At 67.9% G+C, this 56,349-nt stretch carries 51 protein-coding genes; 23 read left to right on the top strand and 28 right to left on the bottom strand.

Annotation, left to right across the window (positions count from 1 at the left end; translation table 11 throughout):
- The first annotated feature begins 979 nt into the window (after positions 1-979).
- Entirely contained in the window at positions 980-1,459 is a 480-nt protein-coding gene (locus CKO31_RS01405; RefSeq protein ID WP_200233319.1) for an Hsp20 family protein, read from the top strand.
- Positions 1,460-1,645: 186 nt separating this feature from the next.
- Here CKO31_RS01405 and CKO31_RS01400 read toward each other — a convergent pair whose 3' ends face one another.
- Positions 1,646-3,016, bottom strand: a complete 1,371-nt coding sequence (locus tag CKO31_RS01400) for a cytochrome c (RefSeq protein WP_200233316.1) — start codon at positions 3,014-3,016, stop codon at positions 1,646-1,648.
- Positions 3,017-3,494: 478 nt separating this feature from the next.
- Here CKO31_RS01400 and CKO31_RS01395 point away from each other — a divergent pair, with 478 nt between their 5' ends.
- The gene (locus CKO31_RS01395; RefSeq protein WP_200233315.1) at positions 3,495-5,306 is read left to right on the top strand and encodes a BCCT family transporter; all 1,812 of its coding nucleotides are present in this window, start codon (positions 3,495-3,497) and stop codon (positions 5,304-5,306) included.
- 600 nt (positions 5,307-5,906) lie between these two features.
- Positions 5,907-6,464 carry an EF-hand domain-containing protein gene (locus tag CKO31_RS01390; RefSeq protein ID WP_200233314.1) on the top strand — a complete coding sequence of 186 codons (558 nt, stop codon included), beginning with the start codon at positions 5,907-5,909 and terminating at the stop codon, positions 6,462-6,464.
- Positions 6,465-6,563: 99 nt separating this feature from the next.
- On the opposite strand, the gene CKO31_RS01385 is transcribed toward CKO31_RS01390, so the two are convergent.
- A complete protein-coding gene (locus tag CKO31_RS01385; protein WP_200233312.1) occupies positions 6,564-6,986 on the bottom strand; it encodes an RNA-binding S4 domain-containing protein in 423 nt (140 codons plus the stop codon).
- Between the two features lie 8 nt (positions 6,987-6,994).
- Positions 6,995-7,333 carry a glutaredoxin 3 gene (gene grxC / locus CKO31_RS01380; RefSeq protein ID WP_200233310.1) on the bottom strand — a complete coding sequence of 113 codons (339 nt, stop codon included), beginning with the start codon at positions 7,331-7,333 and terminating at the stop codon, positions 6,995-6,997.
- 235 nt (positions 7,334-7,568) lie between these two features.
- Here grxC and pepN point away from each other — a divergent pair, with 235 nt between their 5' ends.
- Positions 7,569-10,235 (top strand): aminopeptidase N, encoded by a 2,667-nt coding sequence (gene pepN / locus CKO31_RS01375; protein WP_200233306.1) that lies wholly within the window; start codon positions 7,569-7,571, stop codon positions 10,233-10,235.
- A 127-nt stretch (positions 10,236-10,362) separates the two neighbouring features.
- Here pepN and CKO31_RS01370 read toward each other — a convergent pair whose 3' ends face one another.
- The 13 genes from CKO31_RS01370 to CKO31_RS01310 all read right to left on the bottom strand — a co-directional run bounded on the left by CKO31_RS01370 (position 10,363) and on the right by CKO31_RS01310 (position 25,477).
- Entirely contained in the window at positions 10,363-10,854 is a 492-nt protein-coding gene (locus CKO31_RS01370) for a Uma2 family endonuclease (RefSeq protein ID WP_200233305.1), read from the bottom strand.
- 193 nt (positions 10,855-11,047) lie between these two features.
- Positions 11,048-11,833, bottom strand: coding sequence for an IclR family transcriptional regulator (locus CKO31_RS01365; RefSeq protein ID WP_200233302.1), 786 nt, complete (start codon positions 11,831-11,833; stop codon positions 11,048-11,050).
- 34 nt (positions 11,834-11,867) lie between these two features.
- Positions 11,868-13,226: a UDP-N-acetylmuramoyl-tripeptide--D-alanyl-D-alanine ligase gene (locus tag CKO31_RS01360; RefSeq protein WP_200233300.1), complete on the bottom strand. Its 1,359-nt coding sequence runs from the start codon at positions 13,224-13,226 to the stop codon at positions 11,868-11,870.
- Positions 13,227-13,335: 109 nt separating this feature from the next.
- Complete coding sequence (locus CKO31_RS01355) at positions 13,336-14,808, bottom strand: sigma-54-dependent transcriptional regulator (protein WP_200233297.1); 1,473 nt, start codon at positions 14,806-14,808, stop codon at positions 13,336-13,338.
- Positions 14,809-15,055: 247 nt separating this feature from the next.
- Entirely contained in the window at positions 15,056-15,622 is a 567-nt protein-coding gene (locus CKO31_RS01350; protein ID WP_200233295.1) for a PIN domain-containing protein, read from the bottom strand.
- A 14-nt stretch (positions 15,623-15,636) separates the two neighbouring features.
- Complete coding sequence (locus tag CKO31_RS01345) at positions 15,637-16,890, bottom strand: XRE family transcriptional regulator (RefSeq protein WP_200233294.1); 1,254 nt, start codon at positions 16,888-16,890, stop codon at positions 15,637-15,639.
- A gap of 236 nt (positions 16,891-17,126) precedes the next feature.
- Positions 17,127-17,384, bottom strand: a complete 258-nt coding sequence (locus CKO31_RS26505; protein WP_322789069.1) for a Uma2 family endonuclease — start codon at positions 17,382-17,384, stop codon at positions 17,127-17,129.
- Positions 17,385-17,604: 220 nt separating this feature from the next.
- A complete protein-coding gene (locus CKO31_RS01335; RefSeq protein ID WP_200233291.1) occupies positions 17,605-18,018 on the bottom strand; it encodes an SCP2 sterol-binding domain-containing protein in 414 nt (137 codons plus the stop codon).
- 191 nt (positions 18,019-18,209) lie between these two features.
- The gene (ppx, locus tag CKO31_RS01330; RefSeq protein ID WP_200233289.1) at positions 18,210-19,796 is read right to left on the bottom strand and encodes an exopolyphosphatase; all 1,587 of its coding nucleotides are present in this window, start codon (positions 19,794-19,796) and stop codon (positions 18,210-18,212) included.
- A 250-nt stretch (positions 19,797-20,046) separates the two neighbouring features.
- The gene (locus CKO31_RS01325; protein ID WP_200233288.1) at positions 20,047-20,412 is read right to left on the bottom strand and encodes a hypothetical protein; all 366 of its coding nucleotides are present in this window, start codon (positions 20,410-20,412) and stop codon (positions 20,047-20,049) included.
- 23 nt (positions 20,413-20,435) lie between these two features.
- Positions 20,436-21,428 (bottom strand): CorA family divalent cation transporter, encoded by a 993-nt coding sequence (locus CKO31_RS01320; protein WP_200233287.1) that lies wholly within the window; start codon positions 21,426-21,428, stop codon positions 20,436-20,438.
- 21 nt (positions 21,429-21,449) lie between these two features.
- Positions 21,450-24,926, bottom strand: coding sequence for a mechanosensitive ion channel domain-containing protein (locus CKO31_RS01315; RefSeq protein WP_200233286.1), 3,477 nt, complete (start codon positions 24,924-24,926; stop codon positions 21,450-21,452).
- Positions 24,923-25,477, bottom strand: coding sequence for a Smr/MutS family protein (locus CKO31_RS01310; RefSeq protein WP_200233281.1), 555 nt, complete (start codon positions 25,475-25,477; stop codon positions 24,923-24,925). The genes CKO31_RS01315 and CKO31_RS01310 overlap by 4 nt, the downstream gene beginning before the upstream one ends.
- Positions 25,478-25,788: 311 nt before the next feature.
- Between CKO31_RS01310 and surE the strand changes: the two genes are divergently transcribed.
- From surE to ccoS, 14 genes are all read left to right on the top strand, one after another.
- Entirely contained in the window at positions 25,789-26,538 is a 750-nt protein-coding gene (gene surE / locus CKO31_RS01305; protein WP_200233274.1) for a 5'/3'-nucleotidase SurE, read from the top strand.
- A complete protein-coding gene (locus CKO31_RS01300; protein ID WP_207147914.1) occupies positions 26,535-27,212 on the top strand; it encodes a protein-L-isoaspartate(D-aspartate) O-methyltransferase in 678 nt (225 codons plus the stop codon). The genes surE and CKO31_RS01300 overlap by 4 nt, the downstream gene beginning before the upstream one ends.
- 11 nt (positions 27,213-27,223) lie before the next feature.
- A complete protein-coding gene (locus tag CKO31_RS01295; RefSeq protein WP_242475057.1) occupies positions 27,224-27,994 on the top strand; it encodes a peptidoglycan DD-metalloendopeptidase family protein in 771 nt (256 codons plus the stop codon).
- 70 nt (positions 27,995-28,064) lie between these two features.
- Complete coding sequence (gene rpoS / locus CKO31_RS01290) at positions 28,065-29,075, top strand: RNA polymerase sigma factor RpoS (RefSeq protein ID WP_200233272.1); 1,011 nt, start codon at positions 28,065-28,067, stop codon at positions 29,073-29,075.
- 587 nt (positions 29,076-29,662) lie between these two features.
- On the top strand, positions 29,663-31,114 hold the full coding sequence (gene ccoN / locus CKO31_RS01285) for a cytochrome-c oxidase, cbb3-type subunit I (protein ID WP_200233271.1): 1,452 nt from the start codon (positions 29,663-29,665) through the stop codon (positions 31,112-31,114).
- A gap of 39 nt (positions 31,115-31,153) precedes the next feature.
- Positions 31,154-31,906 (top strand): cytochrome-c oxidase, cbb3-type subunit II, encoded by a 753-nt coding sequence (ccoO, locus tag CKO31_RS01280; RefSeq protein WP_200233270.1) that lies wholly within the window; start codon positions 31,154-31,156, stop codon positions 31,904-31,906.
- 1 nt (position 31,907) lies between these two features.
- On the top strand, positions 31,908-32,114 hold the full coding sequence (locus CKO31_RS01275) for a cbb3-type cytochrome c oxidase subunit 3 (RefSeq protein WP_242475056.1): 207 nt from the start codon (positions 31,908-31,910) through the stop codon (positions 32,112-32,114).
- A complete protein-coding gene (ccoP, locus tag CKO31_RS01270) occupies positions 32,101-33,024 on the top strand; it encodes a cytochrome-c oxidase, cbb3-type subunit III (RefSeq protein ID WP_200233263.1) in 924 nt (307 codons plus the stop codon). The genes CKO31_RS01275 and ccoP overlap by 14 nt, the downstream gene beginning before the upstream one ends.
- Before the next feature lie 78 nt (positions 33,025-33,102).
- On the top strand, positions 33,103-33,243 hold the full coding sequence (locus tag CKO31_RS01265) for a hypothetical protein (protein WP_200233258.1): 141 nt from the start codon (positions 33,103-33,105) through the stop codon (positions 33,241-33,243).
- A gap of 180 nt (positions 33,244-33,423) precedes the next feature.
- Positions 33,424-33,552, top strand: a complete 129-nt coding sequence (locus CKO31_RS27125) for a hypothetical protein (protein WP_274607662.1) — start codon at positions 33,424-33,426, stop codon at positions 33,550-33,552.
- Positions 33,553-33,567: 15 nt separating this feature from the next.
- Complete coding sequence (ccoG, locus tag CKO31_RS01260) at positions 33,568-35,004, top strand: cytochrome c oxidase accessory protein CcoG (protein WP_200233257.1); 1,437 nt, start codon at positions 33,568-33,570, stop codon at positions 35,002-35,004.
- A gap of 24 nt (positions 35,005-35,028) precedes the next feature.
- Entirely contained in the window at positions 35,029-35,586 is a 558-nt protein-coding gene (locus CKO31_RS01255) for a FixH family protein (RefSeq protein WP_242475055.1), read from the top strand.
- Positions 35,587-35,748: 162 nt separating this feature from the next.
- Positions 35,749-38,280: a heavy metal translocating P-type ATPase gene (locus CKO31_RS01250; RefSeq protein ID WP_322789066.1), complete on the top strand. Its 2,532-nt coding sequence runs from the start codon at positions 35,749-35,751 to the stop codon at positions 38,278-38,280.
- A 139-nt stretch (positions 38,281-38,419) separates the two neighbouring features.
- The gene (ccoS, locus tag CKO31_RS01245) at positions 38,420-38,602 is read left to right on the top strand and encodes a cbb3-type cytochrome oxidase assembly protein CcoS (protein ID WP_200233249.1); all 183 of its coding nucleotides are present in this window, start codon (positions 38,420-38,422) and stop codon (positions 38,600-38,602) included.
- 106 nt (positions 38,603-38,708) lie between these two features.
- Here the strand turns inward: ccoS and CKO31_RS01240 are convergent, their stop codons facing one another.
- The 5 genes from CKO31_RS01240 to CKO31_RS01220 all read right to left on the bottom strand — a co-directional run bounded on the left by CKO31_RS01240 (position 38,709) and on the right by CKO31_RS01220 (position 43,565).
- On the bottom strand, positions 38,709-39,197 hold the full coding sequence (locus CKO31_RS01240; RefSeq protein WP_200233247.1) for a hypothetical protein: 489 nt from the start codon (positions 39,195-39,197) through the stop codon (positions 38,709-38,711).
- A 28-nt stretch (positions 39,198-39,225) separates the two neighbouring features.
- Positions 39,226-40,257, bottom strand: a complete 1,032-nt coding sequence (locus tag CKO31_RS01235; protein ID WP_200233245.1) for a sodium:calcium antiporter — start codon at positions 40,255-40,257, stop codon at positions 39,226-39,228.
- A gap of 190 nt (positions 40,258-40,447) precedes the next feature.
- Entirely contained in the window at positions 40,448-42,355 is a 1,908-nt protein-coding gene (locus CKO31_RS01230; RefSeq protein ID WP_200233243.1) for a hypothetical protein, read from the bottom strand.
- Between the two features lie 69 nt (positions 42,356-42,424).
- Positions 42,425-42,784 carry a TusE/DsrC/DsvC family sulfur relay protein gene (locus CKO31_RS01225; RefSeq protein WP_200233241.1) on the bottom strand — a complete coding sequence of 120 codons (360 nt, stop codon included), beginning with the start codon at positions 42,782-42,784 and terminating at the stop codon, positions 42,425-42,427.
- Positions 42,785-42,974: 190 nt separating this feature from the next.
- A complete protein-coding gene (locus CKO31_RS01220) occupies positions 42,975-43,565 on the bottom strand; it encodes a response regulator (protein WP_200233236.1) in 591 nt (196 codons plus the stop codon).
- A 334-nt stretch (positions 43,566-43,899) separates the two neighbouring features.
- On the opposite strand from CKO31_RS01220, the gene pgl reads away from it, so the two are divergent.
- Both pgl and CKO31_RS01210 read left to right on the top strand, forming a co-directional pair.
- On the top strand, positions 43,900-44,613 hold the full coding sequence (pgl, locus tag CKO31_RS01215) for a 6-phosphogluconolactonase (protein ID WP_306341696.1): 714 nt from the start codon (positions 43,900-43,902) through the stop codon (positions 44,611-44,613).
- 191 nt (positions 44,614-44,804) lie between these two features.
- Complete coding sequence (locus tag CKO31_RS01210; protein ID WP_200233235.1) at positions 44,805-45,269, top strand: CopD family protein; 465 nt, start codon at positions 44,805-44,807, stop codon at positions 45,267-45,269.
- Between the two features lie 153 nt (positions 45,270-45,422).
- Here CKO31_RS01210 and CKO31_RS01205 read toward each other — a convergent pair whose 3' ends face one another.
- The gene (locus CKO31_RS01205; protein ID WP_200233233.1) at positions 45,423-45,623 is read right to left on the bottom strand and encodes a YgaP family membrane protein; all 201 of its coding nucleotides are present in this window, start codon (positions 45,621-45,623) and stop codon (positions 45,423-45,425) included.
- A gap of 92 nt (positions 45,624-45,715) precedes the next feature.
- On the opposite strand from CKO31_RS01205, the gene CKO31_RS01200 reads away from it, so the two are divergent.
- Together CKO31_RS01200 and CKO31_RS01195 are read left to right on the top strand one after the other, a co-directional pair.
- Complete coding sequence (locus CKO31_RS01200; RefSeq protein WP_200233231.1) at positions 45,716-47,275, top strand: bifunctional aminoglycoside phosphotransferase/ATP-binding protein; 1,560 nt, start codon at positions 45,716-45,718, stop codon at positions 47,273-47,275.
- 102 nt (positions 47,276-47,377) lie between these two features.
- Positions 47,378-48,382 carry an adenylate/guanylate cyclase domain-containing protein gene (locus CKO31_RS01195; RefSeq protein WP_200233229.1) on the top strand — a complete coding sequence of 335 codons (1,005 nt, stop codon included), beginning with the start codon at positions 47,378-47,380 and terminating at the stop codon, positions 48,380-48,382.
- A gap of 67 nt (positions 48,383-48,449) precedes the next feature.
- On the opposite strand, the gene CKO31_RS01190 is transcribed toward CKO31_RS01195, so the two are convergent.
- The 5 genes from CKO31_RS01190 to CKO31_RS01170 form a co-directional block, all read right to left on the bottom strand.
- Complete coding sequence (locus CKO31_RS01190) at positions 48,450-50,438, bottom strand: OmpA family protein (RefSeq protein ID WP_200233227.1); 1,989 nt, start codon at positions 50,436-50,438, stop codon at positions 48,450-48,452.
- A 357-nt stretch (positions 50,439-50,795) separates the two neighbouring features.
- On the bottom strand, positions 50,796-52,085 hold the full coding sequence (locus tag CKO31_RS01185) for an NAD(P)/FAD-dependent oxidoreductase (RefSeq protein WP_200233226.1): 1,290 nt from the start codon (positions 52,083-52,085) through the stop codon (positions 50,796-50,798).
- Between the two features lie 21 nt (positions 52,086-52,106).
- Positions 52,107-52,760: a c-type cytochrome gene (locus CKO31_RS01180; protein WP_200233224.1), complete on the bottom strand. Its 654-nt coding sequence runs from the start codon at positions 52,758-52,760 to the stop codon at positions 52,107-52,109.
- A 154-nt stretch (positions 52,761-52,914) separates the two neighbouring features.
- Entirely contained in the window at positions 52,915-54,024 is a 1,110-nt protein-coding gene (locus CKO31_RS01175; protein WP_242475054.1) for an ankyrin repeat domain-containing protein, read from the bottom strand.
- Positions 54,021-54,593 (bottom strand): NapC/NirT family cytochrome c, encoded by a 573-nt coding sequence (locus tag CKO31_RS01170; protein WP_200233222.1) that lies wholly within the window; start codon positions 54,591-54,593, stop codon positions 54,021-54,023. The genes CKO31_RS01175 and CKO31_RS01170 overlap by 4 nt, the downstream gene beginning before the upstream one ends.
- Before the next feature lie 404 nt (positions 54,594-54,997).
- Here CKO31_RS01170 and CKO31_RS01165 point away from each other — a divergent pair, with 404 nt between their 5' ends.
- Positions 54,998-55,876: an ion transporter gene (locus tag CKO31_RS01165; protein ID WP_200233215.1), complete on the top strand. Its 879-nt coding sequence runs from the start codon at positions 54,998-55,000 to the stop codon at positions 55,874-55,876.
- Positions 55,877-56,007: 131 nt separating this feature from the next.
- Here the strand turns inward: CKO31_RS01165 and CKO31_RS01160 are convergent.
- A partial coding sequence (locus CKO31_RS01160; protein WP_242475053.1) for a DUF2934 domain-containing protein occupies positions 56,008-56,349 on the bottom strand: 342 nt, incomplete at its 5' end.

Here is a 56,349-nt window from a genome sequence, read left to right as displayed (position 1 = left end):
GGTTGGGCCTGAAGTCGAGTGCGGGAAAAGGTTTTGGGGCCGCGCGACCCGGAGCTGGCGTCGGCGACGTCTTGGTGAGCATGATGGACGCCTGCCAGTGGCGACGACAAGCCGAGCGCTTGACTTCGGGCAAGGCGCGTGGATACGAAAACCGCTAAGGAAACGAGGAAGCTGTGTAATGTGCGCCGTGATGATCTAGGACAAGGCCGATCGCGCCAGCGACATCCGGCGCGCGCGGCTACTCAGTGGGCGCCGGGGTATTCTGCGGCGACAGTCGCGACATGAGGGATCATGCTAAGCAAAATCAAGTAACCACCGAGAGCTTGACGGGCCGGCGGTAAATCCACTGCGCGGCAGCGGGGCTGGGCTCGAATTCCTTGACCCGCCGTCGCCGCTATGGATTGCGGCTCTTGTCCTTCAAGCTTGGTACAGGTGCGGCTGCTTTTCCAGGGCGGGGATCGCTGATGTGTCCCGTTCGTCACTCCAGCCCGGGTGACAGGCGTCATCGCTCGACCGCCCGCCAGGGGTGGCGTCGGCGTGGTACCCGAGACCGCGGCCATGATGCTTGCGGTTGCGTGCCGCGGGGCCTAGTCTCGCGCTGGCCAATCGCACAAGAACGAACCCACGAGGAACGAGGGCCATGTTGCTGAACCTTCCGGGCAGCGTTTGGGGCATGCTGATTGCTCTGGTGGCGGTCCTGATGCTGCCGCTGCTCATTATCTGGGTCGCCTACCGCTACTTGCGCTGACTGCCGCGGGCCTGCCGGCCGCGCGGTTGACGCCTGCCTACGCCGGCGCGGGCGCGGTCCCGTGTCGGGAGAGGGCGCCACGGGAGAGGGCGACATAAGCGGCTGCTGAACACTTGACATAATCCTACGCCAATAATACTTTACATAACGCAGGCGCTCACCGAGGCCTGCCTGACGTGCGGTTCCTAGAACGCACACCTGTCACATGTTGCTCAACTGGAGGATATGTCCATGACGACTATCGACTTTTCGCCCCTGTTCCGGTCCATGATCGGCTTCGATCGGCTGTCCAACGCCCTCGAGTCGGCGTACCGCACGGAGCCCGGCGGCTATCCGCCCTACAACGTCGAAGTGCACGGCGAGAACGATTACCGCGTGACCATGGCGGTCGCCGGTTTTTCGCCGGAGGATCTGGAGATCGAGGTCACCGAGAACGTGCTCCGTGTCTCCGGGGCCCGTGCCGAGCAGGATAAGGAGCAGGACACCAAGTACCTGTACCGCGGTATCGCCAACCGTAGCTTCGAGCGCAAGTTCCAGCTCGCCGACTATGTTCGGGTGGTGGATGCGCGCCTGGAGAACGGCCTGCTGCACATCGAGCTGCGCCGGGAGATTCCGGATGCCATGAAGCCCCGGAAGGTGGAGATCCGCAGCGATGACGCGAGGCTGATCGGCGGCTCGTCCCAGAAGGCCGAGGAGAAGGTCGCCGCGTAACCCCTCGGGTCAGCGGCACACCGCAGGGATGCGGTTCTTGCGAATGCCGCCGATGACGATCAAGGCCGGGCTGATGCCCGGCTTTTTTGTGCTCGGCGCGCGGACGGAGCCGGCCGCCGTTGCGGCCGTCGTCAAGCGCGGGGGGCCGGCGGGACGCAGCTTCCGCCGGGCGCGCGGCGCAGGCCCTCAGGGGTCGCTGCGCAGGGCCGAAACCTGGTCCGGGGTCACCGGTGCCGCATCATTCCCCCAGTTGGCGCGGATGTAGCTAGCCAGGGTGGCGATCTGCTTGTCCGTGAAGATGCTGCCGAAGGACGGCATCACCACATGTGGGGAATAGGCCTCCGAGGGGTCCGAGGGCGCTCCGAGCAGTAGCGTCTTGATGACATCATTGGGCTGTCGCAGCGTGACCACTTCGTTGCCGGCGAGCGCCGGAAAGTAGGGCGGCAGACCCTGGCCGTGACTCTGGTGGCAGCTGGCGCAATAGCCGCTGTAGAGCTTGCGACCCTTGACGTAGGTCTCTTTGCTCAGCTGGTGCGGCACCGGCGGTGCCGTCGGCGGGGCTTCTTTCGGCGGGCGATCCTTCAAGTAGACCGCCATGGCCCGCAGGTCGGACGCCGCCAGCTGCGACAGGCTCTGGTGGACGACTTCCGCCATCGGCCCCAGCGCCGCCGTTGCCGGCCCGCCGCCGGCCGTGGCCGGCGGCGCCTCCCCGGTGGCCAGATAGGTGGCGAGCTCGTCGACGCTCCAGTCTCCCAGCCCCGCGGTGAGGTCGTCGGTCAGGTTGGGGGCGTACCAGCCGTCGACGATGGCGCCGGTGAGGGCCTCCTTGTGCTCCTTGGCACCGGCGATATTGCGCGGCGTGTGGCAACTGCCGCAGTGGCCCAGCCCCTCCACCAGGTAGGCGCCGCGGTTCCATGTCTCGCTCTTGTCGGGGTTTGGCTGGAAGCGCTCGTTGTCGAGATACAATAGCTGCCAGCCGAACAGTAGGTCGCGCATGTCGAAGGGCCAGCGCAGCTGCGTCTCCGGCGGCTGATAGCGCGAGGGCTCCAACGAGAACAGATAGTCCTTGATGGCCAGCAGATCGTCGTCCTTGACCTTGGTGTAGGACGGATAGGGCAGCGCCGGATAATAGGGCTTGCCGTCCGGACGGATGCCGTGCTGCAGGGCGCGCAGGAAATCCTCGTCGCTGAAGCCGCCGATGCCGTAGCCCTTGGCCGGCGTGATGTTGGGCGTATAGATCTTGCCGAACGGGGTGTCGAGACTGCGACCGCCCTCGAAGGGTTTGCCGTCGTCGCGGGTGTGGCAGGCAGCACAGTCACCTGCCAAGGTCAGATAACGGCCGTAGGTCACCCGTGCCTGGGAGAGGCTCCCGTAGGCCTTGGCTGGCGGCAGCAGAGACTTCTCGGCGGGGGCGGACTGTGACTCAGCGTCCGGCTTGGCCGCACCGGACGGCAGGGTATCCGCATCCGGTGCTTGCTCTGCGCCGACGACTGGGGCGGCCGCGCCGATAACGCCGCAGGCGAGCAGAGTGGCGAGGACGACGACTCGGTGGTCCATGGTGCGCTTCTCCAGAGGTAGGGGGTCTAGCTGTGAGGCGGGAATTGTGCCCCAGGCACCCGCCGACTTCACGGTTGGGATTTTGCGGTCACCCGGCTGGCGTGTGCGCAGCGTGCAGTGACCGCTAGCCGCGGCCTCGCGCAGCGAATCCTTCCCCGCCGAGTGCAGCGACCGCGATCTAGTGCGGCAGGCGTGGCGGGCACCGACGAGCCGCTGCGGGGCGTGTTGCCTATCTCGGGGATCGCAGCAGTTGTTATGTATACTGTCACCAGATTGGGTGAGCATCGGGTCGCGCCGCCTTTTTTGGCGGGGTTAGTAACAGACTGAATGGGCGAGCATTTTCCTCGTATCTGCTGGGGTCTTGCCAATTCGGGGTCGTTTTAGCCCCCATGTCATGGCATGGTAAAGGCTTGTGCGGCACGGTTGCATGCGCCAAGCCGTGTCGACAATTGGACCTGAACAATCCGCGAGGATAGCCATGACTCACTACACCGACGAGCGCACGGCTAAGGAGAAGCGCGCACTGGCGAAAAAGCTCAAGCAGGTGGAGCGGGAAGCCCGCCGCAAGGCCATTCGGGAGCGTGACCGCTTCACGGGCCTGCAGATTTCCCCCTCCGCCTCTTACGAGGACGACGCCCCACGCCGTGAGCCCGGGGACGACAATTGGTCCGGCTTCGGCTTTGACCTGCATCCGCATGTGACCTTCGTCTCGAGCTTCGTGCTCATCGTTTTCATCCTGCTGACGCTGATGTGGCAGGAGGAGGCGGCCGCCTTCTTCGACGGCGCCATGTCGCTCATCACCGGCACCATGGGCTGGTTCCTGATCCTAGTATCCAACCTCTTCATCTTGGCTGCGCTCTACTTCGCGCTCAGCAAATTCGGGCACATCCGCATCGGCGGTGTCGACGCAAAGCCCGAGTTCACGCGGCTTGGCTGGTACGCCATGCTGCTCAGCGCCGGCATGGGCATCGGTCTCATGTTCTGGAGCGTTGGCGAGCCCATGTACCACTACCAAACGCCATCGCCGATGTTCAACGGCATCGACGCGGAGACGCCGGAAGCCGCACAGGCCGCCATGGGCGTGACCTACTTCCATTGGGGCATCCACCCCTGGGCCATCTATGCCATCGTCGCGCTCGGTCTCGCCTTCTTTGCCTACAACCGCGGTCTGCCGCTGACGATCCGCTCGGTGTTCTACCCGCTGCTCGGCGACAAGATCTACGGCTTCTGGGGCAATGTCATCGACATCCTGTCGGTGTTGGCGACCCTGGTGGGCCTGGCGACATCGCTGGGGCTCGGGGTGCAGCAGGTGAACGCGGGCCTCAATCACCTGTTCGGCGTCGGCCTCAACACTCAGAACCAGGTCATCTTGATCGCCGTGATCACCGGCTTTGCGACCATGTCGGTGTTCGCCGGGCTGGACGCAGGCGTCAAACGCCTGAGCCAGCTCAACATGATCATGGCCGCAGTCCTGATGATCTTCCTGCTGGTCGTCGGCCCGACGGTCTATATGCTGAGCGGCTTCAGCCAGAACCTGGGCTTCTATCTCACCATCCTGCCGGAGATGTCCCTCTGGACGGAGACCTTCAAAGAAACCAACTGGCAGGGCAGCTGGACGGTCTTCTACTGGGCCTGGTGGATCTCCTGGTCGCCCTTCGTCGGCATGTTCATCGCCCGCATCTCCAAGGGGCGCACGGTCCGGGAGTTCATTTTCGGCGTCATCGTCATCCCGACGCTGCTGTCATTCCTGTGGATGTCCGTCTTCGGCGGCGCGGCGTTGCACCTTCAGGCCAGCGGCGTCGCCGACATCGCGGCGGCGGTCAACGACGACGTCGCCAAGGCGATGTTCGCCATGCTGGACAACTTCCCCATCGCCGAGGTCCTCTCGGGCGTCGCCGTCATTCTGGTGACTGTGTTCTTCGTCACCTCGTCGGACTCCGGCTCGCTGGTGGTGGACCACCTGACCTCCGGCGGTAAGCTGGATTCGCCGACCACCCAGCGTGTGTTCTGGGCGATCATGGAGGGCGTGGTCGCCGCGGTGCTGCTCATCGGCGGCGGGCTGGCAACGCTCCAAACCGCGGCGGTCAGCACGGGCTTGCCCTTCGCTTTGGTGCTGCTGGTGGGTGTCTATGCACTCTATGTCGGCTTGAACGAAGAGCTGTACGTCGAGACAGCCGTCACCAAAGCCGTTACCCAGGCAGAGGACGACCACAAGCTCCAAGAGGTTGTGGAATCGGTGGTGCAGAGTACCACCGAGGCCGCCGGCACCGAGCCCGCGCGCTCCGGCTGATCGCGCGACAACCGGCGCCTGCGTCTGCACGCCCATGACGGGCGTGCAGACGCTTCCTCCTCCAGCCCTCCTCCAGCCGTGCCCCTGATGAGCGCAGGTATGAGCGCAGGCCTGAGCGCAGGCATCAGCGCAAGCGCCTGCTCGGCGCCGCACGGGTGACGGCCCACTCTGGGCTTTGGCTCAAATCCCCCTCGGGCGGGGCATCGCAGCCGTTGCGGTCCGCCGCCTGCCGCCGTCGCGAGCGGCGCAAACCATCCAACCCAACGCTGGTCCATGCCGCCTGGCGACGCGGCCATGGGCCAGATTGCGCCGGCTGCTGCGCGCCTCGCCGCGGATGCTGCCCGCAAGGGTCGAGGTCTGCGCATCGAGCGCGATACAGATCTGGCCCGGCTCCTGCTTGCCGCTCTGGTGACGAGGATGGCTGACGACGAGCGAAGCGCCGCCTATGCGCCACCCTGCACATGGCCATCGAGTGCGGCGGACGGGCGGCTGCCAAGTCTCTGCGCTGCAAGGCCAGCCATCGAGCCAATCGCCGGACCGGGCAGCGGCACAGGCAGGGCGATGCGCCGCGCAGCCGGTCCGCCAACCGGAGGACCGATCATGCGAGATCAGCGCAAGCAATTCAGACTCATCGTTACCGCCATCGCCGCCGCCATTGCGCTGGCCCTGCCGCTCAGCGCAGTCGCAGAACGGGGCGACGCGGTCTACTACGAGCCGCCTGACTTCGAGGACATGGACATCAACGATAACGACCTGCTGGCCCCGGCAGAGGTTCAGGGACGCTCACCGCTAGCCGGCCAATGGCAACGCTTCGATACCGATGGCGACGGCCGCATCGACCGCGAGGAGCTCGCGGACTTCCAGGTCTATGAGGGCGAGACCCCGGACAACCTGCCGCCCATGCCGCCCGCGGCGGCGGAGACTCGCCCGGATACACCGGCCTTGGGACCGGAAATCAACGCACCGGACTTTGCCGAGCTCGACATCAATAATGACGGCGTCCTCTCCCAGGGCGAGGCCGGCGGCCGCAAGGGCCTGCTGGATGAATTCTGGCAGGTGGACGGCAACCGCAACAATGTCATCGAGCGGGACGAGTTTTCGGCATTCGAGGCCTATCCGGGCTCGACGCTGCCGCCGGACGCGGGCCCCCTCCCCTGAGACTCGGGTCCTGAGGCTCGCACAGGCTGACTGACGCCCCTGCCGCAGACAGCCTGCGGCGCGGGGGATGTGCATCGCGCTGCCGCAGGCTCCCGGCGCTCAGCCCCGCCGGCGCCCGGTGAAGTCGCCGATGCGCCGGCGATCGCGCTTGCTGGGTCGGCCGCGCTCCGGTGCCGGGGTCCGCCCTGCCTCGCGGCGCTCGCGCACTTGCTCCTGGCGCTTGCGGTGGCTGTGTTCGTCTTCGCGGTAGAGCAGGGCGGCCTCGGTGGCGGGCCGGCGCTGCTTGGAGAGAGCCTGCACCTCGATACGCCACTCGTACTCTCCTTTGTGGATGGTGAGGCGGTTGCCGGGGCGGATGCTGCGGCCCGGCTTCACGCGCTGACCGTCCACCTGGACCTTGCCGCCGTTGATGGCCTCGACGGCCAGCGGCCGTGTTTTGAAGAAGCGCGCCGCCCACAGCCACTTGTCCAGCCGCTGCGCGCCGGCGGCCTCAGCGGCGGCTTGCTTCGGGGCACCGGTCATCGCGGCGCTCAGGCGAGACCCAGAAGCGGGTCCAGCTTGCCGGCGCGCTCCAGTACAGCCATGTCGTCATAACCGCCGACATGCAGCTCGCCGATGAAGATCTGCGGCACCGTGGTGCGGTTGGCGCGCTGCGTCATCTCCTGGAAGCGCTCGCGGTCGCCGTCGACGGAGATCTCCTGCCACGCCACGCCCTTGCGCTCCAGCAGGCTGCGGGCGCGCACGCAATAGGGGCAGAAGGCGGTGGCATACATCTGTACCTGGACTGCGCCGGCGGCGGTGTCCGGTGCCGCGGCGGTGTGCTCCTGCTCGGTCTCCGGCTGGCGTTGCTGCGTGCTGCTCGGGTACATCTGGCTCCTCGTCTTGTTGGTCTGGGGGACGGTAGGCCCGGCCGCAGCGGCGTGCTGCGCGCGTCGCGACGACGGCTTGAAAAGGCTGCGCCTTGGCCGGACAAGCCAAAAGACTGACACACGGGGCCCGAGTGCGCCAGACTGCGCGCCGGAGCCGCAGCGCCGCCGCCCGGCAGCGCGCCGACAGCAGTGAGCTAGCTGCGCAGTGTACGACAACCGCCGAGATCGCCGCCCTATGTACCGAACGACGCCTCCGGTCATCCACCTCAAAGACTACCGCCCGCCCGAGTTCCTCATCGACCGGGCCGCGCTGCACTTCGACTTGGGGCTGGAGGAAACGGCCGTGCACGCGGAATTGGATCTTCGCCGTAATCCGGCGGCCAAGCGCGGCGACGGCGACCTGTACCTGGACGGCGAGCACCTGGAGCTGCTGGAAGTGGCGCTGGATGACCGCACCCTGCCGCCGGCCGAGTACGAGATCCGCGAGGATGCCCTGGTGGTGCACCGGGTGCCGGACCGCTTTCGGCTGCGCACCCGCGTGCTGATCCGCCCGGCGGACAACACGGCGCTGGAAGGGCTCTACGTCTCCGGCGACATGCTCTGCACCCAGTGCGAGGCCGAGGGCTTCCGGCGCATCACGTACTTCATCGACCGCCCGGACGTGATGACCCGCTTCTCGGTAGCGCTGGCGGCGGACGCCGAGCGCTTCCCGGTGCTGCTGGCCAACGGCAATCCGGTCGGCGAAGAGACGCTGGAGGATGGCCGCAAGGTCGCGCGCTGGGACGACCCCTTCCCGAAGCCGAGCTATCTCTTCGCCGTGGTGGCCGGCGATCTCGCCGCCGTGTCGGACCGCTTCACTACCCTGTCCGGCCGGGAGGTCCCGCTCAACATTTATGTCGAGCCCGAGAACACCGACAAGTGCGACCACGCCATGCGCTCGCTGAAGGCCGCCATGCGCTGGGACGAGGAGCGCTATGGGCGCGAGTATGACCTGGACGTGTTCAACATCGTCGCGGTCAGCCATTTCAACATGGGCGCGATGGAGAACAAGGGCCTCAACGTCTTCAATGCCAAGTACATCCTGGCGCGGCCGGACACGGCGACGGACATGGATTTCGCCGGCATTGAGGGCGTCGTCGCCCACGAGTACTTCCACAACTGGACCGGCAACCGCATCACCTGCCGCGACTGGTTCCAGCTGAGCCTCAAGGAGGGCTTCACCGTCTACCGCGACCAGGAGTTCAGCGCCGACCAGAGCTCCCGCGGCGTCAAGCGCATCGAGGACGTGCGCATGCTGCGCGCGCGGCAGTTTCCGGAAGATGCGGGCCCCATGGCCCACCCGGTGCGCCCGGACTCCTACATCGAGATCAACAACTTCTACACCGCCACGGTGTACGAGAAGGGCGCCGAGGTGGTGCGCATGCAGGCCAACCTGCTGGGCCCGGAGCGTTTCCGCAAAGGCACCGACCTCTACTTCGAGCGCTTCGATGGCCAGGCCGTCACCACTGAGGACTTCGTGCGCTGCATGGAAGAGGCCGGCGACATCGACCTGAGCCAGTTCCGCCGCTGGTACGCCCAGGCCGGCACCCCGGTGCTGGAGTGCGCGGACAGCTTCGACGCGCACACCGGCGCCTACACCCTGGAGATCCGCCAGCACACGCCGACCACCCCCGGCCAGTCCACCAAGCTGCCCCTGCAGATCCCCTTTGCCGTCGGGCTGCTGGACGCCGCGGGGGCGGATTTGCCGGTGCAGCTGGACGGCGAGACCGAGGCCCCGGCGCCCGGTACCCGCATGCTGGCGCTGCGCGAGGCGGTGGAGCGCTTCACCTTCGTCGGACTCGACGCCGAGCCGGTGCCGTCGCTGCTGCGCGGCTTCTCGGCGCCGGTGATCGTGCGCTACCCCTACACGGACGCCCAGCTCACCTTCCTGATGGCCCACGACAGCGACGGCTTCAACCGCTGGGACGCCGCCCAGAGCCTGAGCGTGCGGCTGCTGTTGGAGCTCGTCGCCGAGTCGGACAAACCGGTGCCGGAGGCCTACATCGAGGCCGTCGGCCGGGCGCTGAAGCAGGACGACGCCGACGCCGACCAGGCCCTGCTTGCGGAGGTGTTGACCCTGCCGTCGGAGAGCTACCTCGGCGATCAGATGACCGTCGTCGACGTGGACGGCATCCACCGCGCCCGCGAGCAGCTGGCCGCCGCCATCGGCGAGCAGCTCCGGGACGCGCTGCTCGGTGTGCTCGAGCGCAACCAGGAGCCCGTCGAATACGACCTCTCGCCCGCCGCCATGGGCCGACGGGCGCTGCGCAACGCCGCGCTGGGCTATCTCATGCGCGCGCCGACGCCGGACATCGTCGAGCGCTGCCGGGCCCAGTTCGAGGCCGGGCACAACATGACCGACGTCATCGCCGCGCTGCGCTGCCTGGTGGATGCCGACCCCGAGCACGTCGGCGATGCGGGGGAGCAGGCTCTTACGGCCTTCTACCAGCGCTGGGCCGAAGACCCGCTGGTACTGGACAAATGGTTCGGGCTCCAGGCCCAGAGCAGCCGCCCGGATACTCTGGAACGGGTGGAGGGGCTCTTGGAGCACCCCAAATTCACGCTCACCAACCCCAACCGGGTGCGCGCGCTCATCGGCGCCTTCGCCGTGGGCAATCCGCTGCGCTTCCACGCCGTCGACGGCGCCGGCTACCGCTTCCTCGCCGACCGCATCCTGGAGCTGGACCCGCTGAACCCGCAGATCGCCTCCCGCCTGCTCTATCCCATGACCCGCTGGCGGCGCTACGATGAGATCCGCCAGGCCCTGATCCGAGCCCAGCTGGAGCGCATCCTGGAGGTGGAAGGCCTCTCCAACGACGTCTACGAGGTGGTCTCCAAGAGCCTGGGGCAGGAGCAGGACTGAGCCGCACCGTCGGGCGGCCGCCCGGCGGCAGACGGGCAGCCGGAGCACGGACGCCTCACGGGAATCCAAGCAACCGTCCCCGAAACCCAATTCTAGGGACGGTAACCTTAACTCCCAGATTGCGCCGTTAGATGGAAAGGCCGCAGCCGCAGGCGAGTGTGATCTGCTGGGGTGCGACGCTGCGCGTGGCGCCGCCCTGGCGGACATGCAGCACCAGCAGCGTACGCGGGTCGAACACGATCACGTCCTTGACGCCCTGGGACAGATAGAAGGGCGGGCCGATCTCCAGGTCCTTGGCCTCGTAGTTGGGGCTCACCACCTCCACTACCGCTTCTGGGATCAGCGTCAGCGCGCTGTCTTGCTCCTCGTCAGCGGGTTCGCGGCAGAAGATGGAGATGTCCGGGCGCTTTAGGCCATTCGGGAATTGGATGTAGACATCCAGTGCGTGCACGCAGTCACAGGCGGCGCTTCCGACGGCCGGCTCGATGGTCTGCGCGATGCGCTCCACGTGCTTCTGGTGCCGATAGAGCGGTTGCGCTTCCCAGATGGCGAGCCCGTTGACGATCTCGAGCCGAATGCCGAGCTCGTCGGCGCGCAGGAACTTGCTGTCGATAGACATAGATCACCGGCGACCTCGCTGCGGCCGACTCCGCCGCCTCAGGCCCGGATCATAGCCGACACCCCGCCGAGCCCGCCACCAATGCCGGGACGGTATACAGAACGATCCTCTCAAGCCCGCGGGTCTGCAATATGGCGACGGTATGCGGGATTATCCGCAACGCGGGTCCATTCGATCCCCGCGACCAGCCCCGTCAGTGCCGTCGCCGACCCTGTGGGCGCGAGCCGAGCTGGTCGGAGATCTCCTGCCCCGCCGCTGTCAGCGGCTCAATCCAGTCCATCTGCCGGCGCTCGATGGGGGCGGACACGGAAAGCCCGCCGGCGACGCGGCCCGTGGCGTCCGTGAGCAGTACGCCGATGCAGCCGACGTCCATCTCCGCCTCCTGGTTGTCGAAGGCGTAGCCGGACTCCAGGACCTGGGCGCACTCGGCGATGAGCCGCTCCACCTTGGTGATGCTGTTGCGGGTGTAGGCGGGCAGGTTGGTGCGCTCGGCGTAGGCGCGGATGGCCGCCTCGCCGCCGGCGGCGAGCATGAGCTTGCCGACGGCGGTCACGTGCAGCGGGGCGCGGGAGCCGATGAGCTGCTGGACATGGATGCTGCGGTTGGGCGTCGCCTTCTCGATGTAGACGACCTGATCGCCCTCGCGGATGGTGAGGTTGATGGTCTCGCCGAGCCGGTCCCGTAGGGCCTCCATCACCGGCCGGGCCAGCGCGCGCATGTCCACGTCGCCGTGCAGGCGCACGCCGAGCTGAAGCAGCCGCAGCCCAAGGCGATAGTGCCCGCCGGCGTCGCGCTCCACGAAGCCGTTGTCCGCCAGCGACGCCAGGATGCGGTGGGCTGTGGACGGGTGCAGTCCGGTCTCGGCCCCGAGGACCTTGAGGCTCACGGGCTCTGAATACCGCGCGATGGCGTCCAGCAGCGCCGCCGCGCGGTCGATGACCTGGATGCGGTTGCCGGTGCGCTCGGGGTCGCTGCCCATGGCCGTCTGTCCGTGCGCGCGTCTCGGTCCGCCGTCAAGCCCTGCCGGCGGCGTCGAAGCGGCTGTCCAGCGCCGGCAGCAGGCGCTCCACCGCCATGCCGCGGGAGCCCTTGATGAGCACGGTCGCGTCCGCTTCCAGGCCGGCAGCGATGTCCGCCGCCAAGGTGTGGGTCCATTCCGGATACGCGCTCACCGCGCGCGCGTCCAGCGCCAGCTGTGCCGCGGCGGCTGCGAAGCGGGGGCCGATGAGCACGCAGTGCTCGGCGGTGTCCGCCGCCAGCGCGGCGATGTCGCGGTGGGCGGAGGCGGCGACGGGGCCCAGCTCCAGCATGTCGCCGAGCACCGCCAGGCGCGGCGACGGGTATTGGCCCAGCACCGCGAGCGCCGCGCGCATGGAGGTGGGATTGGCGTTGTAGGCGTCGTTGATGACCGTCGGCCGGGCGGGGTCGTCGGCATGCAGCAGCTCGCCCCGCATGGGCGCATGGCCGGCGGCGGGCCAGGCGGCCGCAATGGCCTCGTCGCCGATACGGAAGCAGCGCGCCACGGCGGTGGCGGCCGAGGCATTGAGCCGATTGTGCTCACCGGGCAGCGCCAGGCCGGCGGCGACGGGGTCCAGGTCGAAGTGCGTGACGGTGAAGGCGGGCTCGGGCGGCAGGGTCAAGGGCACCGGCAGTCGGTCCTCTGCCGGCAGCACGGCGCCGCCGCCGGCGGCGATATGTGCCAGCACCGCCGACTCCTCCCGGGCGACGCCGTGCAGGTCGCGGAAGAATTCCAGGTGCTCTTCGCCGATACTAGTGACCACGGCAATGTCTGGGCGCACCAAGGCGGCGAGGGCATCGATCTCGCCGGGGTGATTGGTGCCGATCTCAGCCACCAGGAAGTCATCCCCCGCCTTGGCGCCGAGGAGCGTCAGCGGCACCCCGAGGTGGTTGTTGAAGCTCTTCGGGCTCTGACTGCCGGCGAGCCCGGCATGGCTGAGCACATGGTGGATCAGGTGGCGGGTGGTGGTCTTGCCGTTGCTGCCGCAGACGCTGATGATCCGGCAGCCGGCGGCGCCCAGCACCGCCCGCCAGCGCGCTGCCAGGGCCTGCAGCGCCGCCACTGTCGAGTCCACCCGCAGCAACGCCAAGCCGTCGTCCGCATTGTCCGGCGGCGCCATATCCCGCTCCACGATGGCGAGCGGCGCCCCCGCCGCCTGTGCCTTGTCCAGGAAGGCGTGGCCGTCGAAGCGCTCACCGGCGATGGCGACGAAGGCCTCGCCGGGGGCGAGGGTCCGGCTGTCGATGCCGACGCCGGTGATGGCCGCCGCTGGGTCTTGTGGCGGCACCAGCCAACGGCCCCCAGTGAGCTCGGCGAAGGCGTCGGGGGTCCAGAGGGCGTCGGGATCGATCATGGGCGGGCTCGATGAGGCGGGGCTCGGCTTCAAACACCGCTGTGCAGCATAGCAGCAGGCGGTGCCTGTTGCGCTTTTCGGGGCCCTCTGCGGTGGCTGTATCTGCCCCTCACGCCGTCTGGCAATGGCGCTTCACCGTGCGCCGGTCGAAACCGGTGACGCGCGCGACGGCCTCGTAGGTGCCGAGGCGCTGGTAGAGCCGCTGACAATAGCCGCCGAGCAGTGCTGGTGCGTCCAGCCGGCCGGCCGCTGCGGCCTCGAGCCAGGCATCCTGGTCGGCGCGCTGCGGCAGCGGGTCCGGCGCATAGCCGCCGGTGAGGATGATCCGCCGAACCGCTTGCTCCAGCTCGCGGACATTGCCGGGCCAGGGATAGCCCCCAGGTAGTTGTCGCAATGCGTCGAGCACCCGCGCGCGCAGCGCCGCCGCGGCGTCGCCGGCGAGACGTACCAGCAGGGCATCCACCAGCTCCTCCAGCTCCGCCGGGTCGGCATCGAGGCGCTCGCGCAGCGTTGGCAGCGTGATGATGTTCGCCGACAGCCGATAGAACAGGTCGAGACGGAAGCCGTCGCCGCCCAGAAGCGCCGCCAGCGGCCGGTTGGTGGCCGCCACGATGCGTCCGGCGAAGCGCCGCTCCTCGTGGCTGCCCACCGGCGAGAAGCTGCGCTCCTGGAGCAGGCGCAGCAGCTTGGTCTGGACTGGCAGTGAGAGGTCGCCGATCTCGTCCAGGAACAAGGTGCCCTGAGCATCGCAGCGGGCGAACAGCCCCTCGTGATGCTCCACGGCGCCGGTGAAGGCGCCCTTACGGTGGCCGAAGAGCTCGGATTCGATCAGGCCCTCCGACAGCGCCGACAGATTGGTGGCGATGAGGCCGTCGGCGATGGGCCGGCTGAAGCCGTCGCCGGCCTTATTGAGCACAATCACGCCGGAGCGGCCGATGGCCGCCGCCGCCTGGCCCTTGCCGGTGCCGGTCTCGCCGAGCAAGAGCGTCGGGAAGTCCTGCAACCGCTCCCACAGCAGCAGCGCATAGCTGGCGAGATCCGCCGTGAAGACGCTGTTCCAGAGCGCCTGGCGCAGCGCCCGCATGGGCGCACTGCGGCCCACCAGCGCCTGGTCGATGAAGAAATAGGCCCGGCGCAGCTGGTAGTAGAGTGCGATCCAGCGCCGCTGCTCGTTGGGCTCGAAGCCGCACCCCGCCAGCGCCTCCGTCAGCTCCCGTGCCAGCCCGCGGCCCAGCCCGCCGCTGCCGCCGCGGGCGATGAGCGGGTCGAAGCGCTCCGCGAAGCGCTGGTAACAATGGAATAGAAACACCCGGCGCATCAACGCCCGGTCCTCGCCGGCGAAGTCCTGGAGCCGCGCGAGCCCGCCCACCGCGAGCTTGCCGAGCCGCGCATCCAGACCGGGCATCAACCGGTGGTATTCCACCGCCTGGGAGACCAGCTCTGCAGACGGCGCCGACGCGTCGTTGCCGAGCAATCGCGCGAGCCGTCCGCGGTCCGCCGCGAAGGGATTGGCGAACACCGTCTCGCACAGCAGGCCGAAGTAGGCCCGGTCGTCGGGGCTAAGGTGGCGTTTGGGGCTCAAGGAAGGGGGCAGGTCACGCGCAGCAACCGATCAGAGAATGGCACGGTCGACGCTCATCCTTACGGATCATGCTCGTCGCTGCAAATCCGGCCGGCGCTGTGTGTAGCCACCGATTCGTGATCGCGACGACGCTCTGCGTCGTCGCGCGCCGCTCCCGCGCCGCGTCAGGGACAGGCCGATCTGCTGCCTTGCCCGCGCGACAGGCCGCGGGAGCGGCGCAACGAGAGGGGAGGCGGGCTTGCGGCGGCTATGTCCGCAGCTGCGCCATCCACCAATCGCACAGCGGATCGCGCCCACTGGGCAGGAAGCGGGCTCGGTCGCGGATGGCCGTGAGCGCGGCGCGGAGGTCCGCTGCCGAGGGGTCGAGCTGGTCGGCCCAGCGCCTGACCACCGTGGGCGTGGTCAGCACTGGTACGCGCGCGTCGTCGGCCAGTCGAATCGCCTTGCGGTCATCGGTGGCGAGCTGCCAGCCGCGGCGCTGGGCGATGGCGAGCGCCATGGCCTCGCCGTCGTCCAGCTCGCGGGCGAGGTCGACATAGGCGGCGAGCTCGGCATCGGTCTGGGGCTGCACAATGGTGAGCAACCCGCCCGCGATGTACGGCTCGAGCATGAGGCGCTCGCGGACGGGCTCGGTAGCGTCAGCCGTTTCGGCTTCGCCGGCGGCGGCGTCGCCGCCACGCAGGAACAGCGCTTCGTGCAGCACCGCCTCCGGCAGCATCCAGGCGAGCCCAAGACCGCCGAGCCAGGTGTCCAGCGCATCGGCGGCGGCGAGGTTGATGAGGCAGCAGGCGTCCAGAACGACGGTCTCTGACATGGCCGACGCAGCCTTCAGAACGCCAGATCGAACAGCGACAGCTGCTCCGGCATCTGCACCGATTGCTCATGCCCTTCCGCGTCCAGGTCCCTGGAGGTCAGGGTCGCATCGACCATCTCCCGGGCGGTCACCCGGTCGGTGCGCAGGAATCTCGAAAGCTGACCCTCGCTGATGGCCTCCTTGAGGTACGCCTGCACCGCGAGGTAACGGTAGCGTTCGGGATAAGGGTCCTCGGACGGCGGGCGGGTGGGCAGGCCGAGCAATTGACGCGCGGCGCCGGGCTTGAAGCCACGCTCGGTCAGTGCGTCCCAGGTGCCGCGGGTGAGCAGCCCCAGGTCCTCCAGCCGCAGGGCCGCCGCGTGCACGGAGACGTAGAAGTGGTGGGCGAGGCGGCTCAGGTCCGCGGTCTGGAAATCGCCCGTGCGCTCGGTGACGGCCAGAAAATATCGGCGCACAGCCGTCTCCGGCATCAGAAAGCTGGCGGCTAAGGCATCGGCGAAGCGCTCCGACAGCGGTTTCCGCTTGGGCGTCTGGACCGTGTCGACACCGGGCTTGTGCCGGTCCGCGAGGAAATGGGCGTACTCGTGCGACAGCGTCCAGCGGCGGCGCTCCGGCGGGTGCTTGCGGTTGATCAGGATGCAGTAGCCGAGGTCGGCCACGAAGGCATAAAGGCCCGCGAGTCGCGAGGGCAGGCCGCCGTAGAAGACATGCACACCGGCCTGCTCCACCAGGGAGCGCAGCTCGTAGACGGGTTGATCGCCCAGGTGCAGCCGGGAGCGCTCGCGGATCGCCACGTCCTCCGCGAAGGCCGCCACATCCACGCGCTGCGGCACCGAGACCTCCGGCGGGAAGCGCCGGAACGGCTCGCTGCCGGTGAGCTGCTCCAGCGTCCGGTAATCATCTGCGAAGGCGGTCAGCTCGCCGATGACGGCTTGCAGCTCGGCATCCATGTCGGCGCGCAGGGATGCCCGCAGATGCGGCTCGATGGGCTGCGGCTCGGCGCCCGGGCGGACCAGCTCGTTGACCGTGCGGCCGTACAAGCTCGCCAACTTGACCACTTCAGCGGGCTTCGCCGCCCGCGTGCCCTTCTCGATCGCGATCAACGTCGGCCGGCTCACGCCCAACTGGCCTGCTGCCTCCTGCTGCGTGAGTCCGGCGGCCTTGCGGGCCTCCAGCAGGCGTGCGGCGATGACGCCGGTCTGCGCTTCAGAAACCTGATGCATCGGCATGGTGGTCAGTGTCTCGAAGCAGTTCCGGAGCAAGCTCATCCGGGCTCGCTCCCGCTTGAATGAGACGGCGCGCCTGATTCCACCGCGGGCTGCTTCTTAGGTCCAGGGTCTCGTTCTCGGCCATATGGGACGGTAGCGATAGCGACGGGCGTATCGCTCGCTTGGCTTCCACTGCTGGCAAGAATAGCGATTTCTTTGACAATGTCAAATATTGCGCCTGCCTGAAATCCTATGTCGTCAAATTGCTTGTCGTCCGGCCTCGCCGAGTCAGGCCGCTACGGCGGCTCCGCGGCGGAACCATGCAGCAACTGCATCGATGTCTTTCGCAAGATCAGGTCCGCGAGCCAACAGCGCTGGATGCCGGCGCGGGCGTACTTGGCGAGCTTGACGGTGCCCTCGAGGGTCAGGCCGGCGTCGGCGACTTCGATCAGGAGCAGCACGTCGTCGCCGACGGGATTGGCGCTGCGGTAGCGGTCGTCGCGCAGGCGCAGCACGCAGAGGTCGGGATAGAGCTCGGTGGCGTCGTCCAGGATCAGCGCGCCTTGGACGCGGACGGTGGCCTTGCCGACGAGTGCCGGCGGTGATATCGCGCCACGACAGAGACGGGCGTCAGAGGCTTGAGCGCCGCGTCCATGAGCTTGCCAAAAGGCGTGTATCCGGCAGCGTTGCGGCCGGGTGTGACGGGCGCGGTGATGGCCGGCGAAGAGGGCGGGCGGCGGCCGGATGCCGCCGCCCGGGGAGCGGCGTGCGGGCTCAGCTGAGCTCGTCGGCGCCGATGTCCTTCATCAGGTTGAAGCTCTTCACGAAGGGGCCGGCCATGCGCGGGTCCTTGATCATGGCGGCGTAGTCACCGTGCTTGAACTTGAGCTTGCCGGTGGCGTAGGCGGTGCCCATGCCCATCATGCCGATGCCCTTCTTGACCCACTTGAGCCAGTCGTCCATGTCCGCACGCATGTCCCAGTCCGGGGTTTCACCGTTCCAGCTGCCGGCGCGGGTGCAAATGCCCTTCTCGACCACGAAGACCCCGACCGGGTCCTCTTGGTCCTTGAAGCCGCAGGTGATCACGGAGTCGAAGCCGATCTCGGCGAGCTTGCCGCTGACCTCCGGGTCGTTGTTCCAGGCATCCTTGAGCTCGTTCATCCACTCGGCGGAAAAAAGCTTGGCCATGGTTGTTGCTGTCCTCCTTCGTCGGTTGGCGGGGAGCCGCGCAGGACGCGCGGACGGATCGCTCGAACGGAGCCGATTTTAGCAGCAACGCGCGGCTGCGAGGTTACGTCTCCGTACGGGCGTTGGGGCTTTGGCGCGCACCGTCGATGGCCCGTATCGGGGCCCGTCCCAGGCACTCCTGCGTTGTCTCCCTAGCCAAACTCAAGCCCGAAGCCGCCGGCGAGCAGCCGCGCGGCCTCTTCTTCGAGCTCCAGGCGGGTGAGCGGGTGCTGATCCAGCCAGCCATCCGGGAAGCGCAGCAGCAGGGTATCACCGTCGGCGCCGAGGTCCGGCTCCGGGATGCCGTCCGGGCTGCGGCCGCGGCGCAACAGCACCGCCAGACGCAGGATCACACAGAGCCGGCGGGCACAGTAGCGCACGCTGCTCGGCAGCTGAAGGAAGGCGTCGATGGGCAGCTTGCGCCTGTGTCCGAGGATCAGCGCCGCCAGGACCTGCTGCTCCTGGCGGGTGAAGCCGGAGAGGTCCGCGTTGCCGATGAGATAGGCGCCGTGCTTTTGATAGTGGCTATGGGAGACGGCGAGACCGATCTCGTGCAGCTCCGCCGCCCAGCCGAGCATGGGCGCATAGTCGGGATGGCTCAGCTGCCAGGGCTCGCGCAGCTGCGCCAACAGGTGCAGCGCGGTCTCTTTCACGCGCGCGGCATGGGCTTGGTCGACGTCGAAGCGGCGGCTGAAGGTGGCGACCGTACGCTCGCGCACGTCTTCGTGCTCCAGACGACCCACCATTTCGTAAATCAGGCCTTCCCGCAGGGCCTGATCCGAGACCCGCATGTGCTCGATGGCCAGGCTGGAGAAGAGCGCCCGCAGCACCGCGACGCCGCCTGCGAAGACCGGCCGCCTGCGCTCGCTCAGGCCCTTGAAGTCGAGCGCGGAAGCCTTGCCGGCATCGAGGATGGCGGCACGCAGCCGGCCGAGGGATTCCGCCGTGATGCCGTCTTCGCTCCAGCCCTCAGCCATGACCACCGCGGCGATGGACTTGATGGTGCCGGAGCTGCCGGTGGCCGTGGCCCAGCCGGACTGGCGGAAGAGCTCGCGCACCGGGCGCACTTCCAACGCACCGTAGAGCTCCGCCTTGTCCATTTGCTTGGCGGTGATCTTGTCGTTGCCGAAGAAGCGCCGGGCCATGCTGACACAGCCCATGTGCAGGCTCTCGCGCAGGGTCGGCTGGAAGCCCTGGCCGACGATGACCTCGGTGCTGCCGCCGCCGATGTCGATGACCAGGCGCTTCTCGTCGCCGATGGCTAGCCCGTGGGAGACGCCCAGGTAGATGAGCCGTGCCTCTTCGCGCCCGGCGATGACCTCGATGGGATGCCCCAGCGCCAGCTCCGCCCGCTCCACGAAGTGCGCCTCCGGGCGGATTTGGCGCAGGGTGTTGGTGCCTACTGCGCGCACTCTCTTCGGCGGCATGTCCTTAAGCCGCTGACCCATGCGCTCCAGGCAGGCCAGCGCGCGCTCGGCGACGTCTTCGCGCAGGTGCTTGTCGCTGGTGAGCCCCTCGCCGAGGCGGACCATCTCCTTGTGCCGGTCGATGACCTGAAGCGTGCCGCCGTCCATGCGCGCGACCAGCAGGTGGAAGGAGTTGGAGCCGAGATCTACGGCGGCCAGGGTGTCGCCGGCGTCCACCGCGCGGGCGACCTCCGGGGCGACATCTGGGGTGTCAGCTGGGCCGACCTCGGCGGTCGCTGCTGCTGACGGGGCCGTTGCGGCGGGATCTGCCATCGCCTGCTCCGGTCGCTTGCAAGGGTCGGGGCACCATCGGCCCCACAGCTGGTCGCGCAGTATAGCGGGGCGCCGCGGCCGGGGCAGGGGCAATATCAAGGGGCGTCAGTGGCTGGTGCTGAGGGGCGAGGGGCGTACGCAGGATTGCCGGGGCCGGTGGTGCCCGAGGCGAGCCTGTCACCGGGGCCGAGCCAACGATGGTTTCGCTGCCGATCGCGATCCCGATCCGGATAGCGATGACGGGAATCGCTCAGCGCTGGCCGCTCATCCAGTAGGCGACGCGGTCCCGGTTTTCGGCAATGAAGTCCCGCACCGCCCGCTTGTGGCCCTTGGCCCAGGCCGCGGCCATCATCGCCTCGACATCGGCGAGCTCAAGCGAGAAGCGGCGGACGAAGCCGGCCACGGCGGGGAGGCCGCTGTTGCTCCACAGCGCTTCGGCCTTCGCCGCCGCGCCGCGCTCTCCGAGCAGGGCCTCGGCGACGGCGGACCAGTCCACCAGCTGCTTGATGACGTCCTCGCGCAGGGTCTCCTCGGCGGCGAACAGGGCCTCCACCAGGGCCTCCGCCAGGGGCTTCACCTGTGCCGGGTCGGCCGCGAGGTCATCGCGGCGGACCACCAGCGCATTGGATCGGTATCTCCCTAAAACCATCCCTTGCGCCGCAGCAGCCACAGCTGCACCAGGGCCACGAGCAGCAGGAACAGGCACAGAATCAGGAAGGCCAGCGGGTCGTTGGCGTCGGGGATGCCGGCGAGGTTCACGCCGAGCAAGCCGGTGGCGAAGCTGAGCGGCAGGAAGATCGCCGTGATGACGGTAAGCGAATAGACCCGGCGCTCGGTGGTCTCGGAGGAGCGCTGGAGGATCTCGTCCTGGGTGATGGCGGTGATCTCGCCGGCGGCGGCGAGGCCTTCGGCGGCATGGTGGCAGCGGTCGGCGATTTCCCGTACTAGATGGCGGGCGTCGGCGTCGATCCAGGGGTGGCGCACGGCGGCCAGCTGCGCAAGGGCGCGGCGCTGCGGCGTCAGGTGAAAGCGCATCAGGATCATGCGCCGGCGCAGGGTGGCGAGCTCGGCCACCAGGTTCTCGGGGTGGCGGGCACGGTTGCCGGCCTGGCCGAGGCGGCGGGTGGCGGCCTGAAGCTCCTCCAGCACGTCGTCGATGTGGGTCATGAGTCCGTCGGCGAGCTCCGCAACGACGGTGCCGATGCCGGCGGGCCCCATGCCCCGGCGCAACGCCGCGTGCAGGTCCTCGATTGCGCGCACGCGCCCGCGCTGACAGGTGATGAGGCGCCGGCCGTCGGTCCACAAGCGTACCGTCACCATGTCGCCCAGCGCTGCCGTGGAGCGTTGGTCGATGCCCTTCAACACCAGGAGCAGCCCCTCGCCGCCGCTCGCCAGCCGGGGGCCGGCCGTGAGGGTGGAAAGGGCTTCTAGGGTGAGGGGATCCAGGGCGCTGTCCTCGCGCAGCCAGCGGTGGGCGTTCGGATGACGCAGATCAAGGTGGACCCAGGTCTGCGCTGCCGGCGCCGTCTCGACGAGGTCCGCCCAGCCAATAGGCGTGCCGCCGCCTGCGCCATTCAGTCGGTAGCCGAAGGCAAGGCCGAACCAGTTGTGCAGTCGATCGGGATGCGGCATGGCGGCGCGGGCAAGACAAGGTCAGTCCGGTGCGGCGGCGGCTGTGCCGGGGCCGCCGACCGGCGTTTGGTCGCGGCGCAGGTGCACCTCCAGCGGCTGCACGGAGCGGATATGCAGGTCGCGCTGCGGGAAGGCGATGCCGATGCCGGCGGCGCGGAACCTGTCGTTGATGGCATGGTGCAGGGCGGTGATGGTGTCGAGCCGGTAGTCCATGTCCGCGAGGAAACAGCGCAGCACCAGGGTCAGGGAGTCGTTGCCGAAGCCCTCGAAGGTGATGATCGGCGCTGGGTCTTCGAGCACACGCTCGTGCTCCCGGGCAACGTCGGCGAGGATCTCCAATGCCTTGTGCGCGTCGCTGCCGTACTCGACGCCGACGGGCACCACGATACGGTTGATCTGATCCGACAGGGTCCAGTTGGTCAGGCGCCCGGTGATCAGCTCCTTGTTGGGCACCAACAGCTCCTGTCGATCCCAGTTGCGCACTGTGGTGGCGCGGATCTCGATTCGGGTCACCACGCCGGTGGTGTCGCCGATGGTAACGATGTCGCCCACGCGCACCGGGCGCTCGAACAAAATGATGAGGCCGCTGATGAAGTTGGCGACAATCTCCTGCAGGCCGAAGCCGATGCCGACGCCCAGCGCCGCCACCAGCCATTGCACCTGCCCCCAAGACAAGCCGAGGGCACCGAAGACCAAGAGCGCTCCGATGGCAGTGATGGCATAGCCCGTCAGCGTGATGATGGTATAGCGGCTACCGGCGCTGAGATTGCTGCTCTGCAGCAGCAGGATCTCCAGCAACGCCGGCAGGTTGCGTGCTGCCGCGACGGCCGCGGCGATGATCACCAGCACCAGCCCCAAGTCCGCGAGGGTTACCGGGATCGACTCCTCGATGCCGTCCACCTCGCCGGTGTAGGTCCACAGGGTCACCCGCTCGAACAGGTTCAGCGCCGGCAGCACGTCCGACCAAATGAGCGACAGGCCGACGGCGGCGGCCACGAAAATGGCCAGGTTCAGCAGCCGTCGGGTCTGGGCGTCCAGCGAGGCCAGGTCCACGGCCTCCTCCTGCACCGCCAGGGCCTCGGCGCCGGCGGCGTCGGCCGCCTTGGCGGCCTCGCGCTGGGCACGCCGCTCCAGGGCCGCGCTGAGGGCCAGGCGCCGCCGTGCCACGAGCAGCCAGCGGGCGATGAGCTGATGCACCACCACGAGTCCGAGCGCGAGCCAGAGCTCGTTCACCAGCGAGCGCAGCAGCACGCCGGAGGTGTAGAGAAAACCGGCCATGGCGAGGAGTGCCAGCGCCGCCGGCACCGCGACAACCAGTGGATACCAGAGCATGCGCAGACGCGCATACCAGGCCTCCGGGCGCTTCGCCAGCACATGCTGGAGGGCACCGCGACTGGGGTGCAACACCACGGCGGTCGCCATTGCGAGGCCCAGGTTAAATAGCGCCAGCGACAGCCGGCCCAGGGTGGCCGTGAACATCGGCTCTTGCTGGTTGTGGATCATCGCGGCCACGAACCCCAGCGGCATCAGCAGTGCGATTGCGACGAGGCTCGAGCGGCGCAGCAGCACCAGGGTGTCGCTCTGCCAGCGGAAGTGGCGGTCGGCGACCCCGCCGCGCAGACAGAGCATGCGGAAGGCGAGCAAATAGTACAGGGCCGGCACAATGGCCATCAGCGCCGTACCCACAGCCTTGACGAACCCGTCTGCGGCGACTGAGCTCTGCAGCACTTGCCCGAGCGTCAATGCCAGTACCGGCCAAGGGGCGGCGGCCAGCAGCGACAGGCCCAAGGCGGTGATGGTGTAGCGAAAGCGGTCCGTGCTGATGCGCCGCAGCGGCTCGGCGCTGGCGCGGATGGCGCGACGCAGGGCCGCATTGCGCCAGAACAACAGAGCCACCGCCGCCAGGCCGAGCCAGAGCACCGGCGAGCGTGTCGCCTCCACGGCTAGCGTAGTGCCGACGGCGGCCCAGTTTTGCGGGCTGAGCACCCAGGCGACGGCCGCCGGCAGGGCCGCGAAGGACTGCTCGGTGACCGGACCGATACTGCGCACCCACAGCAGCCGCTCCGAAAGGTAGCGGTCGTAGCGCTGCACCAGCTCGCGCAGCTGCTGCCCCGCGAAGTCCACCTCTCCCAGGGACCGGCGATAGCTCTCCTCCAGCTTCAGCGCAGTGGTGAGCAGCTTGCGGCGCGTCTCGCCCTGGGCGCGCAGCTCCTCGCGCAATTGGGCCTGGTCGACGTCAGCGCGCTCCTGCGCCGGCAGCTCGGCAACTGCGGCATCCACCCAGGCATCCAGGTCGTCCAGCCCGCGCAGCTCCTCGCGCCAGCGCACGCTGCGCAGCGTGCTCTCGGCGATCTGGTCGGCGCGCGCCGCGGCGTTCTTGCGCAGCTGGCGGGGGTCCGGCAGCTGCCCGCGCTGCTCGATCAGCACCTGACCCTGGGCGCGGTTCAGGCCGGCGGCTTCCAGGCGCTCGCGGGCATTGACGAAGTCTTCCTTGATGCGCGCGCGCTGCTGCTCCAGCTGGGTGCGTCGCTGGTCGAGCTGCGCCAGCGCCTCCGTGGTTTCGCCGACGGTTTCGGCGAGTGCGGCATTGCGCTTGGCGAAGGTCTGTATCAAGGGGTGGGCGCCGGCGGTGGCGGCACGCTCGGCGTCCATCAGTTCCTGGACTTCTTGGGCGGTGCGCCGCCGCAGGCTGTCGGCGCGGCGCTCGAGCAGCCCGCGGCGGGCCTTGGCCGCCTCCAGCTCCTGGCGCGCCAGGTCGCGCTTGGCGAGGGTCAGCTCGCGGCGCGCGCTGGCGCTCAGCAGTTGCTGCTCCAGCATCTCCTGCTCGGCGCGCAGCACGGCACGCCGGGCCTGGCGCGCCCAGGCGCTGATCTCCTGCGCCTGGGCGGAGACGGCGTCCGCCTCGCCAGGAGCAGGCGCCAGCTCAGCCAGCCGCGTATCGATGGCGGCAATGCGCTCGCGGATCTGGCCGGGATTCTGGTCCCCGGCTTCCAACGCCTCCGACAGCCGCGTGATGCGTGCCTCGATGGCGGCGATCTCGGCCTGCTGAGCGCTAATGCGCGACTCGATGGTCGCCAGGTCCGCATCCGCCGGCAGGTCCTGGGTCGGGGCTTCGGTCGGTGCTTCGGCCGCCGCCGCGAGCTCGCTGCGGATCGCTTCGCTCTGCGCCGGCGCCTGCGTGATGGCCGCCGCGTACTCCGTGGCTGCCGATCGCATACGCTCGGCATCGGCGAGGTCCTTCAGCACGGCGGTTAGCTCGCTGATGAGCCGTGTGCGCTCGGCCTCGGGCAGGTCGGCGCTCTCCTCGACTTGCGTCAGGCGCTGCTCCACCAGCGCTTGACTGACGGGGGGCTCGCCCGCCACCGCGCCGGTGGTCGCCGGCGTCTGCGGCGCGGCCGCAGCGGCGGCACAGACCAGAACGAGGGCCGCCCAAAGCCGTGGCCACAAACGAGCGGCGCTAGGCGCCTGAATGGGCGCCTGAACGGGATGGGGCGTCACGATTGGGTGCGCCGCTGGCTGCCCTTGTCGGGATTGCGCAGCAGCACATAGACCGCGCCGGTACCACCATCGCGACGGGTGGCTGAGACGAAGGCAAGCACGTCTTCGCGCAGGCGGAGCCAATAGTTCACCTTGCACTTCAGCACGGGCTGGCGGCTGTCCGAGCCGCGGCCCTTGCCGTGGATGATGCGCGCACAGCGCACGCGCCGATGCCGGCAGTCGGCGAAGAAGTCCTTGAGCAGGGCTTGGGCATGCGCAACCCGCAGACCGTGCAGGTCCACTTCGAGCTCGGGCTGGATGCGCCCGCGCTGCAGCTCCGCGACGACGCGCTTTTGGATGCCGGGCCGGGCGAAGATCAGGTAGTCGTGTGTCTCCACTTCGCTTTCGGCCAGGGGCTCGGGGCGCTCGGCGGGGTCCTCCTCGGGCTGCGGGCGCGGCACCGGGGGCGGGCGCTCGCGGTAAGGCTCGGCACGGTTCGCCTCGAGCGGCTCGACGTCACCCATCGCCGTGCGAAATATTTCTGAATCAGAGTCGTGGAGCTGCTTGTTCATCTGACTTATGATAAGCGATGGGTCGCCGGCGGGCTCGGACCACCTGCTCGCGTTGGCTGTATCATGCCGCTTGAGCGCCGGCGCTGGGCGGCGCCCTCGACGCGGATGTGCGCTGAGTGCGCACGGCAGGGCAGCGAAAGCGCCTTGCCTGGCAGAGGTCTGCCGCGGCGCGCGCTCGCTGCCGCCCGTGTCGGAAATGTTGGGTCTCGATGCAGGGCCCGAAACCGCTGGTCTTGGCGTCCTATTGTGGCATCGTGTGCCCGACGTTGCGGGCGCCGTCCGGTCAAGCGCCTCGCCGCAGCTGCAACAGCATGAACATACTCATCAGCAACGACGACGGATACCGGTCTCCAGGCCTACATGTGCTCGCCGACGCCCTGGCCGCGCTCGGTGAGGTCACGGTGGTGGCGCCGGACCGCGACCGCAGTGGTGCCAGCAACTCCCTGACGCTGGACGTGCCGATCCGGGCGGAGCGTCTGGAGTCCGGCATTATCCGGGTCAACGGCACACCCACGGACTGCGTGCACCTGGCACTCACGGGTCTGTTGGACGCGGAGCCGGATCTGGTGGTGGCCGGCATCAACCACGGCCCGAATCTGGGCGACGACGTCATCTACTCGGGCACCGTCGCCGCCGCCACCGAAGGGCGTTTCCTCGGCTTGCCGGCCATCGCCATATCCATGGCAGCCCATCAGCCGAAGCACCTGGAGACCGCGGGAGCGGTGGCGGTGAGGCTCGTCTCCGGCCTGCGCGACGCCACGCTCAGTCCGAGCACTATCCTGAACGTGAATGTGCCGGATGTTCCACTGGCCGAGCTGCGTGGGGTGGCTGCTACCAGGCTCGGTCACCGGCATAAGGCGGAGTCCGTTTCGCGCATCCAGGATCCCCGCGGGCGGCCTATGTATTGGATCGGTCCCGCGGGCCCCGAGCAGGATGCGGGCGAGGGGACCGACTTCTTTGCGCTGCGCTCGGGGCAGGTGTCGGTGACGCCCATTCAGATCGATCTCACCCGCCACGCGGCGCTCGGTCCCGTCGGTCGGTGGCTGGACGCACTGCCTTGAAGGCCGGCACGCTCGCCCCGGAGGCCGCTTCCGGCCGGGTGCCGGGCCACGGCCGTGCCAGGCTGCGGCTCGCCACGCGGCTGACCGCCGCGGGTATCGGCGATGCCCGCGTCATTGGCGTCATGACCCAGGTGCCGCGGCATCTGTTCGTGGACGAGGCCTTGGCCACCCATGCCTACGACGACGCCGCTCTGCCCATCGGCAGCGGCCAGACCATCTCGCAGCCCTATACCGTGGCGCGCATGACCGAGGCGCTGCTGGCGCCCGGGTGCTGCTCGACGGTGCTGGAGATCGGCACGGGCTCCGGCTATCAGACCGCCGTTCTGGCGGCCCTGGTGCGCCGGGTGTACAGCGTCGAGCGGGTCGCTGTCCTCTGGCAGCGCGCCCAGGCGAGGCTGCGGGCGCTGCAGTGCCGCAACGTGCGGCTGCGCCATGGCGACGGTGCGCTGGGCTGGCAGGAGTACGCGCCCTTCGACGGCATTCTGATCACCGCGGCGGCGCACGGCGTGCCGCGTCAGCTGGCAGCTCAGCTCGCCCCCGGCGGACGCATGGTGCTGCCGCTGAACGGCGGCGACGGCCAGGTGTTGTTGCGCCTGACCCGGACGACGGTCGGCTTCCGGCATGAGGTGCTGGAGCCCGTCACCTTCGTACCCTTGCTCGCGGGGGTGGCCTGATGCAGGCGCCGATGCCGAAGCTGCTGCGGCTGGCGGCGTCACTGGTGCTGGCGGCGCTGCTCGCGGGCTGCGGCGCGGGCGGCTTGGCGCCGGTGGACAGCCGCGACGGCTATGGCCCCGCGCCGCCGGGCTACTACCGCATCCGCAGCGGCGATACGCTCAGCGAGATCGCGGAGCACAAGCGCATGTCTATGCGCAAGCTCGCGGCCTGGAACGATTTGGCTCCCCCCTACAGCATCTTTGCCGGCGACCTCCTGCGCGTGGAGCCGCCGGACGGGCGCTCGCGCCGGGGCGGCAGCGGATCGCGGCGGGCGTTGGCGCGCACGTCGTCGCCTGGGCGGGCGCGTACCGTGAAAACGTCGGCGCGCACCACGGCTGCGGTCGCTGGAGCGGACGCCGCGAGCTCCGGCATCACCTGGGACTGGCCCGTGCAGGGCCCGGTCAAGCAGGGCTTTCGCACCGGCGACAGGACGCGGCAAGGCGTGCGCATCGCCGTCAACGAAGGCACGCCGGTTGCCGCCGCAGCCGACGGAACAGTGGTTTACAGCGGCAGTGGACTCAAGGGTTACGGCAACCTTATCATCGTGAAGCACAATTCCCGCTATCTGAGCGCATACGGCTTCAACCGCGAGCTCCACGCCCGTGAAGGCGATCGCGTCAAGCGCGGCGAGCGTGTTGCCGTCGCCGGTCGAGCGGCCAACGGCGAGGGCTTGCTGCACTTCGAGATTCGTCGCAACGGCGTCGCTGTGGATCCGCTTCGCTTCCTCCCGCCGTCGCGCTGAGAAGGCCACACCATCACAGGGTTGCGCCAGTCGCCCAGGCCGCATCCCGAAGCCGCTTGAGGGGTGTCCCATGTCCACGCAAGAACGCGATGACGAACCGGACACGGAAGAGGTGCCGGACGAGGAGGACATGCTGCTCGAGGGCGGCGACGCTGATCCGGCCGCCGACGACGATGCCGACGGCGCCGAGACCAGCGATGACCATGGCGGCGAGCGCGCCGCAGGCCACCGGTTTTCCGCCGGCGACAGCGACTTCGACGCCACGCGGCTGTACCTGAACGAGATCGGCGAGTCCAAGCTCCTCACCGCCGAGGAAGAGATCCACTACGCGCGCCTCGCCCAGCAGGGCGACGAGGAGGCCCGCTCGCGGATGATCGTGAGCAATCTGCGGTTGGTGGTGAAGATCGCGCGCCGCTACTTGAACCGCGGGCTGCCTTTGCTGGATCTCATCGAGGAGGGCAACCTCGGGCTCATCCGGGCGGTGGAGAAGTTCGATCCGGAGCGGGGCTTTCGCTTCTCCACCTATGCCACATGGTGGATCCGCCAGACCATGGAGCGGGCCATCATGAACCAGACGCGCACCGTGCGTCTGCCCATCCACGTGGTCAAGGAGATCAACGTCTACCTGAAGGCCACACGGATGCTGGCGCAGCAGCTGGACCACGAGCCGAGCACCGAGGAGATCGCAGAGCTGCTGGACAAGCCCATCGGCGAGGTCAAGCGCATGCTCGGCCTGAACGAGCGCATCGCGTCGGTGGATACGCCCTACGGCAAGGACGCGGACAAGCCGCTGGTGGATATGCTGCCCGACGACAGCGCCCAGGACCCGAGCGACGACATCCAGGATGCCGACATCCACACCAATCTGGACCATTGGCTGGATAAGCTGAACGACAAGCAGCGCGAGGTCGTCGAGCGGCGCTTCGGACTGCACGGCTACGAGCACTCAACCCTGGAGCGCGTCGCCAATGAGCTCGGCGTCACCCGCGAGCGGGTCCGCCAGATCCAGATGGACGCCCTGCGGCGCCTGCGGGACATCCTGGAAAAGGAGGGCTTCTCCGTCGAGGCCTTCTTCAAGTAGCCCGAGCCCGGCCCGCCGGCGCGGGCCGCCACTCCGGCCGCGCGGCGACCGCCGCGCGCCACCGGCTTCGCGACGCCGCTCGCGCGGCTCGACCCGTCGTGACCCGGGCCGCGGCCGACCGGCCCCGTCTGCGCAGCGTGCTCCCGACCCGCGCATGGGGCTCGGCTTGCCCGTGGGGCTCGGCCTACAGGCGCCCACCGTGCCCAGCGGAGGCCTCTCCAGAGCCTCGGTGTGCGGCGCTGTCGCACGCCTGCGCTACCCGTCCCGCTCAAAGCAAGCTCCGAGCCAAGGTCGCCGGTGCTCGCCGTGCGCGGCGGGAGCCTGTCCCGACGCCCCCGCCAGGCCGAAATATGCCAGAGAAATAGAGGGTTACGGCGTCAGGGCTATTCTTCTAGACGACTGTTCGGGATCAAGAAAACCGCGATTCCCGCCGGCGTCACCCAATCCCGAGTGTTGTCCTCAGCTTGACTTTCGCCCGGTGATCAATTGTCATTGCGCGGTCTAGGCGTTGTGGTTACAGCGCATGATTTCCAGGGTGGAAAACAGCAAGCGAAAGTCCTTTTTTCTCTAGTCCGTTAGAGGGTCCTATGGAAGCCACAGCCGATCGGCTAGCCGAGCAAAAATACAGTTTCGACGTTGTACGCTGGTTCACGATCATGGCGGTCGTGTACCTGGTCGTGGGCGCGGCCGTCGGCGTCTACATCGCCGCAGAGCTCGCCTGGCCGTTCCTCAACTTTGACAGCCCCTACCTGTCGTTCGGGCGCCTGCGCCCGGTGCACACCAACGCCGTCATCTTCGCCTTCGGCGGCTGTACCCTGATGGCGACCGCCTTCTACACCGTCCAGCGCACCTGCGGCGTCCGCCTGTGGAGCGAAAAGCTCGCCTGGTTCACGTTCTGGGGCTGGAACGCGATCATCGTGCTGGCGGTCATCACGCTGCCGCTGGGACTGACCCAGTCCAAGGAATATGCCGAGCTGGAATGGCCCATCGATATCCTCATCGCCGTGGTCTGGCTCGCCTTCACGGCCAACTTCGTCATGACCATCGCCATCCGCAAGACCTCGCACATCTATGTGTCGAACTGGTTCTTCCTCGGTATGATGGTGATGATCGTCTACCTGCACGTGGTGAACAGCCTGTCCATTCCGGTGGGTGTGTTCAAATCCTACAGCCTCTTCTCCGGTGTGCAGGACGCCATGATCCAGTGGTGGTGGGGCCATAATGCAGTCGGCTTCTACCTTACCGCCGGCTTCCTCGGCATCATGTACTACTTCGTGCCGAAGCAGGCGAACCGTCCGGTCTACTCCTATCGCCTCTCCGTCATTCACTTCTGGGCGCTGATGTTCGGCTATGTCTGGCTCGGTGCGCATCACTTGCAATACACCGCGCTGCCGGACTGGACCGGATCCCTCGGGGCCGCGGTCTCGCTGGCCATGATCATTCCCTCCTGGGGCGGCGCCGTAAACGGCATGATGACTCTCTCCGGGGCCTGGGACAAACTGCGCACCGATTACGTGCTGCGCTTCCTGATCATCGCCCTGGCCTTCTACGCCATGTCCACCTTCGAGGGTCCGGTCATGTCGCTGAAGACCGTGAACGCACTGTCCCATTACACCGACTGGACCATCGGCCACGTCCACTCCGGCGCACTCGGCTGGGTCGCGGGCATTTCCATCGGTGCCATCTACCATCTGATGACCCGCCTGTGGCACACCGAGATGTGGTCCGAGAGCCTGGTGAATGTCCATTTCTGGACTGCCACCATCGGTACGGTGATCTATGTCGTCGCCATGTGGGTGGCCGGCATCATGCAGGGCCTGATGTGGCGCGCCTATGACGAATACGGGACCCTGGCCTACACCTTCGTGGAATCCGTCGCGGCAATGCATCCGTACTACGCCATGCGCGCCGTGGGCGGCGGCATCTTCCTCATCGGGGCCGTGATTATGCTGTTCAACATCCTGATGACGGTGCGCAAGGCCTCGACGCAGGGCAGCCTGCGCGACGCCCGCGGCACCCTCACGCCGGCCGCAGCCTGAGCGCACGGGGCCTAGAGACGACGAATCTGGAGTACTGTAATGTCCGACAGCAACACCCCTCCGAAGGGGATTCAGGAGCGCATGGAGCGCAACATCTGGGGCCTGCTCATCGTGCTGGCCATCGTGCTCTCCATCGGTGGCATCGTCGAGATCGTGCCGCTGTTCTATCTCAAGAGCACCGAGGAGGCGAACCGCTTCCCCGAGATCGTGTGGAATAAGGAGAGCCCCGGCGCGGAGCCCATCGTGACCGTGAGCGCGGAAGGCAAGGAGCAATGGAGCTGGGAGCCCGGTGACGGTGTCCGTCCCTACACGGCGCTGGAGCTCGCCGGCCGCGACATCTACCAGCGCGAAGGCTGCTACCTGTGCCATTCGCAGATGGTGCGCCCGTTCCGCGATGAGCGTGAGCGCTACGGCCACTATTCACTGGCGTCGGAGTCCATGTTCGATCACCCGTTCCAGTGGGGCTCTAAGCGAACCGGTCCGGACATGGCCCGCGTCGGCGGCAAGTATTCGGATGAATGGCACCGTCAGCACCTTGTGGACCCGCAATCCGTGGTGCCGGAGTCCATTATGCCCGCGTACCCGTGGCTGCAGGAGCGCATGGTGAAAGGCAAGCGGATGCAGCGGCACATGAAGGGCCTGCGCGCCATCGGCGTGCCCTACAACGATGCGGACATCGAGAACGCACCCGCCCTCGTGAAAGGCAAGACCGAGATGGATGCGATGATCGCCTACCTCCAGGTCCTGGGCACCATGGCGAAGCTGGAACCCGGCGTGGATTACCGCCAATAAGATGTCGGACTATTTCAAGACTGACTGGGGCGCGATGACGCCGACCGATTGGGTCGGTCTGATCCTCACTGTCGTCATCTTCGTCCTGATGGTGGTCGCCTATTTCCAGGTGTTCCGGCCGAAGCATCGCGACAAGCTGGAATCCAGAAAGCACATCCCCTTCGACGAAGACCTCGAAGATCTCGGAGACAACGATGGCGGAAAATAACCCTTTTCCCGGTGAGCAAAACACCGGGCACTTCTGGGATGACAACCTGCGGGAGCTGAAGAACCCGCCACCGCGCTGGTGGATGATTGCGTTCTGGGCCTCGGTCGCCTGGTGGGTACTGTACGCAATCCTCTATCCCATGTGGCCGGCGCTGCCGGGGCAGGCCGAGGAGGGCGAGGACTTCACCCCCGGCATCCTCGGCTGGAGCTCCATCAAGGAGTACAAGCAGGGCGTGGCACAGGTCGAGGCGGTACGGGCGAAATACGACGAGCAGATCGCCGACATGACGCCGGCGCAGGTCGTCGATGATCCGGGGCTGCTGCAATACACCCTGGCGTCGTCGAAGGTGCTCTTCGGCGACTACTGCGCCGGCTGTCATGGCAGCGGCGGTCAGGGCAATCCGGGCTATCCGGTGCTGGCCGACGATGACTGGCTCTATGGCGGCTCGCTGGGCAAGATCAGCGAGAGCATCACCAACGGTCGCAAGGGCGCGATGACGGCGCACGCCAGCATCCTCAGCGACGCGGAGATCGACCAGCTCTCCAAATTCGTCGTCGAGCTATCCGAGGGCGGCGAGGGCAGTGAGGCCGGCTGGGCGCTATACAACGAGAAGGGCTGTCAGGCTTGCCATGGCCCCAAGGGTGATGGCGTGCTCGCTGAGCTCCCCAACGGTGAGATCGTGACAGTCGGCGCGGCGAACCTCACGGACAGCATCTGGCGCTTCCGGCCCGGTGGCTACGAGAGCGCCAAGCACACCATCAAGTATGGCGTGAACCAGCCCGGGGTCGAGCAGACGCGGGATGCGGTCATGCCCGCCTTCTCCGACGTCGGGCAGTTGGAAGGCAAGCTTACGCCGCAGCAGATCAAGATGCTGTCGGTATACGTCCACCAGCTCGGTGGCGGACAATAGGCACCGCCCGACGGGCCGCTGCGCGACGTCGTCGGCGGCCCCGGCCGGGGCTCAAATCGGGGAGTCGAGGAGGATAGCATGCACTTCGACGCGGTTTTTTGGGGCTCGATCATCAGCGTCATCATCGCCGTTGTCATCTTTATTTACCTGGCTTTCAAGGTGGTGAAGCTGATGAACGAGGACGCCGAGCGACACAAAGGCGGTGGAGAGCAGTCTTAACGGAGATAGCGATTGAGCGGCCAGCCTGGCCAGAAACCCGAGGGATCCAAAAAACGCGGTTTCCAGGCTCCTCCATTGGTAAGCGCTTGCGAATGGCGGTGCAGCAAGGCCCGCAGGGGGATGCCGAATAGTTGCGGCATTCCCCTGGACTAAGGCAAGCGGGGGATGAGAGGCGGAGCAATGGGGATCGCGCAGATCCCCTTTTTTTTTGGCGAATGTTATTGCGGGTCCGTGACGGCTATCGTTCGCGTCATCGCGCAGCGCAAGCCCACCAACGCCGACGGCCGTGTGGTCGCGGCCCGCAACTGAACGACGGTGGACCCGATGTCTGAGAGTACTTCCGGTGGCGCACAGACGGCGGGCATGGACGAGATCTATGCCGAGGCCGAGCAATGGCACGTCAATACCGGGAACGAGACCATCCATGCCAAGCGCGTCCCCGGGCGCTGGCGCACCATCAAATGGCTGGCGGCCTCGGTTTGGCTGATCTTCTTCCTTGGCCCTTATTTGCGCTGGGACGGACGGCAGGCGGTGCTGTTCGACATCCCGAATCGCCAGTATCACCTGTTCGGCGTGACCGTGCTCCCGCAGGACTTCTGGATGCTGTCGTTGTTGCTGTTGTTCTTCGCCATCCTGCTGGCAGTGGCTACGGCGCTGGCCGGACGGGTCTACTGCGGCTACTTCTGCTTCCAGACCGTGTGGACGGATGTTTTCACACTGATCGAAGAGAAGCTGGAAGGCAATCCGGCCCAACGCCGCAAGCTGGAGTCGGCACCTTTGACCGGCCGCAAGCTCCGCGTCAAGGCGCTCAAGCACCTCGCCTGGGTGCTGATCGGCTTCGTGACCGGCTTCAGCTTCGTCGCCTGGTTCTATGGTGCGGGGAAGCTCTGGCAGGACTTCTTCGTCGGTAACGCCAACGCCGCCGTTTACGCGTCGGTGGCCTTGTTCACCGTGGGCACCTATGTGCTTGCCGGCTGGCTGCGCGAGCAAGTCTGCTTCTGGCTCTGTCCCTATGCCCGCATCCAAGGCGTGATGCTGGACCGCACCACCGTGGTGCCCACCTATGACGAGCGCCGCGGCGAGCCGCGCGGGCGCATGCAAAAGGGTGAGACGGAGGCAACGCGCACCACCGGCGACTGCGTCGACTGCAACCAGTGTGTGGCGGTCTGCCCCACTGGTGTGGATATCCGCCAAGGTCAGCAGGAGGGGTGCATCACCTGCGGGCTCTGCATCGACGCCTGCAACGCCGTCATGGACAAGGTGGGACGCCCGCGCGGACTGATCCGCTATGCCTCCCTGGACGAAATCGAAGGCAAGTCCGCGCCGCCCATGATCGCCAGACCACGGGTTTGGGTCTATGGGGCCATTCTGGTGCTGGCGCTCTCCGGTATCATCTATGGGCTCTCGTCGCTGTCGGCTATCGAGCTGAAGGTCCTGCACGAGCGCGCGCCGCTGTTCGTGCAGCTGAGCGACGGCTCCATCCAGAATAAATACACCCTGAAGCTGCTGAACAAGACCAGCGAAGACCTCATGGTATCGGTGTCTGTTGAGTCCGAGGTGCCGGTGACCCTGAGCGGTGCCGAGGAGCCCATCGCGGCCAAGCACGGCGAGGTCAACCCCGGCATCGTCTTCGTCAAGATGGATCGGGAGCACCTCGATGCCGAGCGCATACCGTTGACCTTCGTCGCGGCCGCCACCCTGCCGGACGGCACCGAGGTCGAAGCGACCCGTGAGAGCGCCTTCTTCGGACCCAAACCCTGACCCGAGCCTTGATCGAGACCGCCGATGCAGAACCCGACCATGACCGCTGCCGAGGGCCCGCCTATGGACAACGACGCCGAGCCGCGCCCATCCGCGCGGCGCTGGACCTGGAAGAACCCCTGGGTGCTCGGCTGGATCGGTGCAGTCGTGGTGGTGCTCGGCGTCAACATCACCATGGTGACGCTGGCCATTACGACCAATCCGGGCCTGATCCGCGACGACTACTATGAGCGCGGCCGAGACGTGGAGCGCACCATCCAGACCCGGTTGGCGGAGGGGCCGCAGTGGACTATCCAGATCGACACGCCGGCGGACATCCGTGCCGAGCAAGCGAGCCGGGTGCGTTTTGCCGCCGTCGACAAGGTGGGCCAGCCGGTGGGCGCTGATCGGGTCAAGTACTTCGCCTATCGTCCCTCGGATGCGGACCGTGACTTCTCTCTGCCGATGACGGAGGTGGGCCCCGGGCTGTTCGAAGCAGAGGTGACCTTTCCGCTGGGCGGGATTTGGGACACAGTCGTGTCGGTGCATCACGGCGAGGGCGCCCACAGCTTCGCCGCGCGCATCAGTGTCGGTCAGCCCTAGTCACCAGCCGGCTGCTCCAGCCGGCCGCCCCAACCGGGAGACTCAGCCGTGACCGCCAGTGTTGGCCAGTAGCGCCCGCCGCGGCACAGGCTCAGCCCATGCCGGATCCCGCCCCGAACCGATCGCGCCCGAGACAACCGCTCAGCAACCTCCACCGACGCAGTGACCGCCTTCCAGGACAGCGCCCGATTGGCGCAGGGCGAGCCGGCCCCGGCGCCGTGCTATCACTGCGGCTTACCCGCCGAGGCCGGTATCAGCGCGGAGGTGGGCGGCGGGCTGCGTCACTTCTGCTGCCAGGGCTGTCGGGCCGTCTGCGCCGCCATCCACGACGCCGGCCTCCAGGGCTTCTACCGGCGGACGCCGGAGGGCCAGCTCCTCGGCCCGCCGCCGGAGCCGCCCAAGGACTTGGCGCTCTACGACCTCGACGAGATCCAGCAGGAGGTCGTGACCGGGTCCGCCGACGAGCGCGAGGTCAATCTGCTGGTGGAGGGCATCCACTGCGCCGCCTGTGTCTGGCTCATCGAGCAGGGCCTCGGCGGCGTCGACGGCGTGCGCGAGGCCCGGGTCAACCTCACCGGGCGGCGGCTGCGGGTCAAATGGGACAGCACCCGGGTGCGGCTGTCGGCGCTGCTGCAACGCCTCGCGGACCTCGGCTATGCCGCCGTGCCCTTCGACCCGCAGGCGGCAGAGGGGAGCATCCAGCGCGAGAACCGCCGGCTGCTCTACCGCATGGCCTTCGCCGGCTTTGCGGCGATGAACCTGATGTGGATCTCCATCGCCCTCTACGCGGGAGCCGACCAGGGCGAGTACCGCGGCCTCTTCCATTGGATCGGGCTGCTCATTGCGACGCCGACGCTGGCCTACTCAGGCTGGCCCTTCTACGCTGGCGCCTGGCGCGGGCTGCGCCGGCTGCGCCTCGGCATGGACCTGCCCATCGCCATCGGCGCGTCCATCACCTATCTGTATTCGCTCTACGTCACCGTCGGCGGCAGCGGCCATGTCTACTGGGACACGGTGGTCAACTTTCTGTTCGTGATCCTCGTGGGCCGCTATCTGGAGGCCATCTCCAAGCGCCGGGCGGTGTCCGCGACGCAGCGCCTACTGGACCTCCAGCCGCGGGTGGCGACCCTGCGCAAGGACGGCGAAGAGTCCATCGTGCCCATCTGGGCGGTGCGCCCGGGCGATGTCATGCTGGTGCGCCCGGGCGAAACCATCCCCGCCGACGGCGAGGTCATCCGCGGGCGCAGCCGTGTGGACGAGTCCATGCTCACCGGCGAGTCCACGCCGGTGGCCCGGGCGGTGGGCGACAGTGTCTCCGCCGGCACCCTCAATGGCACCGGCAGCCTGGAGGTGCAGGTCGCCGCGGTGCTGCGCGACAGCGCACTCGGGCGCATCGTGGAGCTGGTGGAATCCGCCCAGGCCAGCAAGGCGCCCATCCAGTGCACGGCGGACCGCATCGTGCCCTGGTTCGTCGCCGTGACCCTGGCCCTGGCGGCCGTGACCTTCGGCTTCTGGGTGCGCCAGGATGCCGAGACGGCGCTGATGGCCGCGACCTCGGTGCTCATCATCACCTGCCCCTGTGCCTTCGGCCTCGCCACGCCCATGGCCATCGCCGTGGCCTCCGGCACCGGAGCCCGTCACGGCATCCTGGTGAAGAACGGCGCCGTGCTCGAGACCCTGTCGTCCATCGGCCACTTCGTCTTCGACAAGACGGGCACCATCACCGAAGGCCGCCCGCGGGTCATCGCCGTGCGGGATGTCGGGGGCGAGTGGCCGCTGGCGACGCCGGCGGCCTGGAGCGAGCCCCGCCGACGGCAGCTCGCGGTCGCAGCCGCGCTCGAAGGGCACTCGGAGCATCCGGCGGCGCGTGCAGTGGTGGACCTCGCGGAGGCGGCCGGCGTCCGCCACAAGGCGCTGGCGGTCGATGACTTCGCCGCCGAGCCCGGCCATGGCGTCAGCGCCCGGGTGGACGGCAGCGCGCTGGTGATCGGCACGGCGGACTGGCTCGCGCGCAACGGCATCGCCGTGACAGCCGGCCTCGCCGACGAGGGGGCAGGCGCAGACGCCGGCGATGGGACTGTCTTCTGCGCCATCGACGGCGCGGCAGCCCTGCGCTTCACCCTGCGGGATCGCCCGCGGGCGGATGCCGCCGACACTATCCGCGCATTGCGCGCCGACGGGATTCGCGTCACCCTGCTCACCGGCGACCGCCGCCGGGTCGCCGAGGCCGTCGCCGCGGAGGTGGGCGCGGATCAGGTCATCGCCGAGGTGCTGCCTGCGGACAAGGATGCCGTCATCGGCGGACTGCGGGACGCCGGACAGCGCGTGGCCATGGTGGGCGACGGTATCAACGACGCCCCGGCATTGGTGCGCGCCGATGTCGGTATCGCCGTGGGCAGCGGCACGGATGTCTCCATCGCCAGCGCCGACATCGTGCTCATCGCGAGTGAGCTCGACCGGGTGCGCGATGCGGGCCGCCTCGCGCGGCGCACGCTGCGGGTCATCCGCCAGAACATCGGCCTGTCCATCACCTACAATGTGATCATGGTGCCGCTGGCGATGGCGGCCCTGATCACGCCGCTGGTGGCGGCCGTCTCCATGCCCTTGAGCTCGCTCGCCGTGATCGGCAATTCGGCCCGTATCCGCGGCTTCGTCGACGCCGACAGGCCGCGCCGGTCCCGCGGCGGCGCCTGATCCCGGCGGTCCCCAACAACGGGCCGCCTATCAAGCGCTCGGCCAGCGAACGGTCCCCCAAGCAAGAACCGGCCCCAAGAAAGAACCGGCCCTAGCCAAGCGGCGAGCCGGTATTCCGAACACCCCTGCGGAGGCAGCGATGGAAGTCATCTACGGCCTGATCCCCGGCATGCTGGTGCTCGGCCTGGTCGCCGTGGGCGTGCTCTTCTGGGCCGCCCGCAGCGGGCAGTTCGAAGACCTCGACGGCGACGGCCAGCGCATTCTGATGGACGACGATGTCGACGAGCGCGACCCGCGGCGCTTTCCGGACGCGGACGACTGAGCCCGGATTCGGTCTTCGTTTCTCAGACACCGGCTCTAGATTAACTCGCCTGCACCCGATGCGGAGCTGATCGCCATTGTGGCGGCGCGTCGATGCCGCGGCGATATCAGGATCCGGTGCGCTCGCTGCTCCCCCGCATGGTGCGCCGCAGTATCGGCAAGCTCTCCCACAGGTACCAGGCCAGCGCCAGCCCGGGCACCAGCCAGCCGCTGCGCACCAAATGGCGCGCCAGCAGCAGCAGGAACAGCGTCAGCGCAAGGGTGCGTCGGTCGGCGCGCAGGCCGGTCGCCGCAATCGGCTGTGGCGGCGGGGTGCACTGGGGATGGTGCGCCGCGATCCGGGGCGAAGGCGAGCCCACCAACCGAATACCAGCGGTCCTCAGCGCCGGTTGCGCCAGTGCAGCGGCGCTGCGCGTCTGCGCTGCCAGATGCAGTGTGAGGCAGGCCGTGGCGGCGCAGCTGCGCACCGACGTGATGCCCGGCGCCTGTCGTAAGGCGATGGCCGCGGTCTCGAGCCAAGGCCCATTGTGCCGGCGTGCAGGCACCCGCAGCCGCAGCCGGGCGCTACTTTGGTGCACCACGTAGGCGGCCTCCATGAGCGAGTGACCGCGCAAGCCCGCCGCCTCAGTGGACGGGGGGCTCGCCGATATGGAACGAGAGCCAGGCGTTCAGCACGAAGAGTCCGATGAGGGCCAAGCTCGCCCAGCTGCCGATGCCGAGGACTCGGATTCGGGGTCGGTAATAGATGCCGGCGACGACGATGCCGGTCATGGCCACGGCCGTGAAGGCGGAGACTAGGTGGCCCTCGGAGATGTCGGCGAAGAACGAGCCCTGGGTGTAGACCAGGTCATCGATGGCCAGCACCAGGATATTGAACAGGTTGCTGCCGAGGACGTTGCCTGCGGCCATGTCCACGGCGCCCAGGCGCAGCGCTGCTAGGGTGACCACCAGCTCCGGCAGCGAAGTGCTGAGCGCCGTGAACAGCGTGCCCGTAAAGGATTGGTTCCAGTCCATCACCACCGCCAGATCCTCGGAGACATAGGGCAGTGCGATGCCCGCCAGCACCACCACCGAGGCCGCGATCCCGTAGCGCCGCGCCACCCACTTCAGCGAGTGCTCCGCGTAGCGGTCCGGCTCCTGGTCGGCGAACTCTTCGACCTCCTCTTCCTGATAGCCGTGCAGGGTGCGGATGGCCACCGCATAGACCACCAGGATTGCCGGGGTGCCCCAGGACAGGTGGCCGGCCAGTGTGGACAGGCCCGCCTTCGATGCCAGCAGCGCAAGGCCGGAGATGCTGATCAGCAGGATGCCGAAGCCGGCGGTCATCACATGCTGGCGCTGCACGCGTGAGAGGATCGGCCCACGCCGGCTAAAGAGGTCCAAAACCGCCAGCAGCACCAGGTTGTAGACACAGCTGCCATAGATGTCGCCGGCCGCGATGTCCGGCACCATGGCGACAGTGGCGGCCGTGATTCCCGTCGCCAGCTCCGGCAGTGAGGTGACGGTGGCGATGAGCACCAGCCCGACCCAAGACCCCCCCATGCCGGTCTTGTCGGCGATGGAGTCGCCATAGTCGGTGAGCTTGACACCGGCGATACCGATGGCCAGGACGCAAAGCCCGTACTGGGTCCAGACGACGGCGGCTGTGGGCTCCATAACGACTCCGCGAAGCTCTAGGGGCCCCTTAGGCGGGCCGTGGGTGGCCGGGTGCTGCGCGGCCGGATTGGGTGACGCACTATTGTGCCTGAAGCCAGGCTTCGCTCAACGTCGACGACAGCCCGGCGGTATCACCGCGGCTTCGCGATCGAATCAGACATGTGCATCCGCCCGCTGCACCGGGACAGTCTCAGCCGGCTGCGTCGGTGGCGGCCTGTATGCTCGCGCGGGCCGCGACCTGCGGATAGCGCGGCGGTTTGTCCGGGAAGCCGGCAGACGACACCTGGAAGCGATAGAACTCATCGGTAACGTCCTGCGCGTCGCCGAGGCGCGCGCGGCTGTAGCGCCGGCCCATGCGCAAGCACACCAGGGACTGCTGCCAAAGCCCCTCCGCCGGGGGCGTGATAATGCCCCAGCCCTGCTGCGGGTGGTGTGTCAGCAAACATGTCAAGGGCTCGTCCATGAGGTCGTCTTCGGTGACAGCCGCCGCGGTGACGTCCCCGCTGGCCGCCGGCGTTGGCGCTGGCCGGCAGGCGAACAGGCGCGCGGGCGCGGCGAAGCTCGCCAGATAGTCGATGTCGAGCATGACGATACCCGCGACAGGCCGGTAGATGCGGTTCACCTTGCCGATGCGCGGCGCGTTCGCCACCTCGTCGCCGAAGCCGTAGGCGAGCAGGTTGCCGACGAACATCCGGTTCGTGAAGCGCGTCTCCTGCGTCCTGATGCGCATACCGTCCTGACTGTCGCGCAGGACATACCACAATGTCCGTCGCGTCGCGGAGTCATCCTCGCCAATCATCGCCGAATGCTTCGCAAACAGGTCCGTGAGCTCCCGTGAGCGCTTCAAGCGGCTGTCATGGTCGCGCCGGAAGACCGTCCGCAGGTGGTTGCGAACCTCCTCGAAGCCGACATAGATGCGCAGGTCCCGATGCTCCTTTGCCTCCTCCGTCGCGTCCGCCCAGTCGTCCGGCCAGTCTTCCGGAAGGCGCAGGTTGCGCTGCAGCAGATAGGCCACGGCCATGCGTTGATCGGCATCGACGCGTGCCAATCGCGGTGGCATGCGGAGGTTCTCGCCCTTGGCGACGGCGCCCAACAGGCCGCGCGCGTCCGCGCGGATATGGGCGGCGAGCTCGTGATGGTCGAGGAGCAGCGTGGGGCCATGGCGCTCGTCCTCGGGCGGATGGCGCGCCGGTGGACCCTGGTCGTAGCAGCTTGCGAACTGATGCCAGGGCTTTATCTCGCGCTCGGGGTCGTAATCGAGCACGCGGATTGCGTCGGGCACGGCGGCGCTGTAGCGGTCGATGGCGAGCTGCTCGTGCTCCGGCCACGCGGAGTAATCAAGGATGCCGTAGGTTGCCAGCGCCGTGTAATGCTGACGCAGCGAGGCCTGGGTGCGGTGATCCAGGGCCTGGTTGCGCAGGGATAGGGCATCCAGCGTCTTGTCCGCCGGCTCGCAGGTGCGCATGGCAGCGAACACTGTGTGCGCAAGGCGCCAGGCGTCGGATTCCAGCTCCATGTAGCGCACGCCGGCGATGCGCTGGCGCAGCTTAATGAGCTCCAGCAGTCGGCAGGCACTGCGGTAGACGCGTGCACGGGCCCGGCAGTAGGAGAAGTTGCTGGCCTGATAGCCGGCGCTGAAGACGATGCGATATCCCTCCACCAGCGCCGTTGCGCACCGATCCTGCAGCTCCAGTGTCTCGCGGCGCAGCGGCGGCTCCGGGATGCCGCTGCCCTGATGGAGCAATTGCACCAGTGCCGGCGCCGCCGCCACATAGAACCACCCGGTCAGCGACTCCAGCAGGGCCATGCGCCGCTTGGACGACAGCGGCCAATGGTTGCTGCCGGCGGCGATGCTCAGCAGCTCGGTCAGGTATGCCTCTGGCGTCGTGCTGTGGCGCCCGAGGGCTTCGTGTGCGGCCTCCGGGGTCAGCGGGGGGCGGCGCCCTTGTCGGCGCTGCGATGTCGGCGCGAAGCGTAGCTCGAGCGTGCGCGGCGGCAGATCGCGGCCGAGCCAACGCCTGACCCTCGCCAGGAGCCCTATCACCGCGTCCGGTGCCTGCATGCTCCGCGCCCGGCGATCCGTTTGCTGTGGGTCCAAGGGGTGCCTGCTGGTCCAGCGCCGGCGGTTGTGCCCCGCCGTTACGCTAGCCGAGCTCGCTGGCTTGGGCTACTGCACGCTGCCAAAGGAGGAGTCCACCGACCCGGGCGGAGGCTCCAGACCCGCCAAGCGCGAGCCCTGAGCCACCGGACCGCCCGGGAAGATCTCATACAAGTACTTGATGCCGCCTTTGCCGTGGAAGCGCTCGTCCAGGGCATCGTGCACGGTGCGGACGCTTGGCGCTTCGTCCTCGGCAAAGAAATGCTGGAGTGCGCGGATCACGGCCCAGTGGTCGTCCGTCAGCGTGATGCCCTCGTCCTTGGCGGTTGCCGCGGCGCTCGCGCTCGTCCAATCCGCCGGTGCATCCGGGAAGTCGGGGTCATGGGTCCGGGCACCGGGATTCAAGATGTCTTGCATCGTCTCTGCCATGGAAGTCGTCCTCGTCGGTTGTCGGCCCGTCCCGCGCTGCGCTCGCTGACGCGGTGGGCCAATGGCAGTGGTACTGGACCACACGTCGGGCGTCAAGCGCCCTGTGCCCTGTGGCCGCGCCCTATCACCGTGTCAGGCCGCCGCGACGGCTCACCGACCGCTGCTCCCGCGTGCTTGCCTGATTGGTTTTTCAGGGCGCCAGCATCGCCGTGATCCAGAGCCCGAGCAGCAGCCCGAGGAGCACGCCGGCGAGCACCTGACCGAAACAATGCGGGACCAGCACGCCCCGCTGCGCTGGCGCCGCCGTTGCGCTCGCGCCGGCGGTGCTCGGGAGCGATCGCTCGCCCATATGATCCGGCGGCTGCGACATCCGCGCCGGCGTGCCCATGGTGGCCGCGACAGCGGATTGCGCCGGGGCACTGCCCGCGCGCAGCCAAGTCGGAAGTCCCTGCGCGAGCGCGCCCGAGCCCACCACTGCGAGTGCACCGCGCTGCAAGGCCGCGTCGGCCAGCGGCCAAGTCTCGTCACGGCAATGAATGACAACGGGTGCGGCGCCGGCGCCGTAGCGCAGGCGCAGCAGCTCCAGCAAGTCCAACGCGTTCATGCCGGGCAGCGACGGAGCGCAGATGATGAGGTCGGGCTGGCGTTCGCCCACGAACGCCAGCGCCTGCTCGACGCTGTGTGCCTGGCGGACTTCGGCACCGAGCGGCTTGAGCTCCAGGCGCACGGCATAACGCCTGGCGTCGCAAGCCTCGATGAGCAGGACCATGGGTGGGGACATACGGGAGTTGGGGACGTGCAAAGGGTGGGGACATGCAGGCGCGCCTGTAGCGCAGCCGGTGAGGGGCGTTGCTCCAGCTGGCAGCGGGGCGCAGTGTAGGCGCAGCCTGGGCCGTTGCCCAGCCTGCCGGCAGGCCCGTCTGGGTGCAGCGCCTCGGCGCACAGCCGCGGTGACCCGGCTCCCCGCTCGGCCTGCCCGGGCGGCCGGAGCATTGACTGCCCTAGGCCATACCGCACATAGCCCGTACCATAGGACAGCGAACGCCGTGCGACGGGCCGAGCGCAGGGGCGCCCGGCGCCACGGCATCTGGCAGGCCGAGCCGGGAGGCAGGATCATGATGCAGCTCACTGGTGTCGAGACACAGGTGCTGGCGGACACCGAGGCCGTCGCCGCCGAAACGGCGCGGTTGATTCTGGATGCCGCCGCCGATGCCATCGCTGCGCGCGGTGCCTTTCGGCTGGTGCTGGCCGGGGGGTCGACGCCGCTTGCGGCCTATCGACTGCTGGCGCAGGCGCAGGCCGACTGGGCGCATTGGCACCTCTACCACGGCGATGAGCGCTGTCTGCCGCCGGATTCGCCCGAGCGCAACAGCCGCGCCGCCGACGATGTCTGGCTCGCGAAAGTCCCCGTTCCGAGGGAGCAGGTGCACCCGATACCCGCGGAGCAGGGCGCGGCGGCCGCCAGCGCGGCCTACGAGCCCGTGGTGGCTGGGGCGGTCCCCTTCGACCTCGTGCTCTTGGGCATGGGTGAAGATGGCCACACCGCGAGCCTTTTCCCGGGCCACGAGATCTGCCCCGGTCCACTGGTGATGCCGGTGCACGATGCCCCAAAGCCGCCGCCGGATCGGGTTTCCCTGACGCCCTCGGCGCTGTGTCGCTCGCGGCGGATGCTGGTGCTGGTCACCGGCGCCGGCAAGCAGGCGGCCGTGGCGCGCTGGGCGGCCGGAGACGGCTTGCCTGTGGCGCGAGTGGCGGTCGGTGGCAATGCGCTGGTGCTGCTGGACCGGGTCGCGACGCCATCCATGCCGCCGGAGCCGGATCTAGGCTGATCCGCTGCCGCCGATCGGTCCCCTGATCGGCTTCACAACCGGGCGGGCTTCGCCCGATTATTGGGCAGGTAAGGCCAATCAATCGGGAGCGCCTCCGGCAGTTGCTCGGGCCGCGATCCGGCCGTCCTGCACCCTGGCGGGAGCGCCAACGCGGCGTCTGCCGTCTCGTCATGTCAGACCAACGCAGTACCATGACCACACAGCTCGCCATCGCTATCGCCCTGCACCAGCTCGCCACCGTCGTTTGGGTCGGCGGCATGTTCTTCGCCCATTTCGCGTTGCGTCAGTCGGCGCAGACCCGGCTGGCGCCGCCGCAGCGGCTGCCGCTGTTGTTGGCGGTGTTCAATCGCTTCTTCGTTTGGGTCTGGATCGCCGTGATCGTGCTCTGGGCCAGTGGCTTGTGGATCTTCTTCGGTGTCTACGACGGCAACATGCGCTGGTACGTGCATGTCATGATGGGGCTGGCGCTGGTGATGACCGCGCTCTTTGCCTATCTCTACTTCGTGCCCTATCGCGCCCTCGCTCAGCGCGTGCCGGCTGAGGATTGGACGGGGGCCGCGCAGCATGTGGGCACCATCCGGCGCATTATTCTGATCAACCTCGGGCTCGGTCTGGTCACGGCGATGCTGGGCTCTGCCGGGCGTTACCTACAATGAAGCGACTGCCCGCGGCCGTTGCCCTGGCGGCCAATGAGGGGCGGCCAATCGGGCGGCGGGCAATCGGGGCGGCTAATCGGGCCGGGTAGCCCACAAAAAAGGCCCCGGGCGGGGCCTTTTTTGCTCGGCGGCGCAGGCCGCTTGACCGTTCGCTCAGAAGGCGGCGCCCGGCTCCTTGCCGAGCTTCTTCAGGATGGTGGCGAGCGGACAGAAGCCGGTGAAGGCGGACTGGAGCAGGTTCAGCCCCACGAAGCCGGTGAAGAGCAGCCACCATTCGCTCACGGTGTAGGCGAGGATGGCGGAGATCAGGACGAAGCTGCCGGCGACGGCGAGCACGATGCGTTCGATGGACATATTTGACCTCATGCGTCGGTGTTCGTGTTGTGATGACGTAATCATGGGGAGAAACAGTGTGTTGCGCAAGTACCGAAGGCGCTGATTCCGCCATGGACAGCGATTGTGTTGACCGTCGGCAAGCGGAGCTGGTGGCAAGCCTGCGCGAGCAGCTCGCGGCGGCCGGCGATGTCGCCGTGCACGAGACGCACATCTCCCGGGTGCTGCTCGCGGGCGCCGACGCCTACAAGCTGAAGAAGCCCGTGAATCTGGGCTTTCTGGACTTTTCGACCCTGGCGCGCCGCCAGCACTTCGCCGAGGAGGAGGTGCGCCTCAACCGCCGCCTGGCGCCCGAGCTCTACCTGGGCGTTGTCCCCATCACCGGCACAGCGCAAGCGCCGGTGCTGGGCGGCGACGGCCCGGTGCTGGATTATGCCGTGCACATGCGCCGCTTCAGCCAGGCGGCGTTGCTCACGCGTCGGCGCCTGACGCCGGACGTCGCGGACGCGCTGGCCGAGCGCTTGGCGGCATTCCACGCCGACGCCCCCGCGGTATCTGCGGCTGGGGAGTACGGTGCACCGGATCAGGTGCTGGCACCGATGCGCGAGAATTTCTCCGTGATCCGCGATGCCGTCGCGCCGGATGGCCGGCTCGCGGCACAGCTGTCGCGTCTGGAGCGGTGGACGCAGAGGCAGTACGACGCGCTCGCGCAGACGCTGGATCAGCGCCGGCGCGATGGCCATGTCCGCGAGTGCCACGGCGACCTGCACCGGGGCAACGTCGCCGTGCGCGATGGCGAGCCCCTGATCTTCGACTGCATCGAGTTCAACCCCGCGCTGCGCTGGATCGACACCGCCAGCGAGCTGGCCTTCCTGCTCATGGATCTCATGCATGTCGGCGAGACGGCCCAGGCCCGGCGGCTGCTGAACGGCTACCTGATGCACAGCGGCGACTACGGCATGCTCGCGGTTCTGCGGCTCTACCTGGTCTATCGGGCCATGGTGCGCGCCAAGGTGACCGCCATCGGTGCGGCGCAGCACCATCACGCCGATGCGTCTCAGGACGATGTGCTGCGGGGCTATGTGCACCGCGCGCTGGCTTGCAGCAGGCAGCCGGGGGTACCGCGGGTGGTCTTGCTGTGCGGCCTGTCCGGGTGCGGCAAGACCTCGCTGGCGGCGGCCCTCGCCGAGCGGCTGCCGCTCATCCACATTCGCTCCGATGTGGAGCGCAAGCGTCTGTTCGGACTGCCCCCAATGGCTCGCACCCAGGCGGAGCCCGACCAGGGTATCTACGCTGCTCATGCCAGCGAGCGCACCTATGCCCGCCTGTTGGAGCTGTCGCGACAATGCGTGCAGGCAGGCTATGGGGTCTTGGTGGACGCGACCTTCCTGTCGGGCGAGCGACGGCACCCGTTTCGGGCCTTGGCGGACGAATTGGGGTGTGCCTTCGACTGTCTGGCGCTGGACGCGCCGCCGTCCGTGCTGCGCCGCCGGGTCGCCGAGCGCTATGCCGTTGGCAAGGACGCCTCCGAGGCGGATCTCCAAGTGCTGGAGCATCAGCTCAAGTCCCGGGAGGCGCTGACGCCGGCAGAGCGCGCGCGCACGCTCTTCGTCGATACGCGCGCGCCGCCGGAGCTGGACCGGCTGCTGACACTGCTGTCGGCACCGACATGAGGAGCCTTATCCGCCCGTCGGTTCAAACCCGCGTTTTGTCTGCAAGCTGCCAGTGCTGTGCCACACTTTGGGTAAGACCTAGAACGATGACGCACAGCCATCATGCAACAAAGCCAGTGGCATGCCCCGGGCGCGGTGGACAATGCGCCGGCGCCGGCTCGGGAATCGCCGCCCGTCATCGAGACGAAAGTCGCCATCGTGCTTGCCGACATCCGGGGCTTCACGAGCCTGATGGCAAGCCATCCGCCGCGGCTGATGGCGCAGCTGCTCAACCGTTTTCTAACGGCCATGTGCGCCATGGTGGACCGCTACGGCGGCCATGTGGACAAGTTCATGGGCGACTCGGTGATGGCCGTCTTCGGTGTGCCGCAAGCCGGCGCCGACGATCTGGGCCGGGCGCTCGCCTGCGCGGCCGCCATGCAGCAGTCGATGGCCCAGCTGAACAACGACCTCCGGCGCCGCGGGGAGCCGGCGCTGTACGCAGGCGTCGCCGTCAACACCGGCGCCGTCATGGCCGGCAGCTTTGGACCGGCGCATCACCAGGCCTTTACGGTCATCGGTGAGAGCGTGAATCTGGCCGCCCGCATGGAGGGCTTCAGCCTCCGTGGACAGGTGCTGATCAGCGCCGCGGTACGCGCCCAGGCCGCGGACCGCGTCATCGTCGGCCCCGCGAACCGGGTTCAGCCGAAAGGCCTCGCCGAGCCGCTCGCCCTGTATCCGCTGCGGGCGGTCCACCACGGCTGCCTGCTGCGGGTGCCGGCGGTGGAGCCCCGGCGCTCGCCCAGGGTCGAGGTGGACCTGGACGCGTTGTTTCATCAGGTGCAAGCCAAGCGCGTCAGTAGCGAGCCGCTGCGCGGTCGCATCCGGGACATTGGCTATCATGGTCTCTCGGCGGAGCTGCCGATGCCGTTCCCGCGCCTGACCGAGCTCGCCGTCCGGCTGCCCGAGACTGCGAGCCATCCGGTCTGCGGCGATGTCTATGCCCGCGTGCTGCGCTCGGTGCCGGAGGCCGGGCGCTACCGTACCAGCTTGGCGATTACCTCCCTGGACACACCGGCACACCGGGCGCTCAAGACACTGGTGGACGAGCGCATCTGGCGGCGCTGAGTCAGTGGCAGGCGGCGCGCCGCCGCTTGCTCAGTGGGGGCGCACTGGTGGAGGCGCTGGCAGCGGCTCAGCCCTCGCCTGCATCGCTGCGGATGGCATAGACCTCCACTCGGCGGTTCTCGCGCCGGCCCTGCTCGGTCGCATTGTCGGCGATCGGTCTTGCTGCGCCGAGCCCCTCGGCGCTGATGCGCGCGGCCGGAATCCCGCGTGCGATCAGCGCCTGCATCACCGCTTCTGCCCGCGCCAGCGAGAGCGCTTGATTGATCTGGGCGCTACCGGAGCTGTCGGTGTGTCCCTCGATCCGGATGGTGAGCGCCGGCTGCGCCTTGAGGAGCTCGGCGATGCGATCTAGGCTCGGCAGCTCGGCTTCGGGCAGTGTCGCGGTGCCGGACGCGAACTGCAGCTCATCGCCGGCGAGACGGAGCAGAATGCCGTCATCGGTGAGCTGGCCGCCGAGCTCGGCGGCCTCGCGGTAGAGGGTCTGCATGCGCTCAGCGGAAGCCTGCCCGGCCGCCCTTGCCGCGGCGAGTGCCTCGCCGTGGGCGGCTTCCGCAGCGGCGAGCTCGGCCTCGAGCGCGGCGCTCGCTTGTTGCGCTTGCGTGAGCTTTGCCTCCAGCTCTGAGACACGCTCGCTGAGCTTGGCGACGCGGGCGTCATCGGCGTCGTCCGCCGCGGCTTGCGCCGCCTTGGCCGCCGCCAGCTCCTCTTCCAGCGCTGCCTGCTGGTCCGCCAGCGCTGCCTTGGCGTCCGCGAGCTCGGCGTCGGCCTGGGCGAGTCGCTCCTGATGCTCGGCGTCGAGGGCGTCACGCATCTCCGCAAGGGCCGCGCGCTCGCGCTCCAGCGCCGCTTCGGCATCGGTGGCGGCGGCCTGGGCTGCTTCACGGGCTGCCGCGAGATCGGCGCGCTCGGCCTCCAGCGCCTCGACCTCGGCCTTCAGCGCGGCGGTTTCATCGGCGTCCGGGGCTGCGGCGGCGGCGGCGCGGGCCTCCTGGAGTGCGACGTCCCGGGTCGCGAGCTGCTCTTGGAGCTGTGCCGTCTGTGTCTCCAGCGCCTGGATGCGAGCCCTCGCCTCCGAGCGCTGGTCAATCGCCTGCTCGGCCTGAGCGGTGTCCGCCGGCGACGATGCCATTTCGGCCTGCGCCTGCTCGCGCTCCTGCACTGCGGCGTCCAGCTCGGCCTTCAGCTCGGCGATGACGGCTTGACTGGCGGCGAGCTCCTCCTGCCATTCGGTGGGCTCACCGGCCGCTGCCTTGGTGCCCTCGTCGGCTTGGGCGGCGAGGGTCTCGCGCTCGCGCGTGAGCGATACCAATTTGTCCTGTAGGTCCAGGATAGCGGCCTCTTCCTTGTCGACCAGCGTTTGCAGACGTTCCTGGCGCGCCGCACCGCGCTCGAGCTTGTCGCGCAGTGCCGCTTCCAGCTGGTTGGCCGTGTTGAGCTCGTAGTGGAGGCCGGCGATGGTCTCGTTGTCCGCCGAAAGCTTTGCGCTCAGCTCGTAATTCTCTTCGGTGACTTCCACGAGACGCTCGTTGAGCGCAGTCACCGATGCCTTGTTCTGTTCCAGCTCGCGGTCCGCGGTTTTGCTCCGCTTGCGGAGACCGGCGAGCTCTTCCTGCATGGCCGCCGCCGTCTGCTTGGATTCGGCGAGGTCGCTCTGGAGCTGGCTCACCGTCTCGGCGTGAATGCTTTCCATGCCGGCGACGGTGTCGGCATGCTTCGAGGTCAAGGCGTTCACGGCGTCGGCGTGCTGAGATTTGAGCGTCGCCAGGGTCTCGGCATGCGCGGCCTTAAGCGCGTCGGTTTCTGCGCCATGCTCTTGGCGCAGTCGGGCGATCTGCTGCTCGGCGCTCGCCGTGGCGGCCTCGCGCTTGGCGAGCTCGGTGTCGATGGTTGCGACCCGTTGGCTAGCGTCGGCCAGTGCCGCTTTCGTGCTCGCGAGCTCCCGTTGTAGGACCTCGCTGTGGTGCTCATAGAGCCAGTAGACGCCGATCAGGCATGCCAGTAAGAGCCAAAAGAGGGTCTTCCAGAGATTCGGGTCTTGGTCAGTGTGCGCGGACATCTACTCTCTCCGGGTGATGGTATGGCGTCATTGTTCTGGTGTTCGATCGGCTGCGAATTATGCCGCGTCAATCAAGGCCTAGACAGCTGGGACTCCTTGGATATTGCGCGGTATCAGGCGCCGCGGGAGGCCCGCGCGAGCGGCCATTGCCGGGTGTCGCAATAGTGCAAGCCCCAGCCGATGATTGGCCTTGCCTGACCCGGATCGGCACGGGCCGTGCAGGCGCGCAGGGGAAAGTCAGTCAACCGGCGGCTTCCCAGGCTGGTGGCCGGGCACAAAAAAAGGGGCCGAGCGGCCCCGCGAGCGCTGACCGGCTCCGGCACGCGGCGCGCGGCGCCGCTGCCGGGTAGCCCGCCGTCAGGCGAAGATGTCGTGCACGATGTTGTCGTACCAGCTGTAGGCGTACTGTACTTCGCGGGCGAGGGCGAAGTCCGGTGCATCCGTGGGTGTCAGGCCGCCCGCACCCTCGACGCCGGCGATGGTCTTGCCGTCTTCGCTCAGGCGATAAACAGCGGCGACGGAGATGCCGTAGTCCTTGCCGATGATGCTGTAGCAGGTATTGACATAGGAGGGCACACCCGGCTCCTCCCCGTTCAGCAGAGCGACGATGGCCGCGGCGGCCACCTTGCCCTGGCTGTTGGCGGAATAGCCGGACTTGGGCATGGCCGTGGCGATGGCGGCATCGCCGATGACGTGGATGCCCGCGTGCTGAGTGGACTCGAAGGTCTTCTTGTCCACCGGGCACCAGCCGCTGTCGTCGGCGAGGCCGGTATCGAGGGCGATCTGCCCCGCCTTCTGCGGCGGGATGACATTGACCACCGCGCCGGTCTCCTCGTCGAAGTTGGTGAAGACCGTCATGGTCTCCGGGTCGACGCGATTGACGCCGGCGTCCGGGCCCGGCCGCCACTCGATGAGGCTGTCCTCGGTGCCGAAGCCGTAGAGGCGCTCCCAGCCCTGGGTGAACAGCCCCTGCTTGGAGAACTTCTGCTTGTGATCGAGGATCAGGACCTTCGACTTCGGCTTGTTCTCCTTCAGGTACATGGCGATCTGGCTGGCGCGCTCGTACGGGCCGGGCGGGCAGCGGAAAGGGTTCGGCGGCGCGGCGATGATCACCACCCCGCCGTCGTCCATGGCCTCCAGCTGGCTGCGCAGCAGCTTGGTTTGCGGGCCGGCCTTCCAGGCGTGGGGCATCTGCTTGTCGGCGACCTCGGGGCTGTAGCCCTCGATGTCGTCATAGATCATCGAGATACCCGGCGAGACGACGCAGCGGTCATAGGGGAATTCGCCGGACGCGGTCTTGACGACCTTCTTTTCCGGGTCGATGGCGGTTGCCATCTCATGCACGATCTTGATGCCGCGGGCGCGCAGGCCATCGTAGCCGTGCTTGATGGTGGCCATCTGCCGCTTGCCGCCGATCACCTCGTTACTCATGTAACAGGTGTAGTACTCCTCGTTCGGCTCGATGATGGTGACGTCGATGCCCTCGTCCGCCATCTTGATGTACTTGGCGGCCGTGGCACCACCGGTGCCGCCGCCAACGACGACGACCTTCTTGCCTTCGCCCAAGGCGATGGTCGGTGCACCGAGTGCGCCCACCGCCGCGACCGCGCCGGTGGCTTTGACGAAATCACGTCTGTTCATGGTCATGTGGCTGGTCCTCCCGCTCGCTTATTCGTCGTCTTCGTCGTCGTCACCGGCACCGGAGCTTTCGAAGTCCGTATAGGCCGCGTAGAAGGCGTAGAGCGCGTCGAGACTCTCGTCACCCTCGGCCTCGAGCATGCGCTCGAGCTTACGGCCCATTTTCTTCGGCAGGATGCGGCGGTCGTTCTGGAAATCGCTCATGGCGTACTGGAGATACGGCGTCCACTGCCCGGCGAGAATGATGTAGTCCTCTTCATCCGGTACCGGCTTGCCGCCCTCGATGTGGCACTTCTCGCAGTACTTGTCGTGCAGGTCGGCGCCCTTGTCCACCAGCGCCTGCTTGAACTCCTGATCGGCGGGCTCGAACTGTTGGCTGTGCAGGTACTCGCCCATCAGCTCCCATTCTTCTTCGGTGTAGCCGCGGGCGATGCGCCCCATGATGGTGGAGTAGGTGTCGCCCTCGGCGAAGGCGAACATCATGTCGGTGAATACCCAGGGATCCATGCCGGCAATGCTGGGCGAGGCTGGACCCACACTGTTGCCATGGGTGCCATGGCAGCCGGCGCAGGTATCCACCAGCATCTTGCCGGTGGCGAGGTCGTCGTCTGCGGTGACGGCGGCGGACAGGCCGAGGGCCAGGGCGCCGCCGGCGAGGGCCGTTATCATCGTTGCTTTGGCCATACTTCCTCCATAACGGAATCATCAGGCTTTTGCGGATCGGGCGGAGCTGTGTTTACTCCGCCATGCCGGACTGCAAAACCGCGTGCGGTCGCATGATCCGTGCATCAGTATCGGTACAGCAGTGGGAGCGCACCGAGTGCTTCTCGGTGCAGCGCTAGGGCTGCACCAGCGACGTGATAGCCTCGTCGTTGCCGCGCTCGCGGGCGATGTCTGCGGCGGTCCGGCCCTCGGCATCGGTGAGGGCGGGATCGGCGCGATGCTCGAGCAGCGGGCGGATGAGGTCGTTGTGTCGTGTTGCGACGGCCTCGCGCAGAGCGAAGTTGCCGTCGTGGTCTTTGATGTTCGGGTCGGCGCCGTGGGCGAGCAGCGTTGTCGCCATGCGGGCGTGACCGCGATTGACGGCCCAGATGAGTGCAGTCGCCCCGAGCGCGTCACGGGCATTGGCGTCCGCCCCATAGGCGAGGAGCGTCTCCACCGTGCCCACATGTCCGGCATCGGCGGCGATGATGAGCGCAGTGGCGGCCTCGGCGTCGCGGGCGTCGACGTCGGCACCGGCGTTCAAGAGCAGCTGGACGACCTCGGTATGGCCGCGCTCGGCCGCCTGCATCAGTGCGGTGCGGCCGTTTTTGTCGGCGGCCTTAGGGTCTGCGCCGCGGAACAGCAGCTGCCGCACCATTTGGGCGATGCCGTAGCGCGCGGCGATCATCAGCGAGTCCCAGCCGGCGCGAGTGCGATCGTGGACGTTCGCGCCGCGCTCGATCAGCAGTGCGGACAGGCCGATGTGGCCGTTCTCGGCGGCAAAGGTCAGCGCCGTGCAGCCGGCGGCGGTGCGGGCATTGACGTCGGCCCCGTGATTCAGGAGCTGGGCGGCGGTGTCGAGATTGCCGCCTTCCACGGCGAACATGAGCGCCGTCTTGCCGAATTCGCTCGCTGCATCGACGTCGACGCCGGCGGCGATGAGCGATTCGACACGCTCGGCGTCGTCGATCATCGCCGCGATGCGAAGCTCCTTGGCGAGATCGCTGTCGGTGGCTGCGCTAGCAGCCTCTTGGTCGGCGGCCGCGGCCAGGCCGACCGAGACGGCCAGCAGGCAGGCGGCCAGAGCGCCCCTGGTGCCAATAGCCCTGAACAGGCCATCGACCCGGCCACGGCGCGGGCGCTGGACCGGAACGTGCTGGATCGGAACATGCTGGGCCGCCAGGCGCTCGGCCACGACCGTCGGGGCCATGGTCGCGGCCAGCGGCGTGTCGGAGGCGGTGCTCATGCGTCGTCGTCCGGCTCGAAGGGCTCGATGTGCACAACGCCGGTGTGACAGTCGATGCAGGTCTGGCCCTTCTCCTCGGCGCGGGCGTGGCGGCTGCGGGCCATGCGGCCCTGCTCCGACAGGTCCATGTCGCCGAATTCGTGACAGGAGCGGCACTCGCGGGAGTCGGTCCGGCGCATCTTGTCCCAGACCCGTGTGGCCATGTCCCAACGGTGGGCCTCGAACTTTTCGGGCGTGCTGATGGTGCCCACGATCTCGTGATACACGTCCTTCGCCGCAATGACCTTGGTAATCATCTTCGGGACGAAGGGCTTCGGGACATGGCAGTCGGCGCAGGTGGCCTGCACGCCGGACTGATTCTTGAAATGAAGACTTTCCTTATATTCGTTGTAGCTGATTTCGAGGCTGTGGCAGGACACGCAGAATTCCATTTCGTTGGTGTAGGCGAGCCCGGCATTGAAGATACCGGCGAAGGCCACGCCACTGACGAACAGCAAGATGACAGCAATGAGCTTGCCTCGGCGACCCCGGGTGCTGCTGTGGCCGCGACTGCCTTCAGGAGCAGACATGCGTTTCCTCACTCTGGCGGTGATGCCACGCTGGCGGTGATGCCATGCTGGTGGCAAAGCCGGGCTGGTGGCGAAGCCGGGCTCGATGAGGGGGAGCCACGGCTGACCCGTGATACCTTGTCGTCGGGTTCGTTGTTGTCGGCCGGCAAGGATACTATGACATCCTGGGGCCGTTGCCAACCATATCGGCGGTGTGCCGCAACGCGGCCCTGGGTGTGCAGCGATCGTGCGAGTGTGCTCGCCGCGATGGCCTGGCGGCGGCTGCGACAGCGCATCTCCTGCCGCGGCCGACTTGGCGCTCGAAGCCTTGTCCGTGCGGCACCCGACGCCTGCACGCGCCCCTAGGGAGGTCCGCCGCCTCCCCGATGCGCCTGTTTTCCCTGCCCGTTCGGAGTCTCCCCAGGATGCCTTGGCTGCAAGCCCTGCAAAGCCGCTTCGCGGCGCTCAAAGACAACAAGCTCTTCGAGGCCTTCGTGGTCATCGTCATCGTCGTCTCGGCCCTGGTAATCGGCGCCAGCACCTATGAGTTCGAGCCGCGGGTGCTCGCCGTATTCAGTGTGCTGGATGTCGCCGTGACCCTGTTCTTTCTGGCTGAGATCACGGTACGTATGCTCGCCGAAGGCAGTTTGCGCCGCTTCTTCTCCCAAGGCTGGAACGTCTTCGACTTCGTGATCGTCGTCGCCAGTCTGATTCCGGTCGAAGAGAGCCAGATGGCGCTGCTCGGGCGGCTGCTGCGCATTTTCCGAGTATTGCGCTTGGTTTCCATCATCCCGGAGCTGCGGGTGCTGCTGAACGCCTTTGTCAGCGCCATCCCGCGCATGGGCTATGTCTCATTGCTGATGTTCATCATCTTCTACATCTATGCGGCGGTGGGGAGCATTCTCTTTCATCAGATCAATGAAACGCTGTGGGGCAATATTTCCATTGCCATGCTGACGCTGTTTCGGGTGGCGACCTTCGAGGACTGGACGGACGTCATGTACGAGACCATGGCGGTCTATCCGCTGAGCTGGGCCTATTACCTGAGCTTCATCTTCGTGATCGCCTTTATCTTCTTGAATATGATGATCGGCATCGTGCTGGAAACGCTGCAAAAGGAGCATGAGCGCATGGACCTGCTGCAGGGCACCGGCGAGGTCGGGGAGGTCCACTGGATCCGCGAGCACACCGAGGCCATGGAGCAGCGCCTCGCGCGTATCGAGCATCTGCTGTTGGACCGGCGCCGCGAGTCAGGATCAGCGGCGAGTGGTCCTGACGCTGCCGGGGACAAGGCGCCTGGCTGACGGGCGCTCGCGCCGAGCGCGCCCAGATTCGGGTCGCCCAGCTCGCCTGATCCAGCTCGCCTGATCCAGCTTGGCTGACCCAGCTCGGCCGACCCAGACCGGCTTGCCCGGCTGGCCTCGCGCCACCGAGCTCACTTCGCCCAGAGGCGCAGTGCATTGCGCATCCCGAGCTCGCGGAAGGTGCCGGCATCGATACCGGCGCCGCGCGCGGCGGCGAGCATGCGCTCGATCTGCGCCTCGGCGCGCAGCCAGTCGGCCTCGGCGCCGCCCGGGGCGAAACCGCGGCGCTCGGCGAGGTAGTAGGCGGCGACGGCGACCATTTCGGCGCGCTCGGCGGGGGTTGGGTCCAGGAGCGGCGCGGGGTGGTCGATGGCGGGTTGCTGACCCATGGTGACTCGCAGGCGGTGATGGTTACGGCAGCAGTCCGGATTATGCCAGTGGTGCACTGGCGGGGGGTGCTGGCCGGGGCACTG

Source organism: Thiohalocapsa halophila (genome assembly GCF_016583825.1).
Lineage (GTDB): Bacteria > Pseudomonadota > Gammaproteobacteria > Chromatiales > Chromatiaceae > Thiohalocapsa > Thiohalocapsa halophila.
The sequence above is the reverse complement of the archived record's forward strand: the minus strand, read 5'-3'. Positions and strand labels throughout refer to the sequence as shown.

Excerpts from the sequence above, each read along its gene's own strand:
- CKO31_RS01405 (WP_200233319.1), top strand. The coding sequence starts at position 980 with ATGACGACTATCGACTTTTCGCCCCTGTTCCGGTCCATGATCGGCTTC.
- CKO31_RS01400 (WP_200233316.1), bottom strand. The coding sequence starts at position 3,016 with ATGGACCACCGAGTCGTCGTCCTCGCCACTCTGCTCGCCTGCGGCGTT.
- CKO31_RS01395 (WP_200233315.1), top strand. The coding sequence starts at position 3,495 with ATGACTCACTACACCGACGAGCGCACGGCTAAGGAGAAGCGCGCACTG.
- CKO31_RS01390 (WP_200233314.1), top strand. The coding sequence starts at position 5,907 with ATGCGAGATCAGCGCAAGCAATTCAGACTCATCGTTACCGCCATCGCC.
- CKO31_RS01385 (WP_200233312.1), bottom strand. The coding sequence starts at position 6,986 with ATGACCGGTGCCCCGAAGCAAGCCGCCGCTGAGGCCGCCGGCGCGCAG.
- grxC (WP_200233310.1), bottom strand. The coding sequence starts at position 7,333 with ATGTACCCGAGCAGCACGCAGCAACGCCAGCCGGAGACCGAGCAGGAG.
- pepN (WP_200233306.1), top strand. The coding sequence starts at position 7,569 with ATGTACCGAACGACGCCTCCGGTCATCCACCTCAAAGACTACCGCCCG.
- CKO31_RS01370 (WP_200233305.1), bottom strand. The coding sequence starts at position 10,854 with ATGTCTATCGACAGCAAGTTCCTGCGCGCCGACGAGCTCGGCATTCGG.
- CKO31_RS01365 (WP_200233302.1), bottom strand. The coding sequence starts at position 11,833 with ATGGGCAGCGACCCCGAGCGCACCGGCAACCGCATCCAGGTCATCGAC.
- CKO31_RS01360 (WP_200233300.1), bottom strand. The coding sequence starts at position 13,226 with ATGATCGATCCCGACGCCCTCTGGACCCCCGACGCCTTCGCCGAGCTC.
- CKO31_RS01350 (WP_200233295.1), bottom strand. The coding sequence starts at position 15,622 with ATGTCAGAGACCGTCGTTCTGGACGCCTGCTGCCTCATCAACCTCGCC.
- CKO31_RS01345 (WP_200233294.1), bottom strand. The coding sequence starts at position 16,890 with ATGAGCTTGCTCCGGAACTGCTTCGAGACACTGACCACCATGCCGATG.
- CKO31_RS01335 (WP_200233291.1), bottom strand. The coding sequence starts at position 18,018 with ATGGCCAAGCTTTTTTCCGCCGAGTGGATGAACGAGCTCAAGGATGCC.
- ppx (WP_200233289.1), bottom strand. The coding sequence starts at position 19,796 with ATGGCAGATCCCGCCGCAACGGCCCCGTCAGCAGCAGCGACCGCCGAG.
- CKO31_RS01320 (WP_200233287.1), bottom strand. The coding sequence starts at position 21,428 with ATGCCGCATCCCGATCGACTGCACAACTGGTTCGGCCTTGCCTTCGGC.
- CKO31_RS01310 (WP_200233281.1), bottom strand. The coding sequence starts at position 25,477 with ATGAACAAGCAGCTCCACGACTCTGATTCAGAAATATTTCGCACGGCG.
- surE (WP_200233274.1), top strand. The coding sequence starts at position 25,789 with ATGAACATACTCATCAGCAACGACGACGGATACCGGTCTCCAGGCCTA.
- CKO31_RS01295 (WP_242475057.1), top strand. The coding sequence starts at position 27,224 with ATGCCGAAGCTGCTGCGGCTGGCGGCGTCACTGGTGCTGGCGGCGCTG.
- rpoS (WP_200233272.1), top strand. The coding sequence starts at position 28,065 with ATGTCCACGCAAGAACGCGATGACGAACCGGACACGGAAGAGGTGCCG.
- ccoN (WP_200233271.1), top strand. The coding sequence starts at position 29,663 with ATGGAAGCCACAGCCGATCGGCTAGCCGAGCAAAAATACAGTTTCGAC.
- ccoO (WP_200233270.1), top strand. The coding sequence starts at position 31,154 with ATGTCCGACAGCAACACCCCTCCGAAGGGGATTCAGGAGCGCATGGAG.
- CKO31_RS01275 (WP_242475056.1), top strand. The coding sequence starts at position 31,908 with ATGTCGGACTATTTCAAGACTGACTGGGGCGCGATGACGCCGACCGAT.
- ccoP (WP_200233263.1), top strand. The coding sequence starts at position 32,101 with ATGGCGGAAAATAACCCTTTTCCCGGTGAGCAAAACACCGGGCACTTC.
- CKO31_RS01265 (WP_200233258.1), top strand. The coding sequence starts at position 33,103 with ATGCACTTCGACGCGGTTTTTTGGGGCTCGATCATCAGCGTCATCATC.
- CKO31_RS27125 (WP_274607662.1), top strand. The coding sequence starts at position 33,424 with ATGGGGATCGCGCAGATCCCCTTTTTTTTTGGCGAATGTTATTGCGGG.
- ccoG (WP_200233257.1), top strand. The coding sequence starts at position 33,568 with ATGTCTGAGAGTACTTCCGGTGGCGCACAGACGGCGGGCATGGACGAG.
- CKO31_RS01255 (WP_242475055.1), top strand. The coding sequence starts at position 35,029 with ATGCAGAACCCGACCATGACCGCTGCCGAGGGCCCGCCTATGGACAAC.
- ccoS (WP_200233249.1), top strand. The coding sequence starts at position 38,420 with ATGGAAGTCATCTACGGCCTGATCCCCGGCATGCTGGTGCTCGGCCTG.
- CKO31_RS01240 (WP_200233247.1), bottom strand. The coding sequence starts at position 39,197 with ATGGAGGCCGCCTACGTGGTGCACCAAAGTAGCGCCCGGCTGCGGCTG.
- CKO31_RS01235 (WP_200233245.1), bottom strand. The coding sequence starts at position 40,257 with ATGGAGCCCACAGCCGCCGTCGTCTGGACCCAGTACGGGCTTTGCGTC.
- CKO31_RS01225 (WP_200233241.1), bottom strand. The coding sequence starts at position 42,784 with ATGGCAGAGACGATGCAAGACATCTTGAATCCCGGTGCCCGGACCCAT.
- CKO31_RS01220 (WP_200233236.1), bottom strand. The coding sequence starts at position 43,565 with ATGTCCCCACCCATGGTCCTGCTCATCGAGGCTTGCGACGCCAGGCGT.
- pgl (WP_306341696.1), top strand. The coding sequence starts at position 43,900 with ATGATGCAGCTCACTGGTGTCGAGACACAGGTGCTGGCGGACACCGAG.
- CKO31_RS01210 (WP_200233235.1), top strand. The coding sequence starts at position 44,805 with ATGACCACACAGCTCGCCATCGCTATCGCCCTGCACCAGCTCGCCACC.
- CKO31_RS01205 (WP_200233233.1), bottom strand. The coding sequence starts at position 45,623 with ATGTCCATCGAACGCATCGTGCTCGCCGTCGCCGGCAGCTTCGTCCTG.
- CKO31_RS01200 (WP_200233231.1), top strand. The coding sequence starts at position 45,716 with ATGGACAGCGATTGTGTTGACCGTCGGCAAGCGGAGCTGGTGGCAAGC.
- CKO31_RS01195 (WP_200233229.1), top strand. The coding sequence starts at position 47,378 with ATGCAACAAAGCCAGTGGCATGCCCCGGGCGCGGTGGACAATGCGCCG.
- CKO31_RS01190 (WP_200233227.1), bottom strand. The coding sequence starts at position 50,438 with ATGTCCGCGCACACTGACCAAGACCCGAATCTCTGGAAGACCCTCTTT.
- CKO31_RS01185 (WP_200233226.1), bottom strand. The coding sequence starts at position 52,085 with ATGACCATGAACAGACGTGATTTCGTCAAAGCCACCGGCGCGGTCGCG.
- CKO31_RS01180 (WP_200233224.1), bottom strand. The coding sequence starts at position 52,760 with ATGGCCAAAGCAACGATGATAACGGCCCTCGCCGGCGGCGCCCTGGCC.
- CKO31_RS01175 (WP_242475054.1), bottom strand. The coding sequence starts at position 54,024 with ATGAGCACCGCCTCCGACACGCCGCTGGCCGCGACCATGGCCCCGACG.
- CKO31_RS01170 (WP_200233222.1), bottom strand. The coding sequence starts at position 54,593 with ATGTCTGCTCCTGAAGGCAGTCGCGGCCACAGCAGCACCCGGGGTCGC.
- CKO31_RS01165 (WP_200233215.1), top strand. The coding sequence starts at position 54,998 with ATGCCTTGGCTGCAAGCCCTGCAAAGCCGCTTCGCGGCGCTCAAAGAC.